The 54,770-nt window shown below is 67.1% G+C and carries 57 protein-coding genes and 1 other RNA gene; 24 read left to right on the top strand and 34 right to left on the bottom strand.

Translation table 11 applies throughout. The features are described from left to right. The first annotated feature begins 312 nt into the window (after positions 1-312). From Q0982_RS16790 to Q0982_RS16805, 4 genes are all read left to right on the top strand, one after another. The gene (locus tag Q0982_RS16790; protein ID WP_299397591.1) at positions 313-1,140 is read left to right on the top strand and encodes an AraC family transcriptional regulator; all 828 of its coding nucleotides are present in this window, start codon (positions 313-315) and stop codon (positions 1,138-1,140) included. A gap of 319 nt (positions 1,141-1,459) precedes the next feature. Continuing rightward, positions 1,460-2,044: a hypothetical protein gene (locus Q0982_RS16795; RefSeq protein ID WP_299397417.1), complete on the top strand. Its 585-nt coding sequence runs from the start codon at positions 1,460-1,462 to the stop codon at positions 2,042-2,044. Positions 2,045-2,117: 73 nt separating this feature from the next. Further along, positions 2,118-2,909: an AraC family transcriptional regulator gene (locus Q0982_RS16800; RefSeq protein WP_299397418.1), complete on the top strand. Its 792-nt coding sequence runs from the start codon at positions 2,118-2,120 to the stop codon at positions 2,907-2,909. A gap of 138 nt (positions 2,910-3,047) precedes the next feature. Then, positions 3,048-3,695, top strand: a complete 648-nt coding sequence (locus tag Q0982_RS16805; protein WP_322097050.1) for a phenylalanine--tRNA ligase beta subunit-related protein — start codon at positions 3,048-3,050, stop codon at positions 3,693-3,695. 96 nt (positions 3,696-3,791) lie between these two features. Here the strand turns inward: Q0982_RS16805 and Q0982_RS16810 are convergent, their stop codons facing one another. Beyond that, positions 3,792-4,400, bottom strand: a complete 609-nt coding sequence (locus tag Q0982_RS16810) for a helix-turn-helix domain-containing protein (RefSeq protein ID WP_299397420.1) — start codon at positions 4,398-4,400, stop codon at positions 3,792-3,794. A 73-nt stretch (positions 4,401-4,473) separates the two neighbouring features. Between Q0982_RS16810 and Q0982_RS16815 the strand changes: the two genes are divergently transcribed. Together Q0982_RS16815 and Q0982_RS16820 are read left to right on the top strand one after the other, a co-directional pair. Next, positions 4,474-5,211, top strand: a complete 738-nt coding sequence (locus tag Q0982_RS16815; protein ID WP_299397422.1) for an aspartate/glutamate racemase family protein — start codon at positions 4,474-4,476, stop codon at positions 5,209-5,211. 108 nt (positions 5,212-5,319) lie between these two features. After that, a complete protein-coding gene (locus Q0982_RS16820) occupies positions 5,320-5,979 on the top strand; it encodes a hypothetical protein (RefSeq protein WP_299397424.1) in 660 nt (219 codons plus the stop codon). A 150-nt stretch (positions 5,980-6,129) separates the two neighbouring features. Here the strand turns inward: Q0982_RS16820 and Q0982_RS16825 are convergent, their stop codons facing one another. From Q0982_RS16825 to Q0982_RS16905, 17 genes are all read right to left on the bottom strand, one after another. Continuing rightward, a complete protein-coding gene (locus tag Q0982_RS16825) occupies positions 6,130-6,849 on the bottom strand; it encodes an LrgB family protein (protein WP_299397425.1) in 720 nt (239 codons plus the stop codon). A gap of 7 nt (positions 6,850-6,856) precedes the next feature. Continuing rightward, positions 6,857-7,231, bottom strand: coding sequence for a CidA/LrgA family protein (locus Q0982_RS16830; RefSeq protein ID WP_299397426.1), 375 nt, complete (start codon positions 7,229-7,231; stop codon positions 6,857-6,859). 27 nt (positions 7,232-7,258) lie between these two features. After that, positions 7,259-8,647, bottom strand: a complete 1,389-nt coding sequence (gene glmM / locus Q0982_RS16835) for a phosphoglucosamine mutase (RefSeq protein ID WP_299397427.1) — start codon at positions 8,645-8,647, stop codon at positions 7,259-7,261. Positions 8,648-8,708: 61 nt separating this feature from the next. Further along, positions 8,709-9,902, bottom strand: a complete 1,194-nt coding sequence (gene folP / locus Q0982_RS16840) for a dihydropteroate synthase (RefSeq protein WP_299397428.1) — start codon at positions 9,900-9,902, stop codon at positions 8,709-8,711. Between the two features lie 154 nt (positions 9,903-10,056). Next, on the bottom strand, positions 10,057-12,003 hold the full coding sequence (gene ftsH, locus Q0982_RS16845) for an ATP-dependent zinc metalloprotease FtsH (protein ID WP_322097051.1): 1,947 nt from the start codon (positions 12,001-12,003) through the stop codon (positions 10,057-10,059). A 110-nt stretch (positions 12,004-12,113) separates the two neighbouring features. Further along, on the bottom strand, positions 12,114-13,511 hold the full coding sequence (gene tilS, locus Q0982_RS16850) for a tRNA lysidine(34) synthetase TilS (RefSeq protein ID WP_299397429.1): 1,398 nt from the start codon (positions 13,509-13,511) through the stop codon (positions 12,114-12,116). A gap of 47 nt (positions 13,512-13,558) precedes the next feature. Continuing rightward, the gene (gene ybgF / locus Q0982_RS16855) at positions 13,559-14,563 is read right to left on the bottom strand and encodes a tol-pal system protein YbgF (RefSeq protein WP_299397430.1); all 1,005 of its coding nucleotides are present in this window, start codon (positions 14,561-14,563) and stop codon (positions 13,559-13,561) included. 487 nt (positions 14,564-15,050) lie between these two features. Next, entirely contained in the window at positions 15,051-15,575 is a 525-nt protein-coding gene (gene pal, locus Q0982_RS16860) for a peptidoglycan-associated lipoprotein Pal (RefSeq protein ID WP_299397432.1), read from the bottom strand. 147 nt (positions 15,576-15,722) lie between these two features. After that, positions 15,723-17,117 carry a Tol-Pal system beta propeller repeat protein TolB gene (tolB, locus tag Q0982_RS16865; protein WP_299397433.1) on the bottom strand — a complete coding sequence of 465 codons (1,395 nt, stop codon included), beginning with the start codon at positions 17,115-17,117 and terminating at the stop codon, positions 15,723-15,725. Next, a complete protein-coding gene (locus Q0982_RS16870) occupies positions 17,114-18,034 on the bottom strand; it encodes a hypothetical protein (RefSeq protein WP_299397435.1) in 921 nt (306 codons plus the stop codon). The genes tolB and Q0982_RS16870 overlap by 4 nt, the downstream gene beginning before the upstream one ends. 44 nt (positions 18,035-18,078) lie before the next feature. Then, positions 18,079-18,576 (bottom strand): protein TolR, encoded by a 498-nt coding sequence (tolR, locus tag Q0982_RS16875; RefSeq protein WP_299397437.1) that lies wholly within the window; start codon positions 18,574-18,576, stop codon positions 18,079-18,081. A gap of 3 nt (positions 18,577-18,579) precedes the next feature. Then, entirely contained in the window at positions 18,580-19,308 is a 729-nt protein-coding gene (tolQ, locus tag Q0982_RS16880; protein WP_299397438.1) for a protein TolQ, read from the bottom strand. A gap of 3 nt (positions 19,309-19,311) precedes the next feature. After that, positions 19,312-19,794 carry a tol-pal system-associated acyl-CoA thioesterase gene (gene ybgC / locus Q0982_RS16885; protein ID WP_322097052.1) on the bottom strand — a complete coding sequence of 161 codons (483 nt, stop codon included), beginning with the start codon at positions 19,792-19,794 and terminating at the stop codon, positions 19,312-19,314. After that, complete coding sequence (gene ruvB, locus Q0982_RS16890; protein WP_322097054.1) at positions 19,791-20,846, bottom strand: Holliday junction branch migration DNA helicase RuvB; 1,056 nt, start codon at positions 20,844-20,846, stop codon at positions 19,791-19,793. The genes ybgC and ruvB overlap by 4 nt, the downstream gene beginning before the upstream one ends. A gap of 43 nt (positions 20,847-20,889) precedes the next feature. Further along, positions 20,890-21,495, bottom strand: a complete 606-nt coding sequence (gene ruvA / locus Q0982_RS16895; RefSeq protein WP_299397442.1) for a Holliday junction branch migration protein RuvA — start codon at positions 21,493-21,495, stop codon at positions 20,890-20,892. Then, on the bottom strand, positions 21,492-22,025 hold the full coding sequence (ruvC, locus tag Q0982_RS16900) for a crossover junction endodeoxyribonuclease RuvC (protein ID WP_299397443.1): 534 nt from the start codon (positions 22,023-22,025) through the stop codon (positions 21,492-21,494). The genes ruvA and ruvC overlap by 4 nt, the downstream gene beginning before the upstream one ends. A gap of 123 nt (positions 22,026-22,148) precedes the next feature. Beyond that, complete coding sequence (locus tag Q0982_RS16905) at positions 22,149-22,898, bottom strand: YebC/PmpR family DNA-binding transcriptional regulator (RefSeq protein WP_299397444.1); 750 nt, start codon at positions 22,896-22,898, stop codon at positions 22,149-22,151. Positions 22,899-23,253: 355 nt separating this feature from the next. Here Q0982_RS16905 and Q0982_RS16910 point away from each other — a divergent pair, with 355 nt between their 5' ends. After that, positions 23,254-23,547 carry a hypothetical protein gene (locus tag Q0982_RS16910; RefSeq protein ID WP_299397446.1) on the top strand — a complete coding sequence of 98 codons (294 nt, stop codon included), beginning with the start codon at positions 23,254-23,256 and terminating at the stop codon, positions 23,545-23,547. 54 nt (positions 23,548-23,601) lie between these two features. Here the strand turns inward: Q0982_RS16910 and Q0982_RS16915 are convergent, their stop codons facing one another. From Q0982_RS16915 to Q0982_RS16935, 5 genes are all read right to left on the bottom strand, one after another. Beyond that, complete coding sequence (locus Q0982_RS16915; protein WP_299397447.1) at positions 23,602-24,417, bottom strand: TIGR00282 family metallophosphoesterase; 816 nt, start codon at positions 24,415-24,417, stop codon at positions 23,602-23,604. 87 nt (positions 24,418-24,504) lie between these two features. Beyond that, positions 24,505-25,134 (bottom strand): 5-formyltetrahydrofolate cyclo-ligase, encoded by a 630-nt coding sequence (locus Q0982_RS16920; protein WP_299397448.1) that lies wholly within the window; start codon positions 25,132-25,134, stop codon positions 24,505-24,507. 71 nt (positions 25,135-25,205) lie between these two features. After that, a non-coding RNA gene (gene ssrS, locus Q0982_RS16925) (6S RNA) lies at positions 25,206-25,363 on the bottom strand. A 19-nt stretch (positions 25,364-25,382) separates the two neighbouring features. Further along, complete coding sequence (locus Q0982_RS16930; RefSeq protein WP_299397449.1) at positions 25,383-25,775, bottom strand: cell division protein ZapA; 393 nt, start codon at positions 25,773-25,775, stop codon at positions 25,383-25,385. A gap of 39 nt (positions 25,776-25,814) precedes the next feature. Beyond that, positions 25,815-26,036 carry a hypothetical protein gene (locus tag Q0982_RS16935; protein WP_299397450.1) on the bottom strand — a complete coding sequence of 74 codons (222 nt, stop codon included), beginning with the start codon at positions 26,034-26,036 and terminating at the stop codon, positions 25,815-25,817. Between the two features lie 326 nt (positions 26,037-26,362). On the opposite strand from Q0982_RS16935, the gene tkt reads away from it, so the two are divergent. From tkt to Q0982_RS16995, 12 genes are all read left to right on the top strand, one after another. Continuing rightward, entirely contained in the window at positions 26,363-28,363 is a 2,001-nt protein-coding gene (gene tkt, locus Q0982_RS16940; protein WP_299397452.1) for a transketolase, read from the top strand. A 59-nt stretch (positions 28,364-28,422) separates the two neighbouring features. Then, positions 28,423-29,421, top strand: coding sequence for a class I fructose-bisphosphate aldolase (locus Q0982_RS16945; protein WP_299397453.1), 999 nt, complete (start codon positions 28,423-28,425; stop codon positions 29,419-29,421). Positions 29,422-29,534: 113 nt separating this feature from the next. Further along, the gene (gap, locus tag Q0982_RS16950) at positions 29,535-30,545 is read left to right on the top strand and encodes a type I glyceraldehyde-3-phosphate dehydrogenase (RefSeq protein WP_299397455.1); all 1,011 of its coding nucleotides are present in this window, start codon (positions 29,535-29,537) and stop codon (positions 30,543-30,545) included. A gap of 156 nt (positions 30,546-30,701) precedes the next feature. Next, entirely contained in the window at positions 30,702-31,109 is a 408-nt protein-coding gene (locus tag Q0982_RS16955) for a class II fructose-bisphosphate aldolase (RefSeq protein ID WP_299397457.1), read from the top strand. Beyond that, positions 31,106-31,612 carry an ATP-binding protein gene (locus tag Q0982_RS16960; protein ID WP_299397459.1) on the top strand — a complete coding sequence of 169 codons (507 nt, stop codon included), beginning with the start codon at positions 31,106-31,108 and terminating at the stop codon, positions 31,610-31,612. The genes Q0982_RS16955 and Q0982_RS16960 overlap by 4 nt, the downstream gene beginning before the upstream one ends. Before the next feature lie 12 nt (positions 31,613-31,624). Next, a complete protein-coding gene (locus Q0982_RS16965) occupies positions 31,625-32,275 on the top strand; it encodes a thiamine phosphate synthase (RefSeq protein WP_299397460.1) in 651 nt (216 codons plus the stop codon). A 110-nt stretch (positions 32,276-32,385) separates the two neighbouring features. Next, positions 32,386-32,952, top strand: a complete 567-nt coding sequence (gene efp, locus Q0982_RS16970; RefSeq protein WP_299397462.1) for an elongation factor P — start codon at positions 32,386-32,388, stop codon at positions 32,950-32,952. A gap of 118 nt (positions 32,953-33,070) precedes the next feature. After that, complete coding sequence (locus tag Q0982_RS16975; protein WP_299397463.1) at positions 33,071-33,886, top strand: inositol monophosphatase family protein; 816 nt, start codon at positions 33,071-33,073, stop codon at positions 33,884-33,886. Between the two features lie 146 nt (positions 33,887-34,032). Continuing rightward, positions 34,033-35,589 carry an OmpA family protein gene (locus Q0982_RS16980; protein ID WP_299397465.1) on the top strand — a complete coding sequence of 519 codons (1,557 nt, stop codon included), beginning with the start codon at positions 34,033-34,035 and terminating at the stop codon, positions 35,587-35,589. A gap of 240 nt (positions 35,590-35,829) precedes the next feature. Then, positions 35,830-36,984: a flagellar motor protein MotA gene (locus Q0982_RS16985; protein WP_299397466.1), complete on the top strand. Its 1,155-nt coding sequence runs from the start codon at positions 35,830-35,832 to the stop codon at positions 36,982-36,984. A 270-nt stretch (positions 36,985-37,254) separates the two neighbouring features. After that, positions 37,255-38,766 carry a peptidoglycan -binding protein gene (locus Q0982_RS16990; protein ID WP_299397468.1) on the top strand — a complete coding sequence of 504 codons (1,512 nt, stop codon included), beginning with the start codon at positions 37,255-37,257 and terminating at the stop codon, positions 38,764-38,766. Between the two features lie 34 nt (positions 38,767-38,800). Next, positions 38,801-40,126, top strand: a complete 1,326-nt coding sequence (locus Q0982_RS16995) for an NAD(P)/FAD-dependent oxidoreductase (protein ID WP_299397470.1) — start codon at positions 38,801-38,803, stop codon at positions 40,124-40,126. Between the two features lie 27 nt (positions 40,127-40,153). Here Q0982_RS16995 and Q0982_RS17000 read toward each other — a convergent pair whose 3' ends face one another. From Q0982_RS17000 to Q0982_RS17010, 3 genes are all read right to left on the bottom strand, one after another. After that, the gene (locus Q0982_RS17000) at positions 40,154-41,380 is read right to left on the bottom strand and encodes an MFS transporter (RefSeq protein WP_299397471.1); all 1,227 of its coding nucleotides are present in this window, start codon (positions 41,378-41,380) and stop codon (positions 40,154-40,156) included. 102 nt (positions 41,381-41,482) lie between these two features. Beyond that, positions 41,483-42,061 (bottom strand): TetR/AcrR family transcriptional regulator, encoded by a 579-nt coding sequence (locus Q0982_RS17005; RefSeq protein ID WP_299397473.1) that lies wholly within the window; start codon positions 42,059-42,061, stop codon positions 41,483-41,485. An 89-nt stretch (positions 42,062-42,150) separates the two neighbouring features. After that, positions 42,151-43,431, bottom strand: coding sequence for a glyoxalase superfamily protein (locus tag Q0982_RS17010; protein ID WP_299397474.1), 1,281 nt, complete (start codon positions 43,429-43,431; stop codon positions 42,151-42,153). 303 nt (positions 43,432-43,734) lie between these two features. Between Q0982_RS17010 and Q0982_RS17015 the strand changes: the two genes are divergently transcribed. After that, a complete protein-coding gene (locus tag Q0982_RS17015; RefSeq protein ID WP_299397476.1) occupies positions 43,735-44,109 on the top strand; it encodes a hypothetical protein in 375 nt (124 codons plus the stop codon). Between the two features lie 12 nt (positions 44,110-44,121). Here the strand turns inward: Q0982_RS17015 and Q0982_RS17020 are convergent, their stop codons facing one another. Continuing rightward, positions 44,122-45,939 carry an ABC transporter transmembrane domain-containing protein gene (locus tag Q0982_RS17020; protein WP_299397477.1) on the bottom strand — a complete coding sequence of 606 codons (1,818 nt, stop codon included), beginning with the start codon at positions 45,937-45,939 and terminating at the stop codon, positions 44,122-44,124. A 387-nt stretch (positions 45,940-46,326) separates the two neighbouring features. Here Q0982_RS17020 and rpmE point away from each other — a divergent pair, with 387 nt between their 5' ends. Continuing rightward, positions 46,327-46,551, top strand: a complete 225-nt coding sequence (gene rpmE / locus Q0982_RS17025; RefSeq protein ID WP_299397479.1) for a 50S ribosomal protein L31 — start codon at positions 46,327-46,329, stop codon at positions 46,549-46,551. A gap of 131 nt (positions 46,552-46,682) precedes the next feature. Here rpmE and Q0982_RS17030 read toward each other — a convergent pair whose 3' ends face one another. Then, on the bottom strand, positions 46,683-47,105 hold the full coding sequence (locus Q0982_RS17030; protein ID WP_299397480.1) for a DUF1465 family protein: 423 nt from the start codon (positions 47,103-47,105) through the stop codon (positions 46,683-46,685). 334 nt (positions 47,106-47,439) lie between these two features. Here Q0982_RS17030 and Q0982_RS17035 point away from each other — a divergent pair, with 334 nt between their 5' ends. Then, the gene (locus Q0982_RS17035) at positions 47,440-47,901 is read left to right on the top strand and encodes an Hsp20 family protein (RefSeq protein ID WP_299397482.1); all 462 of its coding nucleotides are present in this window, start codon (positions 47,440-47,442) and stop codon (positions 47,899-47,901) included. Between the two features lie 356 nt (positions 47,902-48,257). On the opposite strand, the gene Q0982_RS17040 is transcribed toward Q0982_RS17035, so the two are convergent. Genes Q0982_RS17040 through Q0982_RS17055 form a run of 4 tightly spaced genes read right to left on the bottom strand, consistent with a single transcriptional unit; the run spans position 48,258 to position 51,306 of the window. Continuing rightward, positions 48,258-48,683, bottom strand: coding sequence for a hypothetical protein (locus Q0982_RS17040; RefSeq protein ID WP_299397483.1), 426 nt, complete (start codon positions 48,681-48,683; stop codon positions 48,258-48,260). A gap of 22 nt (positions 48,684-48,705) precedes the next feature. Beyond that, complete coding sequence (locus Q0982_RS17045; protein WP_299397485.1) at positions 48,706-49,158, bottom strand: thioesterase family protein; 453 nt, start codon at positions 49,156-49,158, stop codon at positions 48,706-48,708. A gap of 9 nt (positions 49,159-49,167) precedes the next feature. After that, positions 49,168-49,956: an alpha/beta fold hydrolase gene (locus tag Q0982_RS17050; RefSeq protein ID WP_299397486.1), complete on the bottom strand. Its 789-nt coding sequence runs from the start codon at positions 49,954-49,956 to the stop codon at positions 49,168-49,170. 54 nt (positions 49,957-50,010) lie between these two features. Next, on the bottom strand, positions 50,011-51,306 hold the full coding sequence (locus tag Q0982_RS17055; protein WP_299397488.1) for an O-acetylhomoserine aminocarboxypropyltransferase: 1,296 nt from the start codon (positions 51,304-51,306) through the stop codon (positions 50,011-50,013). Between the two features lie 940 nt (positions 51,307-52,246). Here Q0982_RS17055 and Q0982_RS17060 point away from each other — a divergent pair. Both Q0982_RS17060 and Q0982_RS17065 read left to right on the top strand, forming a co-directional pair. After that, the gene (locus Q0982_RS17060; RefSeq protein WP_299397489.1) at positions 52,247-52,651 is read left to right on the top strand and encodes a DUF6152 family protein; all 405 of its coding nucleotides are present in this window, start codon (positions 52,247-52,249) and stop codon (positions 52,649-52,651) included. A gap of 52 nt (positions 52,652-52,703) precedes the next feature. Then, positions 52,704-53,153 carry a hypothetical protein gene (locus tag Q0982_RS17065; RefSeq protein ID WP_299397491.1) on the top strand — a complete coding sequence of 150 codons (450 nt, stop codon included), beginning with the start codon at positions 52,704-52,706 and terminating at the stop codon, positions 53,151-53,153. Here Q0982_RS17065 and Q0982_RS17070 read toward each other — a convergent pair. Continuing rightward, positions 53,144-53,689: a 2'-5' RNA ligase family protein gene (locus Q0982_RS17070; RefSeq protein WP_299397492.1), complete on the bottom strand. Its 546-nt coding sequence runs from the start codon at positions 53,687-53,689 to the stop codon at positions 53,144-53,146. The two genes, Q0982_RS17065 and Q0982_RS17070, sit on opposite strands and share 10 nt — an antisense overlap. 12 nt (positions 53,690-53,701) lie before the next feature. Beyond that, positions 53,702-54,658, bottom strand: a complete 957-nt coding sequence (locus Q0982_RS17075) for an AEC family transporter (protein ID WP_299397494.1) — start codon at positions 54,656-54,658, stop codon at positions 53,702-53,704. Positions 54,659-54,770 lie beyond the last annotated feature (112 nt).

The raw sequence follows: 54,770 nt of genomic DNA on the forward strand, positions 1-54,770 counted from the left end.
TGGGTGAAGTAAGCCACGACGTCATAGCCATGCACGGCGTAACCTTCCACGATGTTGACCTCGGTCTCTGCCGCTGCCAGCTCTACCGTCGCCGGCACCATCGCGAGAGCCAGGCCTGCGGACAGCAGAGCATTGCGAAGTGTTTTGGTGACAATCGACATTGCATTTTCCTTTGAGTGGGTTCATTGACCGATAGGTCGGAGAACGCGCCGGGGCGCCAGAGTCCGTCCTTCACAGAAGAGTTAAGCTGTCGGGTGTGATCATTTGTCCGAGAAAACACGCAGTCCGTCCGAAGACCCGGACCTCTTTTCCTTGCTGAACCGTCGAAGCCTCAGTGCCAGCGTCTTCTTCTCCGGTTCTCTCTGCGGGCGTTCGGACCACAGCGCGAAGGATGCCCAGATGCACCTGCATCTGCTGCGTCGCGGATCGCTGAACCTCCGTACCCGGAACGGTGCTGTCAGGCACATCGACGGGCCGAGCCTCATCTTCTTTCCCCGCACCCAGGATCACCGGCTGGACGCCGGAGAACCACCGGGCGCCGAACTGGTCTGCGCGCGCCTGACCTTCACCGGCCCCGAAGCCGACCTCCTGCTGCTCGGCCTACCCGAACTGCTGGTCATCCCGCTCGATCGTCCAAGCGGCTTCGGCCCGGTCGTCGAGCGCCTGTTCGATGAAGCCTTCACGCCCGCCTTCGGCCATGGTGCGGCCGTCGATCTGATCGCCGAACTGTTGCTCGTCATGTTGCTGCGGCACTGCATCGCAGAAGGCCTGACCGAAGGCGGACTGCTGGCCGGCCTGGCGGATGGCAAGCTCGCCCGAGCGCTCGTCGCGATGCATGGCCGCCCGGCAGAGGATCTGAGCATCGAGCAGTTGGCAGGGATTGCGGGCATGTCCCGGTCCAACTTCGCCGCCGCGTTCAAGCATCGGGTCGGTACGTCGCCCGGCGACTATCTCACCAGCTTGCGCTTGGCCCTGGCCAAGCAAGCCCTGCTGCAGGGCAAACCCCTGAAGACGGTGGCGCCGCTGGTCGGTTACAAGAGCGCCACCGCTTTGGCCCGGGTCTTCCAGCGGCAGCTCGGCTGCGGGCCGCGTGACTGGCTGGCGCAGCAGCAAGAACGCGCCGAAGCTGACGACACCTGACCGGGCCTGGCCGTCCGGGTCAGCCCCTTCCCCTTGAGTGCACCGATTCATTGAAGACGACCACCGGGACCGACCGATCAGGCTGGCCTGCGGTCGAGACCGGCAAGGGCCGAACAACCGCGCCGGATCGGCTTCAGTCTCTGGCCGCGGTCTGAAAACAGCCAGAGGCCGTCTTTGTATCGTCCCCGCAAGCGGCACTTTTGCGCAGACCGCTGCCGCTTGACCATCGTGCCGCTGGTTGCCACTTCTAGGACGCGCCGACGCAACAAACGAAGCACCCCGAGGGGGCTTTCGTGACGATGGAGGAAGGAACGGCAGGATGAGCCCCGAAGCAGCCAAAGGTGAAGCAGCCGAGGGTTCGGCCTACTGGTCGGCACAAGCCCGGACGCGCGTAACGGAGAATCCAAGGCTCGAGGTCATGGCGCGGCGGTCATTCGTCCTCGAACATGCTGTCGAGGTTGTTTGGCGGGTGATCGCCGACCCGCTGCACTGGGAGGCTGACGCCTTCCACAACGAGATCGTCGACATGAATGATGCAGGCGGTATCGGCACCTACTTCGAGATGCTCCACACCAATCATCCGATCATACCTTGGCCGATGCCCGATCAGCGCTTCGTAGGGGTGATCATGGACTGGGAGCCGCTGAAGCGCCAATCCGTGGCCGAGCTGAACATCGACGTCAGCGCCGGCTCGAAGCGTACGCCGGACCACAAGCAGTTGATCGAGTTGGAACCGCTGGACCCGGCGCGCACGCGTCTCATCTACACGGTCGCCACAATCCGGATGGAGGGCATCAGCGAGGTGACCCGTTTCTTCTTTCGCCCCTGGGCGCGGCTCCAGTTGCGCCGCGCGATCGGCAAGAAACTCTCCCACATCCGCAAGGATCTCGCCCGCAACGCTTGAGGAGCGCTTCGGGGCCGTCATACGAGCAACATATCGTTGGACCGTTTCTTCCGGGCGAAGGTAGTATCGGCGCATGCACAAGTCCGTTCGCCATCGCACCGTGATCCCGGGTGTCGAAGCCATCTCGATTCTGTCGGACCGGACCTTTCCGCGTCACACACATGACGAGTTTGGCTTGGGCTACCTTGTCGACGGGGGCCAGGAAAGCTGGAGCGGCCGCGGCCTCGTCGAGGCAGAGGCCGGTGACATTATCACCGTGAACCCGGGTGAACTGCATGATGGCATCGGCCGAAAGGGCGCGGCACGGCATTGGCGTATGCTGTTTCTGACAGCGAGCGCGGTCGAAGCTTTCACGGATCTCCCTGCATCCGAACTTGAGCTGCAGAAGCCTGTCGTGCGCAATCCGCAGAAGCTGTCGCTTGTCGCACAGACGATCTCCGCCGTTTCCTGCGATGAGCCTGATCCGGACCGGGTCGAAGAGCTGTTGCTGCTGGCGGTCAGGAGCATCGCCGAGACGTCGCAGCCGGTGTTGAAGGGACAGGCGCGCTCAATGGAGGTCACGACCGTGCTGGACAGGATCGAGACGGACTTTGCGCTCAGGCTGACGCTCTCCGACCATGCGGCCAGCACAGGGATGAGCCGTTATCAGATCCTCCGCCAGTTCGCCAAGGAAGTCGGAACCACGCCGCACGCCTACCTGACCCAGCACCGTGTCAAGAAGGCGCGCGGGTATCTTCGGGCGGGTCTGCCCCTCGCCGAAGCGGCCGTCGCGTCAGGGTTCTCCGACCAGAGCCACATGACCCGCGCGTTCGTCAGGCAACTCGGGATCTCCCCCGGCCGCTACAGAGCAGCGGACCCCGTCTGAAGCTGCAATTCCGTTCAAGACTGGCAGAGGACCTGTATCTAGGCTTTCCGCCAATAGCAGCGCGTTTTCGGGGCTTTCATGCGGTTCTCCTATTCACAGCACATGCAACAGACCTTTCCGGGCCGAGTGTCTGGAATCATGACACTCGACCACGTTCACGATCAGGCCGAGGTCTCGGAGGACGTCGCGAGGTTCTCGGGCCTTGCGGCCCAACGGCTGGAGAGAGCCAGCGAAGGCGAGTTTCCGGAAATCAGGGCGTGGCGCAGGGCGTACTCGGCCATGGGGCTGAAGCCTACGCAGTACAGGTGCGCTGCCGAGGCGCTTCTGCGGCGCTTCCGAAAGGATGGCAGCCTGCCGCGCATCCACCCGCTGGTCGACCTGTGCAACGCGGTCTCGATGGCGTCCGCCACCCCGATTGCCGTTTTCGACCGCGACAGGATCAGCGGCGATCTGACCGTCCGCCAGGCAGTGGGGAGCGAGACCTATCTGACGTTCGGTGGCGACACCGAACACCCGGACCCGGATGAGGTTATCTTCGCGGACGCGGCAGGCCACGCGCACGCCCGCCGATGGGCCAACCGTCAAAGCCGCCTCTCCGCCGTTTCGGCGGAAACGGTTCGCGCGATCATCGTGGCGGAGTCCCTGCACGATACCGCAGAGGAAGACATGGACCGTCTGGTCACGACACTCTCGAATGCCTTGAGCAACGCCTTCGAGACGGAACCGCAGACTGCGTTTCTGCTGGACCCCGCCGCGGCCTTCCTCCAGCCGAGCGAGGCTCAATAGGCCGATATGGTCTGAGATTTCGGCCAAGACCTTCGTCACCATTATCGGATCCGGCTGGGTGTTCCGGAGCACGGTATAGCGCGGTGCAGCCCCGTGCTACCGGTACTCCATGACGACGATCGCCGTCGTCCCGGCCTCCAGTGCTTCGTAAATGTGCTGCGTGTTTGCGGCGAAGGTCACATAGTCTCCGGGACCCAAGATCTTGGCGGTCCCGACCGGGCCTACCCTCGCCTTGCCGCTCAGCAGGATCACGTGCTCGACCGTCCCCTCGGCGTGGGGCTCCGAGAGCCTTGCCGGGCCCGGTTCGAAGGCAGCGCGGTAAAGATCGCGCATCGCACCGGCCGGACAGGTGGACAGCAGCGTGACGCCGAACCTGGCCGCCTCGGCCTGGGCGTCCAACCCCTGCTGGAAGTCGGTTCCCTGCGGGGCGGGCACCAGGCGCAGGCCGGCGGCCTGCGGCTCGATCATCTCCCGCACGTTGATGCCCAGCGCATCGCTGAGCGCCCACAGGGTTTCCAGGCTCGGATTGCCGTCACCCGCTTCAAGGCGGGCCAGATTCGATTTTGCGACCCCGGCCTGCCGCGCCAGTTCGTTGATCGAAAGGCCCTTCTCGAGCCGCCGCGCTTTCAGCCGTTGGGCAACGGCCTGCCGCCGCCCGTCATCGACGTCAGCGGCGGAGGTCGGCTGCGTTTCCTGTGAAGACACTTCCTCTCCTTGACGCGAGCCTCTGCTGTCCCATATAAGGGACAAATAGTCGATTTATGGGAAAGACTAGAGGATGTCGGAAGCCCTGTCCACGCGGCTCACGATCGGGATTGCCGCCTGTTCATCGGAGGGCGCGGCACTTTGCTACAGGACCATCTGCGCGTGTGCGCCGGCCCGTCTCGGCCCCTACGACCACCCGGAAATCGTGCTGCATGCCCCCTCCCTGGCGGGCTACGTCGCGGCCCTCGAGGACGGCGACCTTGAGGCTGTCGCCGCACTGATGCTGCGCTCCGCCGGTCGTCTGAAAGCGGCCGGCGCCGACTTCGTCATTTGTCCGGACAATACGATCCACGCCGCTATGCCCCTGGTGCGCGATGCCTCCCCGCTGCCCTGGCTGCACATCGCAGAGACGGTCGCGGAAGAAGCCCGGCGGCGCGGGGTCACGCGGGCGGCGATCCTGGGAACGAAATGGCTCGTCGACAGCGATGTCTACCCGGATGCGCTGGTCCGCAACGGTGTCGGCTTCCTGCGCCCGGAGCCGCGGGAGCGCGACGAGATCAACCGGATCATCATGGACGAACTCGTCAACGACATGCAGGTGGAAAGCTCTGTCCGTTACTTTCAGGCCCTCATCGAAACAATGAAGGAGCGCGGCTGCGATGCGGCCATCCTCGGCTGCACGGAGATCCCGATCATCATAAGCGACGCCAACGCGGCCCTGCCGGTCCTCGACTCCACCCGCCTGCTCGCCGATGCAGCGCTGAACCACGCCATCGCGCAGAGCAGAGGCCCAGCCGGTGTGCCGGCATGAAAGCCAGGAACACGTCCTGACACTGCGTTGTCAGGAGCATCGCGCTAGACTTCCACAGATGAAGGCCGGCAACCCTGCGCCGTGCCGCCGGATGATGAGGAGTCCCGTGTGCCGCTGCAGAACCGCGTGACGCCCTTCTCCACCATCGAGGCCGCTGACAGCCGCGGCCTCGTCATGGGCAACCGCGGCTGCCTGCACGACAGCAACCGCGCGCTGCGCAGCCAAGGCTGGCGGACCAAGTCGTGGATCATCTGCCGTCTGGACTGGAAAGGCCGGCGCCGGCCGCTCATGACGCCAGGGACCTGGACCGAACTGTTCTTCCTCGACGAGGCCGTGGCGCTGGCCGCGGGCCATCGCCCCTGCGGCTACTGCCGGCGCGAGGACTACCGGGAATTCCTCGCCTGCTGGGCCGCCGGGACCGGCTGGGACCAGACGCGGCCGCTGCGGCAACCGGACGTCGACGCCAGGCTCCATGCCGAGCGCATCGGCCGGCAGGGACGGCAGCGCTACCATGACGCCAGGCTCGACCGCCTGCAGGACGGTTGCTTTGTGCTGCTATCCGATGATCCGACACCATACCTGGTCTACGGCGCCGACCTGTATCCCTGGTCCCACAGCGGCTACGGCCCGCCCGTCCGGCAACCGGCCGGAGCCACCGTCTCTGTCATCACGCCCGCCCCGACGGTCGCAGCGCTCGCCGCCGGCTACAGCCCTATCGTTCATTCCAGCGTAGCCGAAGGCGGCGGCCTGGTCGGGCCGTCACCATGAGCGCCACCCCGCCTAGAGCAGATCCGGGTTTGATGGAATCGCGCAGGCGATCCATCAAACCCGGTGAATCTGCTCTAACTCTTAGGTGTAGAGCGGATTCACATGCTGAGACGCAAACACGAGAGGGTTTTCGTCTCAGCATGATCCGCTCTAGCGGATCCAGTCGATCACCAGCGGCACCAGGAAAGCCGTCAGCAGACCGTTCAACCCCATGGCGATGCCGGCGAAGGTGCCCGCCACCTCGCTGACGTGAAAGGCCCGCGCCGTGCCGATGCCGTGGGCGGCCACACCGGTGGCGAAGCCCCGCGCCTTCCAGTCGCGGATGCCCAGGGCGTTCAACAGCGGGGTTGCCAGCATCGCCCCCAGAATGCCGGTCATGATCACCAGCATCGCGGTCAGCGACGGCAGGCCGCCGATCTGGTCGGAGATGCCCATGGCAATCGGCGTGGTCACCGACTTGGGCGCCAGGGAGGCCAGGGTCTCGAAGCTGGCGCCCAGCAGGTAGGCCGTGCCGATGGCGGTGACCACCGCCGTCACCGCACCGCAGACCAGCGCCACCGCCATGGGCAGGAAGACGGCCTTCACCTTGCCGAAGTGACTGTAGAGCGGTACCGCCAGGGCCACCGTCGCCGGGCCGAGCAGGAAATGAATGAACTGCGCCCCCTCGAAGTAGGTCTGATAGTCGGTGCCGGTGAGGACCAGGACGGCGGCGAGCATGGCAACGGCGAGCGCGACCGGATTCAGCAACGGATTGAGGCCCGCGCGTTCGTAGATGAACTGGGCCAGCAGATAGGCGACCAGGGTCACCGTCAGCCAGAGCAGCGGGCCGGCCCTCAGGTAGACCCAGATGTCGCCGAGTTCCCCCGTCATGCCTCCGTCATCCCGCTTTCTCTTCTTCTGCCGCCTCATCCAGCTTCATCAGCCGGATCATGGCGCGCATGACCACGGCGGTGACGACGATGGTGGCCACGGCGCTGACCAGCAGCGCCGCCGCGATGGCGAGCCACTCCGCGGAGATCCGCTGGAGGTGCTGCAGCACGCCGACACCGGCGGGAACGAAAAGCAGGGAGAGATGGTGCAGCAGTCCGCCCGCGGTCTGGTTCAAGGGACCGGGAACCGCGCGCCGCACGGCGAGGAACGCCAGCAGGAAGGCGAGCCCCAGCACCGGGCCCGGCACCGGAAGCGCCAGAAGCCTCACCACGCCCTCCCCCAGAAGTTGGCAGAGCAGCAGCGCGGTCAGCGATGCAAGCATGAAACCGGGACAGCGCCGATGGACGGCTTACTCGGCACCGGCGGACCCGGCGCGCCGCAACTTTGCGGGCTTGTCGCCGGCCCGGGCTTCGATGATGTCGCAGATCTCCGCCACGACCTCCTCGACAAGGGCATCGTCCTCGCCCTCGGCCATCACGCGGATCAGCGGTTCGGTGCCGGACTTGCGGATCACCAGGCGTCCGCCGGCACCCAGCCGCTCCTCCCCGGCGCGGATCGCCGCCTGCACGGCCTCGTCTTCCAGCGGCGCACCGCCGTTGAAGCGCACGTTGCGAAGCAACTGCGGGAAGGGATCGAAAAGCTGCGTCACCTTCGACGCCGGGCGGTCCGACTGCACCACCACGGCCAGGATCTGCAGGGCGGCGATCAGCCCGTCGCCGGTGGTGGCGAAGTCGCTGAGCACGATGTGGCCGGACTGTTCGCCGCCGACGTTGTAGCCGCCGGAACGCATGCGCTCGACCACATAGCGGTCGCCAACCGGCGTGCGGATGAGGTCCAGGCCGATGCCCGTGAGGTAGCGCTCCAGGGCCAGGTTCGACATCACCGTCGCCACGATGGCGCCGCCGGCGAGACGCCCGGACTCCTGCCAGGAGCGGGCAATCAGGGCCATCACCTGGTCGCCGTCGACCACGTTGCCCTTTTCGTCGGCCAGGATCGCCCGGTCGGCGTCGCCGTCCAGAGCAATGCCGAAGTCGGCACCATGGGTGACCACGGCCTCCTGCATGCGGCCGGGTTCGGTCGCACCGCAGCGCTGGTTGATGTTGAAGCCGTCGGGATAGACGCCGACCGGTACCACCTCGGCGCCCAGTTCGTAGAGCACCTTGGGGGCGACGCGATAGGCGGCGCCGTTGGCGCAGTCGACCACCACCTTCATGCCGTCGAGGCGCAGGCCGCGCGGGAAGCTGCTTTTGACGAACTCGATGTAGCGCCCGAAGGCACCTTCCAGCCGCTCTGCCCGGCCGAGCTGATGGGCCGGAGCCAGCTTGGCATCGCCGCTGTTGATACGCGCCTCGATGGCTCTCTCCACTTCATCGGAGAGCTTGTAGCCGTCCGGCCCGAAGATCTTGATGCCGTTGTCCTGGTAGGGATTGTGGGAGGCCGAGATCATCACCCCCAGGTCGGCACGCATGGACCGCGTCAGCATGCCAACAGCCGGAGTGGGCACGGGGCCCAGAAGCACGACGTCCATTCCGACCGAGATGAAGCCCGCCATCAGCGCGGACTCCAGCATGTAACCGGAGAGCCGGGTGTCCTTGCCGATCACCACGGTGTGGCGATAGTCGCCGCGGACGAATTCGCGGCCAGTGGCCTTGGCGATTGCCAGCGCGGTTTCCGCGGTCACGGGCTCCTGGTTCGCGGTGCCGCGAATACCGTCTGTTCCAAATAGCTTTCGAGACATGGATAGGTCCTTCTTGCGGATCGGGGCGCCGCCCGACGGCCCCCGAGTCCCGCTCAATTCCTTATACCAGAGGCGGGGCGGCGCTGTCCGGTGCTTCAAAACCGCTGGGCGCCAGGGTCATGGCCTGCCAGACGTCCACCGCCTGGCGGGTTTCGGCGACATCGTGGACCCGCAGGATCTGCACCCCCCGCTGCAGGGCGAAGAGCACGGCGGCCAGGGAGCCGGGCAGCCGCGCCTTGGCCGGCTCGCCGCGGGACAGCTTGCCGATGAAGCTCTTGCGGCTGGCGCCCAGCAGGACCGGACAGCCGAGCCCCTGGAACAGCGCAATCTGTTCCAGAAGTTGCAGGTTGTGGGTGACGGTCTTGCCGAAGCCGATCCCGGGATCGACCACCACCTGCTCGGCGGCGATGCCGGCCGCCACGCAGGCTTCCAGCCGCGCTGCCAGGTAGTCGTAGATGTCCAGCGCCACGTGATCGTAGCGCGGGGCCTGCTGCATGGTCTGCGGGTCGCCCTGCATGTGCATCAGCACGACCGGGACCCCGGCCTCCGCGGCGGCAGCCAGGGAGTCCGGATCGCCGCTGAGGGCCGTGACGTCGTTGATGATCCGCGCGCCGGCGGCGACCGCCTCGCGCATGATCGCCGCATGGCGGGTATCGATGGAGACACGGGCACCCGCCTCGGCCAGCGCGCGCACCACGGGAAGCACGCGGGCGCGCTCTTCTTCCAGGGTGACGGACCGGGCCCCGGGCCGTGTCGACTCGCCGCCGACATCCAGAATGTCCGCGCCCTGTTCCAGCATCGCCAGACCGTCACGAACGGCCACGGCGGGATCGGCCCGGTCACCGCCGTCGGAGAAGGAGTCCGGCGTGACGTTGAGAATCCCCATGATGCGGGGACGATCGAGGCTGAGCCCCGCCAGCGGCGGACGCGGCCGGGACAAACGCTCGAGCAATGCCGCGGCAGCCCGGCCCTGACCGGGCGCCTGGCGCTCGGCCCAGTCCGGCAGATCGGCCAGCGGCAAGACCGCCCGCTCCAGTACCGCCCGCTCCGGAACCACCTGCTCCAGGGCGCCCTCGCCGCGCCACACGGCCTCGCAGTGGCTGAAGACCAGCGGTCCGCCGGCCAGGGGTCTGAGGGTGGTCTGCTGTATTCCGTTCGTCGGTGCCCCTGGAACCGCACCACGACCTCCGGCTTCGCCGGGCCCCTGCAGGCCGAGCGGCCGCAGCGTCAGGGTTCCGGGTGCGGTGCTGGTCATAAGGGCTGCTTATAGCGCCCGTCCCCCAACCTTGAAAGTCCGGGGCTGGGAATGTCGGGGGCTTGGAAAGACGGGGGCATAGGAAGTCCGGCAAACAGAAAGGGCGGCCCCAACGGGCCGCCCCCTGATTTCGGCTTGCACGCGCCGATGCGGACTAGCCGCCCGGCTGGGGCTCCGGCTCCATTCCGCCCGGCGGCTCTTCACCGGGGTCCTTCTTGGCCGCCTTGCCGCTGGAGGGCACGGAGGACCGCCGACCCGGCGCACCATGGTCGGTGGGATCGCCCCGGTCGATGTTGCCGCCGTCGAGGATGGTCTGCACCTCGTCGCCGCTCAGCGTCTCGTATTCCAGCAGCGCCTTGGTGACCGCATGGAGGTCATCCATGTGGTCGGTCAGAACCTTGCGGGCCTTCTCTTCCGCTTCCTCGATGATGCGGCGGATCTCCTCATCGATCAGACGCGCTGTCTCCGGCGAGATGGTCTGGCTGCGCGCGACGGAGTGGCCGAGGAAGACCTCCTCCTGGTTGTCGACGTAGCGCAGGCGGCCGAGCTTGTCGCTCATGCCCCACTCGGTGACCATGCGGCGGGCCATGTTGGTGGCCTGCTGAATGTCGTTGCTGGCGCCGGTGGAGACGTTCTCCATGCCGTAGATCAGTTCCTCAGCCATGCGCCCGCCGAACATCATCGCCAGCTTCGCCGTGATCTCGCGGAACTTCAGGCTGTAGCGGTCCGACTCCGGCAGGTTCATGGTGACGCCGAGGGCGCGGCCGCGCGGGATGATGGTCACCTTGTGGAGCGGATCGTTGCCGGGCGTGAAGAGGCCGACGAGGGCATGACCGGCCTCGTGGTAGGCGGTCATTTCCTTTTCCTCTTCGCTCATCACCATGGAGCGCCGCTCGGCCCCCATCATGACTTTGTCCTTGGCGTTCTCGAAGTCCATCATGGTGACCACGCGCTTGTTGGCACGGGCGGCCAGCAGGGCGGCCTCGTTCACCAGGTTCGCCAGATCGGCACCCGAGAACCCGGGGGTGCCGCGGGCGATGGTCTTGGGTTCGACATCGGGGCCGAGAGGCACCTTGCGCATGTGAACCTTGAGGATCCGCTCGCGGCCGATGATGTCGGGATTGGGGACCACGACTTGGCGGTCGAAACGGCCGGGACGCAGCAGCGCCGGGTCGAGCACGTCCGGGCGGTTGGTGGCGGCGATCAGGATCACGCCTTCGTTGGCTTCGAAGCCATCCATCTCCACCAGCAACTGGTTCAGCGTCTGCTCGCGCTCGTCGTTGCCGCCGCCCAGGCCGGCACCGCGGTGGCGGCCGACGGCGTCGATTTCGTCGACGAAGATGATGCAGGGGGCGTTCTTCTTGCCCTGCTCGAACATGTCGCGCACGCGGCTGGCGCCGACGCCGACGAACATCTCGACGAAGTCGGAGCCGGAGATGGTGAAGAAGGGCACGTTGGCCTCGCCGGCGATGGCGCGGGCGAGCAGCGTCTTACCGGTGCCCGGCGGGCCCACCAGCAGACAGCCCTTGGGAATCTTGCCGCCGAGGCGTTGGAACTTCTGCGGGTCGCGCAGGTATTCCACGACCTCTTCCAGTTCCTGCTTGGCCTCGTCGATGCCGGCAACGTCGTCGAAGGTGACACGGCCCAGCTTTTCGGTGAGCAGGCGGGCCTTGGACTTGCCGAAACCCATGGCCTTGCCGCCGCCGCCCTGCATCTGGCGCATGAAGAAAATCCACACACCGATGAGCAGCAGCATCGGGAACCAGTTGAGCAGCAGCATGAAGAGCGTGTTGTTGCTCTCCACCGGCTTGACGTCAAAGGTGACGCCGCCCTGTTCGAGGCGCTCCACCAGACCGTCCAGATTGTCCGGACCGCGGGTGGTGAAAGTCCGCCCGCCATTCGCGGCCGTGTAGGTGCCGGTGATCTCGCTGCCCTGGATGGTGACCCTGCTGACCTCGCCGGCCTCGACCTGACCCAGGAATTCAGAATAGGCGATCTGCCCGGGGGCGCGCCCGTTCATCGAACTCTGGAAGAAATTGAACAAGGCGAAGAGCAGCAGGACAATAATGATCCAGAGTGCCGCGTTTCGACTGAAATTCACGATGATGTTCCCTGTTGTCTGCAGGCCTGTCGGTTCTCGCACACGTGCCCAGGAACCCGGCATTGCAGATGACTGCCCGGTACTGAGCTAAAGATAATGTGCGCCGCGGTCTAAACAACCGTAAATGCGGCGGCCGTTAACCCATTTAAGGGTGCAAAACGGCAGAAGTTCAACCTCTTGGCCGCCCTTTGGTCAGCATAATAGCCCAACAGTGGAACCGCCAGGAAGCCCCCGGGGCCGCTCAGGGCCGGCAGGGCGGCGCGGGCCGGGGCGGGAATACGGTCGGCCCGCACCACCTCGTCCCCGGGCAGAGCGGCCTTCAGCCGCTGCCAGCCGGCGGTTCCCAGGGCGGAAACCTGCAGCGCGCCAGCCCCTTCGCAGGGCTGCCCCTGGTCCCCCCGGTGCCCCCCCAGGCGGGGCCGCCTGATCTCGAAGCGGCCATCCCAGAGCAGGCGGCCGCCGGGCTCCAGCAGCGCGCCGGGACAGCGCCCGGCCTCGCGGACCAGCAGCCAGTGCGCGCCGCGCTGGAGCACCCGGCAGCCGCCCAGCGTGGCACCCCGCGGCAATTCGTCGCCCAGCATTCTGTGAAGGCGCAACAGGCGGTCCAGACGCGGTGTGTAGCGCCCGCCGCCCACCGTCATCAGGCAGTGGGCCAGCGTCCGCAGCGAGACCTCGTCGCTGGCCGTCGCCAGAAGCTTCGGCGAGAGAATGAGAAACCCCGCCGGGTCCGGCCGCACTGCGCGGGCCATCAGGGCCGCCACCTCACCCTCCAGAGCCGCACGGGCCCGCCCGAGGTGCCCGCAGGCCGTGGCCAGCCGGTCTGCCGACAGCCCCTCGCGGGCGAGCGCGGGCATCAGGCGGCGCAGCCGCACCCGGGCAAAGTCTGCGCGCTCGTTGCTGGGATCCTCGACCCAACCCTGCCGCCGCGCCTTCACGGTCTCCAGCAGCCGCGCCTTCGGCATTGCCAGGAGCGGGCGCAGCAGGCGCAGCTCCGCCGTCTCCGTCAGCGGCGCCATGCCGGCGAGCCCCTCCAGGCCGCTGCCGCGGCCAAGGCGCAGCAACAGCGTTTCTGCCTGGTCTTCCAGGTGATGGGCGAGGGCCAGATGCAGGATGCCGTGGCGGCGGCAGGCCGCGGTCAGCAGCGCATAGCGGGCATCGCGCGCCGCGGCCTGCGGCGAACCTTCGGGCTTCGGCCCGCGCCAGCGCAGCACCCTGTGCGCAATGCCGAGACGCCCGGCCTGCGCGTGAACACGCCCCGCTTCGGCAGCGGAGCCGCGGCGCAGACCGTGGTCGACGGTTACCGCCAGCAGACTGCCGCCCCGGCGCTGCACCCAGCGCTTGAGCAGAAGGGTCAGGGCCAGACTGTCACCACCGCCGGAGAGCGCGACGGCCACTGCCGGCTTGGGCTCGAAAGGCCCGAGCGCCGCCATGGCGCGGTCGAACTCTTCAGCGGAAACCGGCGCAGTCGCGATGTCCGGCATGGCCGACCCCACCACTTCTTTCAGCATGACCGGCGGACGGCGCGCCTGCGCGGCGTGGCATGCCCGGCCCGCCTTCAGCAGCCGATGCGCTGCGCTTCCTGACGGGCTCTTTGGATGATTGTGGCGGAGGCGTCGGCATAGCGCTGCTGCAAGACCTCGAAAGTACCGCAGGCATCGTCCTTGCTGCCGAGCGAGGCCAGGGACATGCCGAGCTTCAGGAGGTTGTCGGGCGCTTTCGGATTGTTGGGATAAGCCTCGAAGCCCTCGGCGAAGGTCACCGCCGCCTGCTGGTAGTTGCCCCGCACATAATACGTTTCGCCGAGCCAGTACTTGGCATTGCCCGCCAGCGGATCCTGCGGATGCTGTGCCAGGAAGGTGCTCAATGCCTGTTCGGCGCCGTCATAGTTCGCCTGCCGCAGCAGACCGAAGGCGTAGTCGTACTGCTCACGCGGCGTGGATCCGGGCAGGGCCGCTGCTTGCGCAGGGGCGGACGCGGCGGGGGCGCCCTGCGGTGCGGGGGCCGCTGCCGCCGGCACGTTTTGCTGCTGGCGGCGGAAGTTCTGCAGATCGGTCTCCGCAACGGTGCCCAGCGTGCCCGGTGTCGGGCTGCTCGCGGTTCCGGACGGCAGGCTTTGCGCCGGGGCAGCCGCCAGGGAGTCGGATGGCGCAAAGCCCTGGCCGGTGCCGGCAGCGGCCGGCGCCTGGCCTGGAAGTTGGCCCGAAAGCGCACCCGCGCCACCGCCGGTCGGTGCCGCCCCGCCTTCGAGCTGCTGCAGGCGCAGATCGACATCGGCCACCAGCCGGTCGAGACGCTCCGTCACGCTGTCGGTCTGGAAGCGCATCTCCTCGACCTGGCCGGTCAGGCTGCGCAGCTCGGCCTCAAACTGGTTGAGGCGCAGCTCGATCCGCGCCGCCTGGGTGGGGCTGACGCCGGCGCCGGTCCCAGTGGCCGGTGCCTCTCCGCCGTAGACCTGCCGCTGAAGGTCGGAGAGCTCGCGCTGCAAACGCTGGATCTGATCGTCGACGGACTGGGCGGCCAGACTCTGTGGATTGCCGACAACAAGAACCGCTGCCAGCAAGGCTGCCGGAACTGCCGCCGAAATGAAGCCTGCCGGGAAGCACCCCCGGGACCGGACCCCATCTTCGCGCCTTGCCCACAGTGTTGCGGTGGTCATTGCTTCATCCTCCGCCCAAATCATCATCGCGCCCAAATCGCCGACCCAGCGCGCCCTCGCCGCCCATAGGACCCGGCCCATAGACCTCGGCCCATCGAACGCGGCCCATAGAGTTCGGGCGGTGATGCCGTGCCTAGCCATACTCCCGCAGGAGACCGGTCTGCCAGCGCTTCATGTCATTATTATGGCGCCGTTACGAAAACCCTTATAAGCCCTGGCCCTTGCGCCGAAAAGGGCAGCCCTCAAACGAAATGCCAAAAGAAAAGGCCCCTTCGGTCATCGCGGTCGCCCGCCCAACCGAAGGGACCTCTTCAAAGACTGCGTTTCCGTCGCCCTGGAACCCGCTTCCGGAAAGCAGGTCCAGACCATGGGGAAACCCGGACCGAAGTCCTTAGTTCACCACAAACGCACCGCGACGGTTCTGAGCCCAGGCCGACTCGTTTGAACCCAGCACGGCCGGGCGCTCTTCACCGAAGCTCACCGTGCTGAGGCGGCCGGGGTTGATGCCGAGCGCAATCAGATAATCACGCACCGAATTGGCGCGGCGCTCACCCAAAGCCAGGTTGTACTCGCGGGTACCGCGTTCGTCGGCATGGCCTTCGATCGTCAGGGTCGTCGCCGGATTGGTATCCAGCCAGACGGCAAGCGCTTCCACCGTGCCGCGCTGGTCGGCGCGGATGTTGAACTGATCGAAGTCGAAGAAGACGCGGTCGCCGACCTCCACGGTCAGATCTTCCTGCGTACCGGCAGCCGGGCCGGGAATCGTGCTGGACTGGGTCGTATCGCCGGAGGAGCTGGACGTCGTCGACCCGCTACCGGCGCCGCCGCCAGACGTGGTCGCGCCCTCTTCGGACGGGGTTGAACAAGCCGCAAGCAGCATCGCCGCGAAGACGGTCGTAACTAGGGAAAAGCGCATAATCTGCCCTCTCAAACACATCCCCGGATTTTATGGATTGAGGCAGACCTGCCACCGGTGATTTCACAGGTCATGCCTGCTTGATATGCCCCCCCAACGACGGCCCCTAAAGGCCGAAAATGGTTAACGGACTATACCGATGCCCCCCTAGGGAATCAAGGGGGACCAAGCCGGATCAGAGCCGTCCAGAGGCGTCACAAGCTCACGTTCATTGAACCCTGTCAGATCAATCGTAAAGATCTTGCTAGTGATGCGTCCCTGCGAATCCGCCCGTGTGGTTCGGAAGTAGGAAAGCACCCTCCCATTCGGCGCCCAGGTGGGCGCCTCGACGTTGTAATCACGCACCAACATCCGCTCGCCGCTGCCGTCGGCACGCATGATACCAATGTAAAACTCCCCTGCGTGCTGGCGCGTGAAGGCGATCAGGTCGCCGCGCGGCGACCAGACCGGCGTGAAGTAATTCCCCTTACCACGACTGATTCGGCGCACGTTACTTCCATCGCGATTCATCACATAGAGTTGAGGCCGCCCGCCGCGGTCGGAATTGAAGACGATTTGACTCGAATCCGGTGAAAAGGACGGGGAGGTGTCGATCCCCGGATGGTTGGTCAGCCGCTGCTGGCGCCGGGTGCGCAGGTCGATGGCGTAGACCTCCGAATTGCCGTCCTTGGCCATCGACAGCGTCACGGTGTTGCCGTCGGTGGAGAACCGAGGAGCGAATGTCATTCCCGGAAACTCGCCCAGCACCTCCTGCTGACCGGTGTCCAGGTTGAAGAGATAGACCCTGGGCACCTCGCGTCCGCCGGTCCGCTGGAAGGCGAGGTAGGTGATCTCCCGCGTGGAGGGCGAAAAGCGCGGCGTGAGGACGATTTCGTTGCCGGCCGTCAGGAATCGGTGGTTCTCGCCGTCCTGATCCATGATCGCCAGACGCTTGATGCGCCGGTTCTGCGGCCCCTGCTCGGCGATGTAAACGATCTGCGTGGTGAAGTAGCCGGATTCTCCGGTCAGGCGCTGATAGATCTGATCGGAGATGCGGTGGGCGATGTTGCGCCAGTTGGTCACCGTCGTGGTGTACTGCAGGCCGGTCATCTGGGCTTCGGAGAACACGTCCCAGAGGCGGAACTGTACCCGCATCCGTCCGTCGGCCTGCATCTGGACGTTGCCGGCCACCAGCGCCTGGGCATTGATCAGGCGCCAGTCGCCGTAGCGCGGCCCGTTGCGCAGACTGGAGGCGTCCTGAATGAAGGCGCGCTTGTCGACGGGCCTGAACAGGCCGCTGCGCTCCAGGTTGGCGGCAACCACCCGCGCGATGTCGCCGCCCAGCTTCTGCTCGTCGGCGACTTCACCGAAGAGGTCGGTGATGGCGATCGGCAGGGGCTCGACGAAACCCCGGGTGATGTCCACCTGGAGCTGCGCCTGCGCCGGGCCCGGCACCGTAAAGACCGCGGCGACAAGGCTCGCCGCCAGAAGCGCCGGGACCAGGAAAAGGCTGCGGCAGACCCCCGCCGCGGAACGGGATTTGGAGCGCTGCATCGACGTCATGATCCGAACATCTCTCTCGGGTTGAAGGTCAGGTTCATCTGCTTCCATTCTGAATACTGTGCGACCGGCAGCTCGAAGGGGCTGCAGCGCAGGATCGCCCGGACGGCGGCCTCTGCGGCGGTGCGGAAGTAGGCGTCGCGGCCCATGCGCCGAAGGTCGACGACCTTGGGCTGGCCGATGACACGGCCGTCGGGGGCCAGGTTGACGATCACCTCGACGATCAGATCCTCGGCCTGCAGCGCGCCGGCATCGGGGCTCCAGCAGCGCTCGACCTGACCGCGGATCGAGTTTTCGAGCTGCAGGCGCTGCACCGCCGAGACCCGCGCCTGCGGCGCCTGGGTCGGTGCCGCCGCGGTCTGCTGCTGACGTTGCGGAGTCTGCTCTGCCAGTTTCTCCACATTGCGCAGGATCGAGGACATACGATCCTCCGGCTTCGGCTCTTCCTCCTTCGCCGGCTCCTCGACCTTTTCGGCCACCTGGATCTCAGGTTTGCGCGGCGGCTTGGGCGGCAGCCTCGTCTCGGGTTCGGGCTCCGGCTCGGGTTCCGGCTCAGGCTCAGGCTCGGGTTCGGGCTCCGGTTCCGGCTCGGGCTCGGGCTCGGGTTCCGGCACGGGCACAGGCTCCGGTTCGGGCTCAGGCTCAGGCTCAGGTTCCGGGATCGGCTCGGGCTCCGGCGGCGGCGCTTCGGCAATCTCCGGCTCCGGCTCGGGCGCCTGCTCAGGCGCCTCCGGCGGCTCCGGTTCCGGGTCCGGCTCGATCTCCTGTTCGATGCGCGCCGCTTCCTCCGGCAGCGTGACCAGCTGGACCGGGATCGCATCGAAATCCGTCAGAGGCTCGTGGAACACGGGCAGCCCGACCACCAGCGCGACGATCACCGCCAGGTGCAGAAGTCCGGAAAAAATGGCTGCCTTGACCATGCCTCAGTCGAACCGCGTCTTTCTCTTATCGTCCGTTTGGGGCGCTAGTTGCCCTGGGCGTCATCCGCGGCGGGTGCGCCTTCTGCCGGCGCCACGGCTTCGTCGCCCTTGGGCAATTCGGCGATCAGCGCCACGCGCTGGAAGCCGGCGGTATTCACCGTTCCCATCACCTGCATGATGCGGCCATAGGCGATCGCCCGGTCGCCACGCACGAAAATGCGGGTGTCGGGCTTGCTTTCGGTAATCGCGCGCAGGCGCGGGACGAGCTGTCCGATGTCCACCGGCGAATCCTGGATGTAGATGGTGCCTTCTGAGTTGACGGAGATGACCAGCGGTTCATCCGGATCGGCGATCGATTGGGCCTGGGTCTTGGGCAGATCGACCGGCACGCCCACGGTCAGCAGCGGCGCCGTGACCATGAAGACGATCAGGAGCACCAGCATCACATCGACGAAGGGGGTGACGTTGATCTCGCTGAGCGGCCTGTAGCGCCCGGCTTTGCGGCCGCGCCCGCGGGCCGCCGGCACAAGGGTGGCTGCCATGGCTCAGGCCTTCTCGTCGAGTTTGCGGGACAGGATGGCGCCGAACTCGCCGGCGAAGGCCTCCAGACGGCCGGCGTAGCGGCCCAGGTCGTTGGACAGCTTGTTGTAGCCGATGACCGCCGGGATCGCCGCCACCAGGCCGAGCGCGGTGGCGAAGAGCGCCTCGGCGATGCCCGGCGCCACCACCGCCAGGCTGGTGTTCTTGGCCGCGGCGATGGAGGTGAAGGCGTTCATGATGCCCCAGACCGTGCCGAAGAGGCCGATAAAGGGCGCCGCCGACCCCACCGAGGCGAGGAAGGTCATGTGGCGCTCCAGGCGCTCCATCTCCCGCCCCAGGGCGATTTCCATCACCCGTTCGATGCGCTGCTGCAGGCTGGCCTTGACCTCCGACGCGCTGCTGAGGCCGCGCGCGGAAGAGCGGCGCCACTCCCGCATTGCCGAAACGAAGACCGAGGCCATGGGGTCGGGCGGGCGGTTGTCGAGGCGGTCGTAGAGATCGTCGAGGGAACCGCCGGACCAGAAGGCCTCTTCGAACTGCCCGGCCCGCTCCTTCAGCCGGCGCATGCGCAGGACCTTCTCGAAGATGATCGCCCAGCTCCAGAACGAGGCCAGGATCAGGAGGACCATGACCGCCTGCACGACGATATCGGCCTCCAGGAAGAGCCCCCAGACCGAAAGGGTCGGATCGACCGATCCTTCGAGTTCCAACGAGTTAATGGCGTCCTGTTCCATGGGTTACCCCTGCTCCATCGGCATCAAGTAAGGCTGCAAGGCGGCGCGGACCGTCTCCGGAATGCGGGTCGGGCGGCCGTCGTTGCGAACCGAAGCAACTTCTACCTCCAGGCGCACTAACACTTCGTCAGCGCGCCAGATCGATTGATCGGCGACCAGGCTGGCGCCCTTCAGCGCGGTGAAGCGCGACCGCACCTCGACAAGGTCGTCGAGGCGCGCCGGGCGGCGGAAGTCCAGACTGCAGCGCCGGAGTGCGAAGACAACGCCGGAACGGTCGCGCAGCTCGGTCTGCTCGATGCCCAGAAGGCGCAGGACCTCGGTGCGGGCGCGCTCGGCGAAGTTCAGATAGCGGGCGTGGTAGACGACGCCGCCGGCGTCGGTGTCTTCATAGAAGATCCGCAGGGGATAGCGGTGCTCGCCATCGACCAGACTGCCGGAAAGGCTGCCGGGGAAGCCGGCCGCGATGGTGCCGGAAAGCGCGGTCAAGCCGAGGCCTCCCCATCGCCGTCCAGGCCTTCACCCGCGTCGTCGCCCAGCAGGTCGAGCTGCTCCAGCCCGCGCGGCGCCTCCAGGCCCAGGTAGGCGAAACCGCCGCGCGAGAGCACGCGTCCGCGCGGCGTGCGCTGCACCAGGCCCTGCTGGATCAGGTAGGGTTCGATGACCTCTTCCAGTACATCGCGCTGCTCCGAGAGGGCGGCCGCCATGGTCTCGACACCAACCGGCCCGCCGCCGTAGTTGTCGGCCATGCAGCGCATGTAGCGGCGGTCCATGGCATCCAGGCCGCGCTCGTCCACGTCCAGGCGCTTGAGCGCGCCGTCGGCCTGCGGCGCGGCGATCACCTCCACCCCCGCCACGGCGGCGAAGTCGCGCACCCGGCGCAGCAGCCGCCCGGCAACGCGGGGCGTACCGCGCGAGCGCCGCGCGATCTCCGCGGCCCCGTCCTCGGTCAGCTGCATGTCCAGCACCTTGGCGCCGCGGCTGACGATCTGCTGCAGTTCTTCCGGCTCATAGAACTGCAGACGCAGGGGGATGCCGAATCGTTCCCGCAAAGGCGTGGTAATGAGCCCGGAACGGGTCGTCGCCCCGACCAGGGTGAAGGGCGGCAGGTCGATGCGGACCGACCGCGCCGCCGGCCCCTCGCCGATGATGAGATCCAGGTGGAAGTCCTCCATCGCCGGGTAGAGCACCTCCTCCACGGCCGGGGAAAGGCGGTGGATCTCGTCGATGAAGAGCACGTCGTGGGGCTGCAGGTTGGTCAGGATCGCGGCCAGGTCGCCGGCCTTGGCGATGACCGGGCCGGAGGTGGCCCGGAAGCCGACCCCCATTTCCCGGGCGACGATCTGGGCCAGGGTGGTCTTGCCGAGCCCCGGCGGGCCGAAGAAGAGGACATGGTCCAGGGCATCGCCGCGCCCGCGCGCCGCCTGCACGAAGACCCGCAGGTTCTCCCGCACCGCGCGCTGGCCGATGAAGTCGTCGAGATGGCCGGGACGCAGACTGAGCTCGCCGCCGTCCTCCTCGCGGAAATTGGGGGAGATCACCCGTCCGTCGCTGGCGCTGCTGTCGCTCACGCGGGCCCCTCCGTCATTGCGCCAGCTCCTTCAGCCCGGCCTTGATCAGCGCCTCGACCGGCGCCTCGGCGCCGAGATCGCCCATGGCCTTGGCGACCGCCGAGAAGGCCTCGGCGCGGCGATAGCCCAGATTGACCAGCGCCGAGACAGCGTCTTCGGAAACGCCGGGGACCGCCTTGCCGCCGCCGTTGGCGAGCGCTACCGGTCCCAGGGCCATGCCCCCGGCCTTGTCCTTCAGTTCCGCGGCGATGCGCCCGGCCAGCTTGGGCCCGACGCCGCTGGCCCGTGCCAGCGCCGCCTTGTCCTGGGCGGCGATGGCCTGGACCAGATCCGCGGGCGGCAGCACGGAGAGGATGGCCAGCGCCATCTTCGCGCCGACCCCCTGGACTCCGTTCAACAGGCGGTACCAGTCACGCTCGGCGGCATCGGCAAAGCCGAAGAGGTGGATGTGGTCCTCACGCACATGGGTTTCGATCAGCAGGCTGGCCGCGCCGCCGGGGGGCGGCAGCATGCCGAGGGTCCGGCCCGAGCAGTACACCAGGTAACCGACGCCGCCGACGTCGAGGATCGCCCAGTCCTCGCCGCTGGAATCGACGACGCCGGTGAGCTTGCCGATCATGCGGCGCCTCCCGAAGAGGCGGCACGGAGCGGGTCTTCGCGCCCGCCCGCCCAACGCTGGCCGGTCGCATGGTGGTGGCTGTGACAGATAGCTACCGCCAGGGCATCGGCGGCATCCGGCGCGGAAACGGCGCAGCCGGGCAGCAGCCGGGCGACCATCATCGCCACCTGCTTCTTGTCGGCATGACCGGTCCCGACCACCGCCTTCTTGACGATCATCGGCAGATACTCGGCCACGGGTAGACCGCTCAAGGCCGGGGTCAGCAGCGCAATGCCGCGGGCCATGCCCAGCTTGAGGGTGGAGGAAGGGTTCTTGTTCGCCAGGGTCACCTCGACCGCCGCGGCGTCGGGGGCATGCTCCGCCACCACGGCGGCAAGGCCGCGATGGAGCTGCAGCAGGCGCTCCGAAAGCTCGGCAGCAGTGTCGGAAACGACAACGCCGTTGGCCACGTGGCGCAGATGGTTGCCCTCCGCCTCGATCACTCCCCAACCCGTGTGGCGCAACCCGGGATCCAAACCAAGAACTCGCATCGCGATCGCTTCGCTTTCTCCTCTTTCAAAAGCCCCCGGTCCCCGGTCTCGTGAGTCCCGGCCCCTTGCGCGGTGCATCCCCCGGCGCACCCCGGCCTCTACAACCGGCCCTGGCCCGCGTGCCTATGCCGTCAGACGCGCCATGACGTCGTCGCTGATCTCGAAATTCGCCGAAACCCTCTGGACATCGTCGCTTTCATCCAGCACGTCCAGCATCTTCAGCATGGTCTGCGCCTTGTCCTCGTCGATGGCCACGGTGTTCTGCGGCCGCCAGGTCAGCTCGGCTTCGCTGGGGTCGCCGAAGCGCTCCGTCAGCGCGTCGCGGACCGTCGAGAAATCGTCCGGGTCGCAGGTGATCTCATGGGCTTCGGCGCCGCTCTCCACGTTGCTGGCCCCGGCCTCGACACCGGCCTCGAAGACGTCGTCGGCCGAGCCGATCGCGGCCGGGTAGGTCACCACGCCGACGCGGTCGAACATGAAGGACACCGAGTTGGTTTCCCCCAGGCTGCCGCCGTGCTTGCTGAAGGCGGCGCGCACTTCGGAGGCCGTGCGGTTGCGGTTGTCGGTCAGCGCCTCGACGATGACGGCGACGCCACCGGGGCCGTAGCCCTCGTAGCGCACCTCTTCGTAGTTGGTATCGTCCTCGCCGCCGGCCGCGCGCTTGATGGCCCGCTCGATGTTGTCTTTGGGCATGTTGGCCGCCCGCGCCGCCTGGATCGCGCCCCTGAGGCGCGGATTCTTGTCCGGCTCCGGCAGCCCGGATTTGGCCGCGACCATGATTTCCCGGGTCAGCCGGGCGAACTGCTTGGCGCGCTTCTTATCCTGCGCGCCTTTGCGGTACATGATGTTCTTGAACTGTGAATGGCCCGCCATAATCAGACGATCCTATCCTACATAGTGGGTCGATTTTTGGTAAAGCCTACCACATTTTGAGGTTAAGCGGGGCATTCGACCCTCAGCGATAATCTCGCAATATGGCGACAATAGGGCGGCTTCTATCAGGTCGCGGGCCGAACCAAAAGCCTGTCTGCCCCAGTTTCCGCCCCAGTTTCCGCCGCAGTTGGCGCCCGGTTGGCGCGGCCGCCCCGGACCTGCCCCGCCGGCCTGCCCCGCCGGCCCACCCGGAACGCCGGTTAACGGCTCCTTAAACCCCTTGGGCGAGACTGACGCCCAGCGACGATTCCGGGCAGAGGCCCGGATCCCTTGGACAAAGAGGACCTGCGCCGCAATGCCGCTGCCTTTGAACATCATCGATCTGGCGATCACCGAGGAGATTTCGGCCGATACGGCAGAGGTTGCGCGCCGCCTGGAGCAGGCGGCCGAGTTGGTCGAAGGCTTTGCGCAGCAGACCGGCCTCGAGGCTCTGGACAGCCTGCTCATCATGGCCGACGAGGCAGCCACCGAGGGGCCCACCAAGGACGTGGTCGAGGAGGTCCGCAGGATCGCCGGCGACATCGAAGACCAGAGCGGCATCCTGCTCTGCGAAGTGGAGCGCTTCGTCTCCGTTTCCACCGAGCGTTAACGCCCGGCCAACACCCCATCTCTGCCAATCCGGCCCCCTTACCAAGCGGGGGCGCTACCAATCGGGCAGGAATTCCCCCAGGCGCCCGCCCAGGCGCAGCGGGGCAACCCGCGCGGCCAGACCGCTCGCCTCATCGGTCTCCACCAGGACCCCGCAAAGCGTCCCCTCCCCGCCGGCGACCGACAGGCGCTCGCCCCGCACCTTCTTGACGAAACGGTCGATCGGCACCTTTTTGTCCATGCCGATCACCGAATCATAGTCACCGCACATGCCGGCATCGCTCTGATAGGCCGTGCCGCCCGGCAGGATCATGCTGTCCGCCGTCGGCACATGGGTATGGGTGCCGACGAAAAGAGAAACCCGGCCGTCGACGAAGTGGCCGGCGGCCATTTTCTCCGAGGTGGCTTCGGCATGGAAGTCCACCACCGCCGCGTCGACGCTGGCGCCCAGGCGATACTGGGCCAGCAGCCCTGCGATGGCGGCAAAAGGATCGTTCAGGTCTTCCATGAAGAGCTGGCCCATGACGTTGATGACCAGCACCTTCTTGCCGCGCGCGGTGGTGTAGACCCCCACACCGCGCCCCGGCGTCCCCTCCGGATAGTTGTGCGGCCTCAGCAGGCGCGGCTCGCCGCCGATGTAGGCCATCACCTCGCGCTGGTCCCAGCTGTGGTTGCCGCCGGAGATCACGTCCACCCCGGCCTCGAAGAGCTGGCGGCAGATCTTCTCGGTGATGCCGAACCCGGAGGCCGCGTTCTCGCCGTTGGCGATGACGAAATCCAACTTCAACTGCTTACGCAGGCCGGGCAGACGCGCCAGGACCACGTCACGACCTGGGCGCCCGACAATATCGCCGCAGAACAAGAGTCTCATAGAATCAATCGCTTTCCACTTGAGAGCGGACCGCCGCCTGACGGCGACCCAGCCCAACACGGCGCCGCTTTCGGATCCGCCGGCGCGTCACGGCGAAGGCGGACCGAACCGGAGAACCGCTGCCTCGGTGACCACCGCATCAAGCCGCTGGTCGTTGCCGTCGTGCGGGACCGCGGCGACCTGCTGGGCGGCATAGGCGACGCCGACGGCGAGGATATCGCTCCTGCCGCGCAGCAAGGCAAGGCTGCGGTCGTAGAATCCGCCGCCATAGCCCAGGCGATAGCCTTCCCCATCGAAGGCCAGAAGCGGCACCAACAGCACCTGCGGCTCGAACACCGGTTTCTCCGGCAGCGGCTCCTGGGTGCCGAGCGCGGCGGGCAGGAGGGTATCGCCAGGGGCCCAGACGCGGAATTCCAGAGGCCGCCCCTTCCCTGCCAGGGCCGGCAGGGTGAGCCGGCAACCGGCCTCGCCAAGGGCCTGGAGCAGCGGGCGGGGATCGATTTCGTCGGCCATGGGCCAGTACCCGGAGACGACAGTGCCGGGCCCGGGCGCGAAAGCGGAGAGAAACTGCGCACAAAGAGCCGCTGCAGCCCGCTGCCCGGCCGCGGTATCGGCGGCGGCGGCACTGGCACGGACCGCCCGGGCCGAGCGGCGCAGAGTGCGCTTGGCCGCCGCAGGTTCGGTGGCGCCTCCGGCGTCAGGCGCTTTGGCGCTCATAGCGTTCCGGCGCGCTGGAACGCGGCTCCAGAGGCACGCTGGTGCAGGCAGCTTACTTGGGGGAAAGGTCGGGCGGCGCCGCGGTGGCCGTTGGTAGCATGGGATCCTCTGTGGCCTGCCAAGCAGGTGGGCGCCATATACCGAGGCCAGGGCCCCGGCAGGGACAGCTCCCGAGAGGTTCGGTATTGGCCCCAGGGATCGCGAAACCTGACGCACCCCGCAGCGCCGCCCGCCAAACCTTGGATTATCTATGCCTCCTGCAGGCGGGCGGCAATAGCCTCGATGCGCTGGGCACAGGCCTCCAGCGCCTGAGTGGCCCTCTCATCGCCGGCTCCGGGGCCGGCTCCGGGGCCGGCTCCGGGCGCTGCGCCTGCGCCGACGCCGTAGCTGGCCGCCTGGCTCAGCGGCACTTCGCCGGTCTTCAAGCCGTCGATCTGGCGGCGGGCGTCGAACAGTTCGTCGGCCACCAAGAGGCAGGACATAAACAAAAGGCGCTGTTCGCCGACCTGCCCGACGCTGCCTTCCAGCTCCCCGACCTTGCGGTCGATGTACTCGGCCAGCTTCAGCAGGTGGCCCTCCTGCCCGTCGTCGCAGGTGACCTGATAGGAGCGGCCATGAACCATCAGGGAAATCTGTGCCATCGTGACGTCCTAACCTATCCGCCTGTCTACCCGGCTGTCCTAACCCGCCAGGCGGCGCAGCCGCAGGATGGCCGAGTCGAGACGGGTCGAAACGGTGCTGGCAAGCTGCTGCAGGACCGCGTTCTCACGCTGCGCAGCCTTCAGGGCGTCGCGCAGCGCCTGGTCGTCGCCACCGCCTGCCGAAGCGCGCGCCGCAACAACCTGCTCCAGGTTGTCGATCGCCTGTTGCAGTCGCTTGCTGGCTTCGTCCAACTGTGCCATCGGCTTTCCGTCCAGTCTTCGTCGGCCAACCCAAAAGGTGACAGTCTACCGTCTGCCACCATGTCAACGGCTGTCACCATAGGCGTGCGTCCCGTGACCGGTCAACCTGGGAGCCCTAGGCTTCCATGCCACTGCGCGGCCTGACGAAATGCCCGGAGATTCGCTCCCATTGCGGCCAGATGCCGGTTGACCTTGGCCAGCCGTGTCGGCATGTTGCGCCCACCTAGGCCGCGCAGCGCTCTGCGCCGCCTTCTTGTTCCCCAACAGGTGGACTTTCGATGGACGCCGTCACGTCGTCTGCGCCGCAAGACAGCAGCAACGCCCCCATGGACCAAGCCAACACGCCCCATCGAGACATGGCCCCCCATCGCGACATGGCCAACGCCATCCGCGCCCTGGCCATGGATGCCGTACAGAAAGCGAACTCCGGCCATCCCGGCATGCCCATGGGCATGGCCGACGTGGCAACGGTACTCTTCACCCGTTTCCTGAAGTTCGATCCGGCAACGCCCGACTGGGCGGACCGTGACCGTTTTGTGCTCTCGGCCGGGCACGGCTCGATGCTGCTCTACGCGCTTCTGCATCTGACCGGCTACGAAGACATGACCATGGACGAGCTGCGGTCTTTCCGCCAGCTCGGCAGCCGCACCGCGGGGCATCCGGAGTACGGCCATGCCGCCGGGATCGAAACCACCACCGGCCCGCTGGGCCAGGGCCTTGCCAACGCGGTGGGCATGGCGCTTGCCGAACGTCTGCTGAACGCCCGCTTCGGCGACGACCTCGTCGACCACTACACCTATGTCATCGCCGGCGACGGCTGCCTGATGGAAGGGGTCAGCCACGAAGCGGTCTCTCTGGCCGGCCACCTGAAACTCAACAAACTGATTGTCCTTTTTGACGACAATGCCATCTCGATCGACGGCAGCACCGACCTCGCCGTCTCCGACGATCAGTTGAAGCGTTTCGAGGCCTCGGGCTGGGCGACCAGCAGAGTGGACGGCCACGATCCGGAGGCGGTTGCGGCGGCCCTGACCACGGCGCAGGCCAGCGACCGGCCGAGCCTCATCGCCTGCAAGACCACCATCGGCTATGGCGCCCCCAACAAGCAGGGGACGGCTGCCACCCACGGCAGCCCCCTGGGCGAGGACGAGGTGGCCGGCGCCCGCAAGGAACTGGGCTGGCCCCATGCGCCCTTTGAGCTGCCCGAGCAGGTGCTTTCGGCCTGGCGCGCCGCGGGCGCCCGCGGCGGCGAAGCGCTTGCGGCCTGGCGGCAGCGCCTGGACGCGGCCCCGGCGGAGCGGCGCCAGACCTTCGAGCGGCAGATGGCCGGCAAACTGCCCGAGGGCTGGAAAGAGGCCGTGGCCGCCTTTAAGGCCGAGGTGGTGGCCGAGGCGCCGAGCGTTGCCAGCCGCGTCTCCTCCCAGAAGACCCTGGATGTGCTCACCGCCGCAGTTCCCGAGTTGGTCGGCGGCTCCGCAGACCTGACCGGATCGAACAACACCAAGACCAAGGTCCAGGGAATCGTCTCCGCCGACGATTTCTCCGGCAGCTATCTGCACTACGGCGTGCGCGAGCACGGCATGGCCGCGGCGATGAACGGCATCGCCCTGCATGGCGGCCTCATCCCCTACGGCGGGACCTTCCTGGTCTTCACCGACTATTGCCGGCCCTCGATGCGCCTCTCGGCACTGATGAAGCAGCGGGTCATCTACGTCATGACCCACGATTCCATCGGGCTCGGCGAAGACGGCCCGACGCACCAGCCGGTCGAGCATCTGGCGGCGCTGCGCGCCATTCCCAACCTGCTGGTCTTCCGCCCGGCGGATATCGTCGAAACTGCGGAGTGCTGGGAACTGGCGATCGAGGCCGAGGAAACGCCCTCGGTGCTGGCGCTGACCCGCCAGGGGTTGCCGACGTTGCGCAAGGACAGTTCGGAAAACCATTCGGCCTATGGGGCCTATATCATGGTGCCCGCAGACAGCGAGCGGCAGGTGACCCTGCTGGCCTCCGGCTCCGAGGTGCAGATCGCCGTCGAGGCGCAGAAGATGCTGCGCGACGAGGGTATCTCCGCCGCCGTGGTTTCCGTGCCCTGCTGGGAGCTCTTCGAACAGCAGCCGCCGCACTACCGCGACGAGGTGCTGGGCCCGGGCACGCTGCACATCGCCATCGAGGCCGCCAGTTCTTTCGGATGGGAACGCTGGATCGAGTCCGGCGGCGGCTTCGTCGGCATGCGGTCCTTCGGGGCCTCGGCGCCGGCCAAGGATCTCTTCAACCATTTCAACATCACCGCCGAAGCCGTTGTGGAGGCCGTCAAGACACGTTTTTGACCACTCCAAAGCGGAGCGGCCTTCCTATATAGATGCGCAAAAAAACGGAGGGCTCAGCCATGACTTCTGCACAGCTCGCGGACACTGCCAACGCGCTCGTCGCCGACGGCAAGGGCATTCTTGCCGCCGACGAGAGTTCACCCACAATCAAGAAGCGCTTCGACAGCATCCAGATCGAATCGACCGAGGAGAACCGCCGCGACTACCGCGACATGCTGTTCTCCACCCCCGACGCCGGAGAATTCATCTCCGGTGCCATCCTCTTCGACGAGACCATTCGCCAGACCGCAGCCGACGGCACCACGCTGGTGAAGAAGCTGGAGAGCGCCGGCATCATTCCCGGCATCAAGGTCGACATGGGGGCCAAGCCCCTGGCCGGACATCCCGGCGAGACCGTCACAGAGGGGCTTGATGGCCTGCGTGCCAGGCTGGAGGACTACGCCAAGCTGGGCGCGCGCTTCACCAAGTGGCGCGGCGTCTACTCAATCGGCGAGGCCATGCCCAGCGCCGCCTGCATCACCGCCAACGCCCACGCGCTCGCCCGCTACGCCGCCCTGGCCCAGGAAGCCGGCCTCGTGCCGATCGTCGAGCCCGAAGTGCTGATGGACGGCGACCACAGCATCGACGACTGCGAAGAGGTGACCGAAGAGGTGCTGCGCAGCGTCTACAACGAGTTGGCAATCCAGGAGGTTTCGCTGGAAGGCAGTCTCTTGAAACCCAATATGGTGATTTCCGGTCAGGACTGTCCGGAGCAGGCCGGCGTGGCGGAGGTGGCGGAGCGCACAGTGCGCTGTCTGAAGCGCACCGTACCGGCGGCGGTGCCGGGGGTTGTCTTTCTTTCCGGCGGACAGAACGACGAGTTGGCGACCGAACACCTGGACGCCATGAACAAGCTCGGCGATCTGCCCTGGAAGCTGAGCTTCTCCTATGGCCGTGCGCTGCAGGCAGCTCCGCTCAAGGCCTGGTCGGGACAGGCGGCCAATCTGGCGGCCGGTCAGGCGGCGTTCCTGGAGCGGGCGAAGGCGAACAGCGCCGCGGCCACGGGCACCTACGCCTGACGGGGCGCCCGACAGGCAGCTGAACGGCTACCGGTAGCGCATCGAAACGGCAGACAGTCACCAAACGCGGTTCCCCGGAAGGGGGTGCAATCAATAAGAAGGGAAGCAGGACCATGGCAATTAAGGTTGGCATCAACGGCTTCGGCCGGATCGGACGGCTGGTGTTCCGCGCGGCGATGGAAAGCAAGCGCAAGGACGTCGAGTTCGTCGCCATCAACGACCTGGGCACGCCCGAGGCCAATGCCCACCTGCTGAAATACGATTCGGTCCACGGCACCTACCCCGGCAAGGTCGAGGCCATGAAGGACGCCATCAAGGTCGACGGCAAGAAGGTGAAGGTCTTCGCCGAGCGCGACCCGGCACAGCTGCCCTGGGGCAAGCTGGGCGTCGACGTGGTCATGGAGTGCACCGGCATCTTCAACAGCAAGGACGCGGCCAGCAAGCATCTGGAAGCCGGCGCGAAGAAGGTGCTGGTCTCGGCCCCCGCTTCCGGCGCCGACATCACGGTGGTCTACGGCGTCAATCACGACAAGATCAAGAAGAGCCACCACGTCGTCTCCAACGCCTCCTGCACCACCAACTGCCTGGTTCCGGTGGCCCACGTGCTGGAGCAGACCGTCGGCATCAAGCACGGTTTCATGACCACGGTGCACTCCTACACCGGCGATCAGCCGAGCGTCGATACGCTGCACAAGGACCTGCGGCGTGCCCGCGCCTCGGCGCTGTCCATGATCCCCACCTCCACCGGCGCCGCGCGCGCGGTCGGCCTGGTGCTGCCGGGACTGAAAGGCAAGCTGGACGGCACCGCCATCCGGGTGCCGACCCCCAACGTCAGCCTGATCGACCTGACCATCGAGGCGAAGAAGAAGACCACGGCCGAAGCCGTGAACAACGCCATGATCAAGGCCTCCAAGGGCAACCGCCTGAACGGCGTGCTGGCGGTCAACGAGGCGCCGCTGGTGTCGACGGACTTCAACCACTCCAACGCCAGCTCCACCTTCGATGCCACCCAGACCCAGGTGCTCGACGACACCTGCGTGCGGGTGCTGTCGTGGTACGACAACGAATGGGGCTTCTCGAACCGCATGAGCGACACCGCCGTGGCGCTCGGCAAGCTCATTTAGCAGACACTGAAGAAACAGCGGCGGAGGGCGGGGCCTCGAGGGCTCCGCCCTTTCTCATGCCCGGATTCCAGCTATCGGGGGCGCCCGATCCAAGGCAAAGCGGCAACCGCGAAATATCGTCCCCTTCCGCCCGATCCGGCTCTATCATGACCGGCCATGCAGGGCAGAACGATCATCATCCACTCCCTCGAACATGCCGTCGCCGCGCTCCGCGCCGCGCGGGAGGTGGGCTGCGCGGTCACCCTGGCCTCGCCCCCTGGCGCCGCGGCCTATACCGGCGCGCTGTGGTTCCGCGAGGTGGTGAAGGAAGCCGCGCGCGAGGTGCCGGAGGCGGAGTTCACGGCGATCCTGGACTGCGGCGACAAGCCGGGGCTGGTGATGGCGGCTTTCCGCCAGGGCGTGCGCTCGGTGCGCTTCACCGGCGCCAAGGTCGAGCGCGACAAGCTGGAGGCGCTGGCCGAGCAGGAAGGCTATCACCTGATCACCGGGGCTCTGGACAGTCTGGACCTGGCGGCGGAAGACGATCTGACCGCCGCCTGCCGGGCCTGGCTGGGGGCACAATGAATCACCCGAAACAAAACCGGCAGACGACACGGCAAGCCCTTGCGGACAGCCAGCGCCGCAGCCTGACCCACCTGACCAAGGACGTCAAAGCGGCGAAGGGCGGTATGCTCTGCCTCTTCACCGGGCCGTCCGGCAGCGGGAAGGCGCTGGCGGCCAAGACCGTGGCGTCCGACCTCGGGCGGCCGCTTCACCGCGTCTCGCTGAAGGCCCTTCGGACCAAGTACATCGGTGAGACGGAGAAGAACCTGAAAGAGGTTTTCGCTCGGGCAGAGAGCGCAAGCGCCATCCTCCTCTTCGACGAGGCCGACGCGCTCTTCGGCAAGCGCAGCGACGTTGAGGACGCTCACGACCGCTATGCCAACCAGGAGGTCAGTTATCTGCTCGATGCGTTGGAGCGCTTCGGCGGCCTGGTGATCCTGACGGCCAACCGGAAAGACGCGCTCGACGAGGCCCTGGCCCGCCGGCTGCGCCACATGGTCGACATTGCGGACAACGAAGACTGAGCGGCGGCATCGGTGGCAGACGGTCTTCAGTTTCTCCTGGTTTCGCCGCCCTTGGATGCGGAGCCTTGCCGCGACGGCGGGTTCCTCGCCGGCCTCACGGCGGTGCTCCAGGCCCACGACGATGCGCCCGCCGCCGGCCTCTCGGCGCTGCTGCTGCGCGACGGCACGCTGGACGATACCGCGCTGCTGGAAACCGCCGCGCCGATCATCCATGCCGGCCAGGACGCCGGTCTCGCAGTGCTGCTGGAGAACAGGAGGGAGCTTGTCGACGCGAGCGGCTGCGACGGCCTGCATGTCAATGCCGAGGCCGAAGGAAAGGCCTTCGCCGGCTTGCGCCGCCACCTGGGCGATGACCGCATTCTCGGCGCCGGCTGCGGGGCCTCGCGCCACGCCGCCATGCTGGCCGGCGAAGCGGGCGCCGACTACGTCGCCTTCGGCGGCCTGGAGGCCGGCAGTGCCGCGGACCCGGCGCTGGTCGCCTGGTGGGCCGCCTGCATGACCCCGCCGGTGGTCGCCCTCGGCGCGGGAACGCCGGAGGAGGTGGCCGCCCTGGCCACCGCCGGCGCCGACTTCGTCGCCCTCGCCCCGGCCCTCTGGCTCGAAGACACCAACCCCGCCGCCGCTGTGACGACGCTGATCGCCGCTGCCTCCGGCAAGGCCTGAAAGGCCGCGCTTCCGCGCTCCCTCGGGCACCTCGGGCGTTGCCACCCCAGGGGCAAGCTGGTAGCTTCCGCGCGCTTTCCAGAACTGCCATTTTCCCGGACCCTTCGGCCATGAAGATCAACGGCAATGCCATTCGCCCCGGCAACGTCATCGAGCACAAGAACCGCCTCTGGCGGGCGGTGAAGATCCAGCACACCCAGCCCGGCAAGGGCGGCGCCTATCTGCAGGTGGAGCTGAAGGACATTCGCGACGGCACCAAGCTGAACGACCGCTTCCGCGCCAGCGAGGACGTCGAGCGCGTCCGCCTGGACCAGAAGGAGTTTCAGTTCCTCTTCGCCGAGGACGAGATGCTGACCTTCATGGACAACGAGACCTACGAGCAGATCAGCCTGCACAAGGACATGGTCGGCGAGCCGGTGGTCTATCTGCAGGACGGCATGACGGTGACCATCGAGTCCTACGAAGGCGAACCGATCTCGGTCATGCTGCCGGACACGGTGATCATGGAGATCGTCGAGGCCGACGCGGTGGTGAAGGGGCAGACCGCCTCCTCCTCCTACAAGCCGGCGAAGCTGGAGAACGGGGCCCGGGTCATGGTGCCGCCGCATATCGAAAGCGGCACCCGCATCGTCGTGAACACCGCCGATTCAACCTATGTGGAGCGGGCCAAGGGCTAGCCCCGCCGCTTCTCCGAGGCCACAGCCGGGGCGCTTTTCGGGGCGCCCGCCGCCCGCAACACGTTTCGACCCGCAGTCCGTTTCCGTCCGCAGTCCTCCAACGAAGGCATCCTCCGCCATGGCCACCCGCTCCGCCCTTATCAACGTCATGGTGAAGGCCGCCAACAAGGCCGCGCGCGGGCTGAAACGCGACTTCGGCGAGCTGGAGAACCTCCAGGTCTCCCGCAAGGGACCGGCGGACTTCGTCTCCGCCGCCGATCTGAAGGCGGAGAAGACCCTTAAGGAGGAATTGTCCCACGCCAGACCGGGATACGGCTTCCTGATGGAGGAGTCCGGCAGCCAGGCACCCAGCGACGGCAACACCCGCCGCTGGCTGGTCGATCCACTGGACGGCACCACCAACTTCCTGCACGGCCTGCCGCAGTTCGCCATCTCCATCGCCCTGGAGGAGCGCGGCGAGGTCATCGCCGGGGTGGTCTACGACCCGATCAAGGACGAGCTCTTTCACGCCGAAAAGGGCGGTGGCGCCTTTCTTAACGACCGGCGCCTGCGGGTTTCCGCCCGCAACCGCCTGGGCGAGAGCCTGATCGGCACCGGCGCCCCCTTCCTGGGCCGCGGCGACTCCGAGCGTTTTCTCGGCGAGATCGACGCCGTCATGCAGAACACGGCGGGAATCCGCCGCTGGGGCTCGGCTTCCCTGGACCTCGCCTATGTCGCCGCCGGACGTTTTGATGCCTTCTGGGAGTGGGGCCTCTCCGCCTGGGACATCGCCGGCGGAATCATCCTGGTGCGCGAGGCCGGCGGCTACGTGAGCGAGGTAAACGGCAAGCAAATCAACCTGGATAGCCCAAGCATTCTGGCCAGCAACAACAATATCCACAGCGATCTGATGAAGCTGCTCCGCAAACCTTTGAGTAACCAAAGGGCGCAATAATAGGGGCGTGGTAGTCCCCCCGGCCCTGCGGCCGGCGGGAATGAAGGCTGCTGCCGGCGTCCGTAAAGCGGTTGTCGCCGGTCGGCCGGCGGAATACTGTTAACCAAAAGGGTTGCCTTAGGGGAATGGGGCATCAGGGGCCGCAAATGAAGAGATTTGCAGAGCGGAGTGGTCGGATGGGCTTCGAGCAGCGTCACCCGGTGTCGGGTTCGCGGTCAGGAAAGCTGGCAGCCGGGCTGCTGGCCGCCACGGCTGTGGTGGCGCTCCTGGGTGCCGCGGCCCTGACTGCCGGGCCGGCTTCGGCCCAATCCCGGTCGAATTCCGGCATTACCGTCAACACCGACGTGCTGGACAGCCTGGGCCCGGGCCCGCAGCCCCTGACGCCTTTGCCTCTTGCACCGCTGCCCCAGGCTGCCCCCACGCCCCTCGGGCCCGGCGCCTCTGCGCCGGCCGGCACCGAAATGCGCCTGCTGCCGCCGGCCTCCGGCACCCGGCAGACCCGCGGAATCGTGGTCACCCGGCCTTCGACCCTGCTGTTTCCGCCGCTTCAGGACCCCTCGAGCACCCTGACGCCCGGCTTCTCGGCCGACGTTGCCCGCGAGCAGCGCAAACAGGCCTTCGACAACGCCTTCGCCAATGGCCCGGAACCCCAGTCGCAGCTGCTGCTGCCGCTTGCCGAGAACGGCGGCGCCGCGCCGCAGGACGACGGCGAGTGGGTCTTCGAGACGGTCATCATCGAATCCAGCCCGATCCCCGAGATGCCGGGGCGCAAGCCTGCGCCGACGCCCGCCATGCTGGCCGCCCTGACCGAGGCGATCATGGCCGATGCGGCAGCGCAGGAGCCGGGCCTGGAAGAGACCCTGAAAGGCTCGCTGCCCGCCGTCGCGGTGACGCCGGTGGAGACCGTGGAGCTGGAGCCGCAACTGGCACCGGAGTTCCGCACCCCGCCGGCCGCCGAGGACGCGAATTCCGAAGCCGGCAGCGAAACGGCGCCGGACCAGGTTGCAGGGCTGACCCCTTCGGATCTGCGGGCGGAGCCGGGTCACGCGGTCGCAGAGACCCAGATAGTCGAAGAGATTGGGGAAACGGATCCTGCGGCTCCGGCTGAGGCCCAGACCCAGACCGAGCCTGCCGGCAAGACGGTTGCGGTCGCTGCCGTGCCCGCCGAGGACGCCCCGGCAGCAGCGGCTCCGAACGCTCCGGTCAGCCTGTTGCCCCAGAACCTCGCGGAGAACAGCGCCACGCCGGCAGCGGCGAGCCCGGAAACGCAAAGCGCTGCTGAAGGCTCCTCCACCGCGCCGGTCGCCGCTCCCGCGCTCGCCGAGGGCACGACCCAGGTTGCCAGCCTGCCCCACTCTCCAGAGGTTGTCGGCTCCGCGGCCGCGCCAAGCCTGAAGGATGTGACCTTCACCTTCGCGGCGGATTCAGCAGAGCTGAGCACCACCGCACAGGCGGTGCTGCGCTCGCTGGCGGACGATCTGCGGGACCAGGGCGACGACCGCATTCAGGTGCTCGGCTACGCCGCCGATGAGGGCGGGTCGCCCGAACTGGCCCGCCAGCTTGCCCTCTCCCGCGCCCTGAAGGTCCGGACGTTCCTGATGGATGCCGGCATTTCCTCCGCCCGCATCCAAGTGCGCCCGCCCAGGGGCACCGCCGACAGCGGCCCGGCCAACCGGGTCGACATCAAGCCGATCGGCAGCTAAGCAGCCGTTTCGCGGCCCGCGGGCCAGCGGGTTGGTGCAGGCGCCGGTCGGATCGATCGGCGCCCCTCACTGCGATTCGCCCAATCAAATCCATTCCCAATGACCGGAAGATGCTCTAACCCTTAGGACATGCTATGTAGAGGGCGAATCTGGCGCGTCTAGGCGTGCCGGAGAGGGTGCCCGGTGACCGACAGCGCCGCTCCGGACCGCGGGCGGAGACGAGGATTAAGACCTTTTCGCATGTCCTTCCTGCAGACTTATCTCCTGCGCATGGTGCTGTTCCTGGCCGCTGTCCTCGTTGCCGGCGCCTTTATCGCCCCGCAGTTGCAGGACGCCTTCCTGGCCAACTGGCTTCTCAACGGCCTGATCATGCTGATCCTGCTGTTCGGCATAGGGCTCAGCTTCGTGCAGGTGCTGGGCCTGCGCGGCGAGATCTACTGGCTTGAGACCCTGCGCCGGGAAAGCCGCGGCGGCCTGATCTTTCCAGGCACGCTGTCGCAGGATTCACCGCCGCGCCTGCTGGGGCCCATGGTCACCATGATCGGCGACCGCGCCGGTCGGCTGTCCCTCTCGACCATGTCGATGCGCACGCTGCTGGACACCATCGCGGCGCGGATCGAGGAATCCCACGAGATTTCCCGCTACATCATCGGCCTGCTCATCTTTCTCGGCCTCTTGGGCACCTTCTGGGGCCTCTTGGACACGGTGAACGCCGTGGGTCAGACCATCGGCGGCCTTTCCGGCGGCAGCGGCGACCCGGTGGTCCTCTTCGAGGAACTGAAAGGCGGGCTGGAGGCCCCGCTGTCGGGCATGGGCACGGCCTTTTCCTCCTCCCTGTTCGGCCTCGCCGGATCGCTGGTGCTCGGCTTCCTGGAACTGAATTCCAGCCAGGCCCACAACCGCTTCGTCAACGAACTCGAGGAGTGGCTTTCCAGCGTCACCAAGCTCGGCAGCGCCACCGCGACCGGCGAAGGCGAGCAGCCGGTCTCGGCCTACGTCCATGCACTGCTGGAGAAAACGGCCGACAGCCTGGAGCAGCTCCAGCGTACCGTCGCACGCGGCGAGGAGGACCGGGCGGCGATCAACCAGAACCTCGCGGCGCTCACCGAACGACTCAGCAACCTCACCGACCATATGCGCACCGAGCAGTCGGTCATGCTTTCCATCGCCGAAACCCAGGCGAGCCTGAAACCTCTGCTGACCCGCATCGCCGATGCCAGCGGCGAAGAGGCCGGGCTGGACAAGGCCACGAAGGGGCATATCCGCAACCTCGACCTGCGGCTGGAGCGCATGGCGGCGGAGATGGCCGGCGGGCGCGAGCAGGCGGTTGAGGAACTGCGCAGTGAGATCCGCCTGCTGACCCGCACCCTCGCCGCCATGGCCGAGGAAGGCTAGGTAAGGACCCACTATCAGGATTAGGTGCACAATGAGATCGACTTTTCGACCGCACCTGGCAGGCGCCGCGCGCAGCACGATGTGGTGCATCGGGCAAGCGTGGCAACGCCGCGGGTGCGGAGCGAAAAGCGACCCCGCGGGCGGCCGGGAACGCTCCGTGGACGTTGTCGCACCGGCTTGCCGATGGCCCACATCGCCTGCACCGGTGCTCCTAGCCACGGGGGGTTCCCGAGCGTCTCATGGCGCACACAATCCTGGTAGTGGGTCCTAATGTACGCGCTCGGCCGCGGCGGCTCGCGGCGCTCCATCAACATCTGGCCCGGCTTCGTCGACGGCCTCGCCACCCTGCTGCTGGTGGTGATCTTCGTCCTCATGGTTTTCATGGTGGCGCAGTTCTTTCTCTCTATCGCCATCACCGGCAAGGACGAGGCGCTCCTGCGCCTGGAAAACGAGATCAACGAACTGGCGGACCTGCTGGCGCTGGAGCGCAGCGCCAATGCCGATCTGCGGGTCAATGTCGCCCAGCTCTCCTCGGAACTGCAGTCGTCGCTGGCCAATCGGGAGGCCCTGACCAGTCAGCTTGCCGCCCTGACCGAGCAGCGCGAGTCCCTGGCCGACCAGCTTGCCGCCCTCGCCGACGAGCGTGACGACCTGGCAAACCTGCTGGCCGCCGAACGGGAAGAAAGCAGCCGCCTCGCCGCCCTTCTCAGCAGCAACGAGGAGGAACTGGCGACGCTGCGCGGGCAGGCCGACGAGCGCGAACAGGCCCTGACGGTGAGCCAGGCCGAATTGGCGGCGGTGCGCGAGGCCCTGGCGCGGCGCGAGGCCGAGTTGGAGGAAAGCCGCCAGGCGCTCACCGAGAGCCAGGCCGAGCTGGATGCGGAACGCGCGCGCCTGGAGGCTGCCTTGGCGCGCCTCAACACCGACCAGGAGAAGCTCGAGGAGGCGCTCGCCGCCATCGCCGCCGGCCAGGTGGAACTGGAGGATGCCTTCAAGACCATCGAAGCGGACAAGGAGACGATCGAGGCACAATTGGCGGAACTCGCCATCCTGCGCTCCCTGCGCGACGACCTGGTGAAAAAACTGCAGGCGGCGGAGGCCGCAGGGCGCGAACAGACCGCCGCCCTCGCCGAGCAGGAAGAACTTTCCGAAGAGGCACAGATCCAGATCACACTGCTGAACCAGCAGCTCGCCGCGCTGCGCCAGCAGCTCACCACGCTGTCCGAGGCGCTCGACCTGGCGGAGTCCGAGAACGAGGCGCAGCAGGTGCAGATCGCCGACCTCGGCCGGCGCCTGAACGTCGCGCTGGCCAGCAAGGTGCAGGAGCTGGCGCGCTATCGCTCAGAGTTCTTCGGGCGCCTGCGCGAGGCCATCGGCAACCGCCAGGACATCCGTGTCGTCGGCGACCGCTTCGTTTTCCAGTCGGAAATCCTGTTCCGCAGCGGCTCGGCCACCATCGGCGAACCCGGCCAGGTGCAGCTCGCACGCCTCGCCGAGACCCTGCAGGAGATCGCGGGGACCATCCCCGACGAACTGGACTGGGTGCTGCGGGTCGACGGCCATACCGACCGCGCGCCCATCAGCACGTTCCAGTTCCCCTCCAACTGGGAGCTTTCCTCCGCGCGTGCCATCGCCGTTACGAAGTTCCTGATTGCCCAGGGCATTCCCCCGACCCGCCTGGCCGCCACCGGCTTCGGCGAGTTCCAGCCGCTGGACTCCGGCAGCGACGAAATCGCCTTCCGCCGCAACCGCCGCATCGAGTTCAAACTCACCCAGCGCTAATCAATAACCGAGTTCAGTGATAGCAGGGGGGACGATGGCGGCGACGGCTGAGCAAAGAAAGACGCAGATCGTGGTTGTCGGCGGCGGGGCCGGCGGCCTCGAACTGGTGCGCCGTCTCGGCACCCGCTTCGGGCGCGACGCCTACGACATCATCCTGGTCGAGCGCAACCGCACGCACATCTGGAAACCCCTGCTGCACGAAGTCGCCGCCGGCTCGCTGGATGCCAACATGGACGAGGTCGGCTACGGCGGCCACGGGGTGCGCTGGGGCTACCGCTTCTTCTACGGCACCTTTGCCGGTATCGACCGGGAACGGCAGGTGGTGCGCACGGCGCCGCTGCTGGACGAGGACGGGAAGGAGGTCATCGGCGCCCACGACATCCGCTACGACTATCTGGTGCTGGCGGTTGGCGGCGTGTCCAACGACTTCGGCATCCCGGGCGTCGCGGACTACGCCCTGTTTCTGGAGGACCGGCAGCAGGCCGACCAGTTCCGCTCGAAGCTGCTGAACGCCTGTCTGCGGGTCACCCACAAGGTCGCGCAGGGCGAGACCGACGCCATGGTCAGGATCGCCATCGTCGGGGCCGGGGCCACCGGCGTCGAACTGGCGGCGGAGCTCTACAACGCCGCCCACGCGCTGCGCCACTACGGCCTGGAGGTCTTCGACGAAACGCGCCTCAAGGTCACCATCCTCGAGGCCGGGCCGCGCATCCTGCCCGCCCTGCCGGACAAGCTCGCCGAGGCGGCGGCAGCGGAACTCGAAGCCCTCGGCGTCGAGATCCTGACCGGCACCGCCGTCGAAGCGGTGGAGCCCTCAGCCGTCAGGACCGAGAGCGGACGGACCATCGCCGCCGACCTGACCCTCTGGGCAGCGGGCGTGAAGGCCCCCGACTACCTCTCCGGCCTGGCAGGCCTCGAAACCGACCGAGCGCACCGGCTGGTCGTTCGCCCCAGCCTGCAGACGACCGCCGACGACCGGATCTTCGCCATCGGCGACTGCTGTTCCTATACCCCGGCCAACGAGGAGCGGCCGATCCCGCCGCGCGCCCAGGCAGCGCACCAGATGGCGAGCCTGGTCTTCGAGAACATCGTGAACCTCACGGAAGGCCGTCCGCTGAAGGACTTCGTCTACAACGACCGGGGGTCGCTGGTCGCCCTCAGCCGCTTTTCGACCGTCGGCAGCCTGATGGGCAATCTGGTGGGTGGGCGCATGGCGGTGGAGGGGCGCTTGGCGCGGATCGCCTATACCTCGCTCTACCGCATGCATCTCATCGCCATTCACGGCTGGTTCAAGGGCCTGGCCATGATCCTGGTGGGCCACGTCAACCGGATCGTCCGGCCCAAGCTGAAGCTGCACTGAAGCCCTTCTTGCGTGCCTGGCCAGGCGTCACGCAAAGGCCTTCCGCGGCTGCGACGGCCGGTCATCCATGGAAAGCTGGATCACCGCGGCGAGCACGCCGACGATGACCAGTGACAGCCAGGCCATGGTGTAGCTGCCGCTGACGTCGTAGGCGAGGCCGCCGAGGTAGGCGCCCAGGAAGGCACCGACCTGGTGGCTGAAGAACATGACGCCGAAGAGCGCCCCGAAGTTTGTCGGTCCGAACATCGCGTTCAAAAGGCTGCTGACCGGCGGAATGACGCTGAGCCAGAGAAAGCCCATCGCCGCGCCGAAGGCCAGGGTGCTTTCCATCGAGACCGGGAGAAAGGCGTAGCAAGCGATGGCGACGGTGCGGAACACGTAGATCAGGGCGAGGATCAGCTTGTTGCCGTAGCGCTCCCCCAGTCGTCCCACCACCAGCGTGCCGACCGCGTTGAAGATGCCGATCAGGGCGATGGCGTTGGCGCTGACCGAGGGCGCCAGGCCGCAGATCGCAACGAACTTCGGCAGATGGGTCGCCACGAAGATGAGCTGAAAGCCGCAGGCGAAGAACGCCAGGGTCATGGCCACGTAGCCCGGATGGCGCAAGGCTTCGCCGACGGCGCGCCGGGCATCCGGACGCTCGGCCGGACCGGCGGAACCTGTGCCGTTGCGTTTGAAGAAAACCGCCAAGCAGGCCATGGCGGCAGCCAGGGCCGCCAGCAGCAGGAGGGTTGTGTCCCAGGAGATCCGGTCGAGGAGGCCCTGGGACGCCGGGGCGATGACGAAGGTGCCGAGCGATCCGGCAGCCGCCAGGATGGAGATCGCCAGAGCGCGCACGCCGGGCGCGGCAAGACGCGACAGGATGCCCACCAGCACGCCGTGGGAGGTGCCTGCCACCGCCAGGCCGATCAGCACGCCGCCGCCGAAGAACAGACCGAAGCCCGTTCCCAGACTCATCAGCCAGAGACCGAGTGCGAAGCAGAGCGCCGCCAGGAGGACGACGATCCGTCCGCCATAGCGGTCCGACAGCGCGCCCATGGCCGGCTGACCGATCCCCCAGGCCAGGTTCTGAAGCGCCATCGCAAGACCGAAGGTGGCAACGGAAACGCCGGCGCCGCGGACCATGGGATCGAGAAACAGCCCGAGGCTCTGACGGATGCCCATGGAGGTCGAGAGGATCAGGCTGGAGACCACCAGAACGACGAGCAGCGCCGGCGTCCAGTCCGCTGATCTTGCAAAGCGCCGATGCGGCATGTCCGATCCTTCCGGTCGTTTCACAGACAACCGAGAAAGACCGCATCGCCGCGAAGAGTAAACTCACTAGTCGGTATACATGGGCCTGGTGGACTGCGCCGCTTAGCCCGTAGAGCGCAGCCTGTGCGACTCGGCCGCCTGCAGCAGCAGGCTGGCCGCCCGGCCCGCTTCGAGCGCATAGTCCGGATTGCGGTGCACCAGCATGCGGGCCACGGCACCGTCCAGCAGCACCAGGATCATGCGTGCCAGCGAGGCCGCATCCGCGTAACCCGCATTTTCCAGATCGCGCTGCAGCCAGGTCTCGAAGGATTCCTTGTGGCTGCGGGCCACGTCCAGGGCCGGATGGCCGGGGCTGTCAGCCAGTTCGACGGCGGCGCGTATGAACCCGCAGCCCCGCCATTCAGGCTGCTTCGCGGCCTCGGCCAAGGCCGCGAACATCCGCTCCATGCGCTCAGCCATCGCGCCGCGGCTGCCGGCCCAGTTCTGGTAGCGCTCAAGCGTGCGCAGCTGGCGTGCGTCGAGGTAGGCAGCGACGAGGTCGTCCTTGGAGCGAAAGTGATAGTAGAGCGTCTTCTTGGTCACGCCCGCCTGCTCGGCGACGCGCTCGACGCTCACCTCGCGGATGCTACCCGCATAGAACAGTGCATCGGCGGCTTCGAGAATGCGGTCGCGTGTGCCCATGCGGCCAGGGTGGGACGGATTGCGCCTTTGCGCAAGGCTGGATACCGCACCCGCAGCGCGATCCGCCCCTTCGCCCTGGGACCGCAGCCTCAGGGTGCTTCGTTCAGAGGTTCGCCATCGCCGGGGCCGGTCGCATCACTGCCCATACGCAGGCGGTGGCCGTCCAGGTCTTCGACGTTCATCTCGCGCACGCCCCAGGGAAAGTTGGTGGGCGCCTGGCGGATGGTGGCGCCAGCCTTCTTGTACTCTTCGTGGAGAGCATCGACATCGCGGATGAAGATCGAAATCCACATGCCCCCATTTCCCTCCTGCCCTCTTGCACCCTGGGCGTCCTGACAGAGGAAGATCCGCACGTCATCGCGCAGAACGCAGGCAAAGTCCGGCGGCGTGCCCCAGTCCCACTCCTTCTCGAACCCCAGTTTGTCGACGTAGTAGGCGATGGCATTGGGAACCGACTTCACGTTGAGAATCGGGATTGCGGATTCAAAACGGTTCGGACTGCGCTCCGCCGGGTCCGCGCCGGCATCGACAAGCAGGTCGACCACGGCCGTGTCGGTTTTCGGCGCGGCGTAGCCCAGGGGGGTCACGCCGCGGCTGTCCTTGGCGCTCGGCTCCGCCCCAAGGTCGAGCAGAAGCTCGACCATCTCGGCCCGGTCCTTCTGTACGGCAAAGTGCAGCGGCGTGCAGTGGTGCTCGAAGCGACTCATCGGCCGCTGGAGTTCCGCCGGATCGTCTTCCACAATCGTCTCGACCAGGTCCCTGCGGCCGAGCGCGATGGCGGTAAAGATGCCCGGCTCCACACCCCGGGCCATCAGGTAGTCAACGACATCGCGGTGAACCTGCCGGAAGCCAGTCGCCCAGCCGATGACACCCATCTCGTGTGCATCGCCGTCACCCCGGACGTCTGCGCCGGCCGCGACGAGGCGTTTTACCACCGGGAGCTGGCCGGCCATGGCTGCCCAATGCAGGGCATAGGCCCGGTCCAGCCGGTCGCGCCGGTTCACGTCGACCCCGAGGTCGAGCAACAGTTCGACGCAGTCCAGATGCCCCTCCTCGGCGGCCAGATGCAGAAGCGGCCGGTTCCAACGGCCGCCGGTGATCCCGGTCTTGCCCGGGTTCTCCCGCAGCAGGCGGGCCAGGTCGGTCGCCCTGCCCTCGACCGCGGCGGCGATGATCTGGCCGTCCGGGCTGACGGAATCGACATGGGCCTTCAGCGCGCGCCAGCTGGCGAAGCCGTAGCGCCGCGCGACCTCCAACTGGGCCTGGTGCAGCCTGGCGGCAGGGTCTTCGGCGCGCAGTGCCGCAAGGTGCTGCTTGGCGGTCTTGCGCAGCCAGGTGAGGTCGGGGCGTTGGGGAAGGGTTTCGGTCATGGGACACCTTCTTTCTTTAGGCCCGGCGTCCGCAACTCACGGGCAGAAAGAAGATGTGGAACACATCGCGAGTGGAGGTGGGTTCAACCCTTTACGCGGACCGTCGGCCGCCCTCACGGCCAGGGCGGCATTATGAAGCGCCCGGCGGCGAAGTCAAACGGGTCAGGCAGCACCGCCGGCCGCGCGGGCTTCGCTTCCCTGGACGGCTGCCGTGGCGCATGCGAGGCTTGGCAGCGACGAACGGAGAACGACCGCTTGGGACCAACCCGAAGCAAACGTGGGAGACGCAGGATGACAGCAAAGATGACGCTGCGCACAGTTGCACTGATTGTCGGCGTGCTGAGCGGCACAGCGGCCGCCGGGGCGGCGGAAGGACCGGTCAGGATTCTTCACGGGGCCGCGACGACAGAGGCATCGGTGGTCACACAGAACGAGGGCGGCACGGGCCTGACCGTCCATCGCGGCCCGCCGAAGCTCCTGCCGCGCGGACCGGCGGCTGAGCCCCCACGGCGCGCGCGGATCGGACGCAATGCCGTCGGCATCGACAACCTGGAGCCGGCCGGCGCATGGTTGCTCGACCGCTCCGGCGAGCATCTGGTGGTCGTGCACTGCTATACGCGGGAGTCGGTTATGGTCGGCGGCAATCGGAAGATCCGCTGCAGTTCCCGAAGGTTCTAAAGCGGCGACGCCTTAGGCCGCCGAGGTGTCCAGGGTCGCCGCCTCGCCGAACTGCAGGGCGGCCAGCCGGGCGTAGAGACCCCCGCCGGCCACAAGTTCGTCGTGGCTGCCGCTTTCGACGAGCTGGCCCTGATCGATCACCAGAATGCGGTCCGCCTTCAGGACGGTGGCGAGGCGGTGGGCGATGACGAGGGTCGTGCGCTCGGTCATCAGCCGTTCGAGGGCCTGCTGCACGGCGCGCTCGCTTTCGGCGTCCAACGCGCTGGTCGCCTCGTCGAGCAGCAGCAGCGGCGGGTCCTTCAGGATGGCCCTGGCAATGGCCAGGCGCTGGCGCTGACCGCCGGAGAGACGCACGCCCTTCTCTCCGAGATAGGTGTCGAAGCCCTGGGGAAGCTGTTCGAGGAATTCCAGCGCCCCGGCAGCGGCCGCGGCGGCGCGCACCTCCGCGTCGCTGGCCTCCGGGCGGCCGTAGCGGATGTTCTCCCAGGCATCGGCGGAAAACACCACCGGCTCCTGCGGGACCAGGCCGATGCGCGCGCGCAGATCGGCGGGATCGGCCTCCGGCAGCGCCACCCCGTCGACGCGGATGCAGCCGTTCTGCGGATCGTAAAAGCGCAGCAGAAGCTGGAACACCGTCGTCTTGCCGGCGCCCGAGGGACCGACGATGGCCACCTTCTCGCCCGGCTCGATGGTGAAGCTGAGGCCCTGCAGGGCCGAGCGGTCGGGGCGCGAGGGATAATGGAAAATCACGTGGTCGAAGCTGACGGCCCCGCGCGCCGGATGTGGCAGTGCTTTGGGCGCGGCAGGCGACGTGATTTCCGGCTCGGCGGCCAGCAGGTCCATCAGCCGCTCCGTCGCCCCGGCAGCGCGCTGCAGGTCGCCGATCACCTCGCTCACCGCACCGGCAGCCCCGGCCACGACGATGGCGTAGAAAACAAAGGCCGAAAGCTCGCCGGCGCTGATTCGCCCGCTCAGGACGTCGTGGCCGCCGATCCAGAGGATCACGCTGACCGCGCCAAAGACCAGCACGATGACAACGGCGGTCAGCATGGCCCGCGCGGCGATGCGCCGCCGCGCGGTTCCGAAGGCTTCTTCCACCCGTGCCGAGAACCGACGCCGGTCCTCCCCCTCATGCACGAAAGCCTGTACCGTGCGGATGGCATCCAGGGTCTCGCCCGCATAGACCCCGAGATCGGCGATGCGGTCCTGGCTGTCGCGGCTGAGACGCCGCACGCGCCGGCCGTAGGTCAGGATCGGCAGCAGCACCAGGGGGACCACCAGAAACACCAGGGCGGTCAGCCGCGCCGAGGTGATGATCAGCAGCACCGAGCCGCCTGCCAGCAGCAGGGAATTGCGGATCGCCACCGATACGGAGGAGCCGACCACGGTCTGCAGCAGCGTCGTGTCGGTGGTCAGCCGTGAGAGCACCTCTCCGGTGCGGGTGACCTCGTAGTAGGCCGGCGAGAGGGTGACGATGTGATCGAAGACCCGTTTGCGGATGTCCGCCACCACCCGTTCGCCGATCCAGGAAACCAGATAGAAGCGGACGTAGCTGGCCACCGCCAGCAAGATGACGACACCGAAGAGGACCAGGACCGCCTGGTTCAGCAGGGCGGCATTGCCGGCCGAGAACCCCTCGTCCACCAGCCGCCGCAGGCCCATCCCCAGGCCCAGCACCGTGGCCGCCGCCGTCAGCAGCGCCGCCATGGCCCCGACAAGCTGCAGCTTGTAGGGCCGCACGAACTGCCAGAGCTCGGCGAGCAGCTTCAGGCTGCCGCGGGCGGGCGCGTCACTGCGCAGGCCGCTCGGGGCGGGAGAGGAGATTCGCATCAACCGGGCTCTTCCATGTAACCGGGCTTCTCATGACCGGGCTTCTTATGACCGGGCATCCCAGCCGGGCGGGCCGCGCCGGGCAGCCGATCGGCAGGGACCTTTACCTGGGCCCGATCCTCCCTGACGCCTAGGACAAAATCCAGCAAATACGGGGCTCCCGGCCCGGTCTGCGGCCTTTCGTCCGCCCGCGGGCCGGAAATAGCCGCCCCCGCGCGGCCGCCGCTTCCTGACCGCCGCGAGGCAAATGAGAACAACACCATGAAATCGCTAGATTTATTGGCGCTTGCAGGGCCGGAACAAGCGGCGGCCCGTCACCCTCGGACGGGGTTGCGTCCGGGCCCGCACTCGGGTATATACCGCCGCGCTTTATCGAGGATCATGGCCATGAAAAAAGACCTGCACCCGGAGTACCACGAGATCACCGTGGTGATGACCGACGGCACCGAGTTCAAGACCCGCTCCACCTATGGGGCCGCGGGCGACACCATGCGCCTGGATATCGACCCCAAGACCCACCCCGCCTGGACCGGCGAGCACCGCCTGGTCGACAGTGGCGGCCAGGTGGCCAAGTTCAACAAGCGCTTCGGCGGTTTCGGCCTGAAGTCGTAAGGATCCCGGCGCCGCCGGTGGAGCGAGGCTCCCGGCGGTTATACCGAAGGTCCGATAGCAGGGCGGCCGTTGCGCCGCCCTTTTTGTCTGAAACCCCTTTATCCGCGAGAGACCCTGGAGAACCGGGACGGCTATCCCTGCAGGCTGGGCCGGCTCGGGCGGTCCTGCATGGCATCGAGGCGGGCCACGCGCTGATAGAGCTTGTGGGAGCGCTCGAGAAGATCCAGCAGGCGCGGCTGAAGCTGCGCTCCTTCGACCGGCGGTGCCGTCTCCTCGCAGACCTCCTTACCGGACAGGCGGTACTCTTCCGCGGCGGCCTCCTCGCGGGTCATTTCGCCCGCATGCACCGCTTTCTGGACCAGGAGCCAGGCCATAATCTGGGTCAGCCGTGCGGTCAGCCGCATGGTCTCGCAGCTCATCGCCATGCGTTCGGCCGGCGACATCTTCTTGCGCTCTTCGGGCTCGCGATGGGTCAGATAGTCCCGCGCTTCGCGGGTCAGCGCCAAGGCCTCGTCGAAGGTCGAATCAAAGAAGGCAACGGTCTGGTCCTTCAAGACGGATTCCTCAAGACGGGCTCCTGGGCAGGACGGCCTGTTGCGAGCGGCCCCCGGCTGGCGGGCCCGGGATCGCTGAACGGCGAAAAACGTCCGATGCTAACCCCTTCCGGCTTAACAATCCCTTGGAAATGAACGCCGCAGAGATCAGGAATTATTTCATATCCAGCAGAGACCGCAAGCCTTGAATCGGAACCGCCAGCTTCCAATATCCAAGGGGCCGCAGAGGGGTGCCTTCTAAAAGGGCCTCTCAGAACGGCGGCTTATGACGAGGGTCCGACCATCCGGTGGGCCCGTTGACCAACCATATTGCTCATGCAAGGAGAATGTGGACATGCGCAGTCTTGATCTTTCCCCCCTTTTCCGTGCCACCGTCGGTTTCGACCGTCTCGCCTCCGCGCTCGACGCCGCCAGCCGGCTGGACGACAGCGCCTACAGCTACCCGCCCTACAACATCGAGAAGACCGGTGACGACAGCTACCGGATCGTGATGGCGGTGGCAGGCTTCGGCGAAGACGAATTGGACGTCACGGCAAAGGAGAACAGCCTGACCATCACCGGCAAGAAGGCCGCTGAGGGCGAAGAGCCCAAGTACCTCCACCGCGGTATCGCCGCGCGCGCCTTTGAGCGCCGCTTCGACCTCGCCGACTACATCAAGGTGAGCGGTGCCAAGCTGGAGAACGGCCTGCTGTCGGTCGACCTGGTCCGCGAGATTCCCGAGGCCAAGAAGCCCCGCTCCATCAAGATCACTTCCGGCGTCGGCAGCGCCAAGGTGATCGAGAGCGAAGCGGCCTGACGCGGCCTCTCCAGTCTTCACAAGACCTGTGGCAAGCGGCCGGGCGGCAAACAACCGCCCGGCCGCCTGCATTTTGAAGCGGCTGGGCGTCTCCTGCACGCTCGCTGCAACGCCCTGATCGTCACCCGCCTGCGCTTCGACCGGCTGGCGGGGGAGTGATCCTCCTCACCCTCCCGCTGCGCGGCACCGGTCTTCCCCCTCACCCAGCTTCGCCTAAGCGCGCTCCGCTTGCTAAGGCTGCGCAGCCCTCTCCCACGAGGGGAGAGGATTTCTCGTCGAGGCACTCTAACGTTCCCTCTCCCCTCGTGGGAGAGGGAGGGGCCCGCGCAGCGGGAGGGTGAGGGGGAACGGCGCCGTCAGACGTTGGAGGGCACCACCTCAGCGGCAATCGGAAAGTCCTTGCGGCGGATCACGAGTTCCCAGTCTTCCTTGCCGTTCGAGCGGACCCAGGCGTGGCGCGTACCGCGTTTCTGTAAGTGCGAGTGGATCTTTCCGATCACTTTCCGCGAGCCGGCCTCGCGATAGAAGACGGTGCGCTCATAGGCCGCCCCCAGGCGTGCCATCACCGCCTCCACTGCGGCGTCCAGTTCGCGTTCCGACTCCAGGTGGGCAAGGAAGATGTGATCTTCATCGACCCGCCCGTCCTCCAGCTCCGGGCAGGACCCTTCCGCCTCGTAAGCGAAGAGATCAAGGCCGCCGCCGCGCCGATGATAGGCGACGAATTCCACAGTGTAGGATCCGCTGGGATGGGTGTGATCGTCGGTATAGGCGGTCCAATCCATCGGCCCATCCATGCAGAACGCCCTAGACCACCACCTGCAGGCGCGCCAGCGCCGCCCGCAGACTATCAGGAATCGGCACGGCCTTCATGGTCGCGCGCTCGACGAAGACATGGACGAAGCTGCCGGTCGCCGCCGCGTCCTCCCGGCCTTCCCTGAAAAGACCGATCTCGTAGCGCACCGCGCGGTTGCCCAGATGGCCGACGCGCAAACCCGCCTCGACGTTTTCCGGGAAGGCGAAGGCGGCCTTGTACTGGCAGGCGCTCTCGGCGCAGACGCCGATCACCCCGCCGTCGTGGATGTCCAGCCCGCCTTCGCGGATCAGGTATTCGTTGATGACGGTGTCGAAGTAGGAGTAGTAGACCACATTGTTCACGTGGCCGTAGATGTCGTTGTCCATCCAGCGCGTCGGGATGGTCAGGAAGTGCATGTAGTCCGCACGGCGCGCGGCACGGGTCTCGGCAAGAGTATCGGTCATCGGCTCACGTCACAGGATCGTTCGCAGGGCATCCAGGCTTTCGTCAGGCTTCTCGGCCAGCATCATGTGGCCGCAGGCGGGGATGGTGACCTGGCGGGCGCCGTCGACGGCGGCGACCAGCTTGGTGCCGGCGCGCGCCGGGGTCATCTTGTCGTGCGTCCCCATGATCATCAGCAGCGGACAGGCCACCTTGGCCGCGGCCTCCATGGCGCCCTGATAGGCATTGCAGGCCGCAAGGTCGGCATGCAGCACGCCGGGCCTGACGCGCTGCAGCAGGCGCTCGCCGCCGCCCATCATCCAGGCGCCGGGCAGGCGCGCGCCGCCGTAGTGGCCGCTCGGCCCGAAACCCCAGGAGGTCATCAGCTCGAAGGCCAGGGGATCGTCGGCCTCCGCCGCCGCCAAGAGGTCCGGATGCACCGGCATCTTCGGCGCCGCCCCCATCAACGCCGCGGCGCGCACCCGGCCCCCGTGGCGCCCGGCACAGTCGAGCGCAACCAGCGCCCCCATGGAGTGGCCGACGAGCGCCGCCGTCTCCAGCGCCGCTTCGTCCAGCAGCCGCACGACCCAGTCGGCCATGGCCTCAATGGAGGTCAGCGGCGCGCCCTCCGAGCGGCCGTGGCCCGGCAGGTCGACCGCCAGCACGCTGCGGTCGCGGTGGGCGAAGTAGCGCGCGGGCAGCGCCCAGACCGTGTGATCGAGACCGGCGCCGTGCAGAAACACGATCACAGGCAGGTCGGGGTCGAAGCTGCGTCCGCCGGTCGCGGCATAGACCCGCGCACCGTCCACTGAGAGGTCCATGCCGGTTAATCCATCCTTCGGGGTGTTCGGCGGCTGAAGCCGCGGCGGTTGCGGTCAGACTTTCTGGGATACACGGAGCGCCTGGCGCAGATCACCGATGATGTCGTCCGGGTCCTCCAGGCCGACGGAGAGGCGCACCATGTCCTCGCCGACGCCTGCGGCGGCCAGCTGCTCCGCGCTCATCTGCTGATGGGTGGTGCTGGCCGGATGGATCACCAGGGTCTTGGCGTCGCCCACGTTGGCGAGGTGGGAGGAGAGCTGGCAGGCCTCGATGAACTTCGCCCCAGCCTGGCGGCCGCCCTTCACGCCGAAGGAAACGATGGAGCCGCAGCCGCGGGGCATCAGCTTCTGGCCGAGGGCGTGGTCGGGATGGTCCGGCAGGTCCGGGTGGATGACCCAGGAGACGGCATCCTCGCGCTGCAGCGCCTCCAGCACCTTATGGGTGTTGGCCATGTGACGTTCCATGCGCAAGGGGAGAGTCTCCACACCCTGAAGAATGTAAAAAGCGTTCTGTGGGCTCATCGTGGCGCCGAAATCGCGCAAGCCCTCCGCCCGCGCCCGCATGGCAAAGGCCTGGGGGCCGAACTCCTCGGCGAAGTCGATGCCGTGATAGCCCGCGTAGGGCTCGGTCAGGGTGTCGAAGCGGCCGCTGGCCTCCCAGTCGAAACGCCCGCCGTCGACCAGCAGCCCGCCCAGGGCCAGGCCGTGACCGCCGAGCCACTTGGTGGCGGAGTGCATGACCAGATCGGCGCCCAGTTCCACGGGGCGGCAGAGGTAAGGCGTGGCGAAGGTGCTGTCGATCATCAGCGGCAGGCCGGCGTCGTGCGCCACCTCTGCCACCGCGGGGATGTCCAGCACCTCCAGGCCCGGATTGCCCAGACCCTCGGCGAAGACCAGCCGGGTTTCCGGGCGAATGGCATCGCGGAAGGCGGCGACGTCGCGCGGATTGACGAAGCTGGTGGTGATGCCGAAGCGCGGCAGGGTGTGGGTGAAGAGGTTGATGGAGCCGCCGTAGAGCGATGCCGAGGCGACGATATGCCCGCCCTGGCCCATCAGGGTGGCGACCGCCAGATGCAGGGCGGCTTGGCCGGAGGCGGTGGCAATGGCGGCCACCCCCAGTTCCAGCGCGGCAACCCGTTCCTCCAGCACCGCGACGGTGGGGTTGGAGATGCGGCTGTAGATATGGCCGGCGCGCTCCAGATTGAACAGCGCTGCCGCCTGGTCGGTGTCCCGGAAGACGTAAGAGGTGGTCTGGTAGATCGGCACCGCCCGTGCGCCGGTCACCGGGTCGGGCTGCTGACCGGCGTGCAGGGAGAGGGTGTCGAACTTGAGGAACTTTGGATCTGCCACGGTGAGGGACTCCGGTTATGCGCCCGCAACCTTATACCAAGCCGCGGCGATCCTGACCCCCTCTTGCGCCGCATGCGGAAGCGCAAGGGGCACCCTGCGGCAGTGCAAAAGAACAGACGCGCGAAACACCGTCGATATAACGGTTCGCGCGCCTTTCTCCGCAAGCAGCGGAGCGGCTTCATCTGCAGCGCTGGAAGTAAAAAAAGCAGGGCCCAAAATTGAAGGAGGGCCTTCGATCCGGATGGATCGTGGCCCCTCCCCTTGTTTACGTTCTACCCTGTCAACTTGCCGTCCCGAACACTACCAATGTCCTGCCGACGGTCAAGCGGAGAATCATTAACGTCTTGAACGCGGGGGCTTTCCTTGGAGTCCTGCGCGCTTGAAGTGCCGCCGACTGCAAGAACCGTTGCCGCAATCTGCAACGCGGTCCGGTAAGCGGGCCCACCACCATCGCGGAGCGCCGACAGCGCTCCACTGTCGCCATGCATGAATCACAATCATAAGAAGAGACGCACTGCCGACTTGCAGCTTCGGTGTCGTAGGATGCTCTCGTACAGACCGCCAAGACGGCACGCGGCGCAGAAAGAAAAACCGCCGGGCGAACCCGGCGGCAAGTTTAACAGGGAGGCGTTACAAGGAACGGATAAACATCCGAAAGACGACCCGGGAGGACCCGGGGAGGGTGCCAGGCCGTCTATGGTTCAAATTAGCCTCGAATTCCTAAAGAATAGTTAAGACTCTGGTTAAAACTTTCTGTATGACCGAGATCGGAACCGGGAAAAACGGCGGAAATCCGCGGATCTTCCATTTGGAGCTCGATCCCGGGAAAGCGGCGCCCACATCTTTTTTGGTTAAGAAGCGCGGCTTTCACCCGCGAACCCAGCCGCCCGCCGGGCGGCATAAGCCATCGAACAGCGGAACGAACGGAGGCGAAACCATCATGACAACGCGGCGCAGGTTCCTGATCTCCAGCAGCCTTGTCTTGTCGGCGGGCGTTCTCGTTACGGGGCTAGCCGCAGGGCTCGGCACCCGGCCGGCGCGCGCGCACCACGGCTGGCGCTGGACCGAGGACGGCAACTTCGAGCTTACGGGCCTGATCCAGACGGTGCGTCTGGGCAATCCGCACGGGCTTCTCACCGTCGATGCCGACGGCGAGATCTGGACCGTCGAGGTCGGACAGCCCTGGCGCAACGAGCGGGCGGGCCTCACCGACGACATGCTGACCCCGGGGACGGAGATCAAGGCCATCGGGCAGCGCGCCGCCGATGAGGCCGACAAGCGGGTCAAGGCGGAGCGCGTCAGCATCAAAGGTCAGCTCTACAACCTTTACCCGAACCGGGACTGAGGGCGCGATCTTCGACGCCCCAATCGTCGAGGCGCTGGCAGCGCTTCAGGACATGGCGCTGCCGAGCGCCCTGCGCGCCTCGCGCTGGGTCTATCCCGTCGTCAACGCCGGCCACATCGTCGGTCTGGCGCTGCTGTTCGGCGCCATCGTACCGCTCGACCTCAGGCTCCTGGGGGCCTGGGCCGACCGCCCCATCGCACCGATGGCCCGGGTCCTGGTCCCGGTCGCCCTCTGCGGCCTGGTTCTGGCGGTCGTCTGCGGGCTGCTGCTGTTCTCGGTCCACGCGGTCAAGTACGCGGGCACGACTCTTTTCCAGGTCAAACTGCTGTTGATCCTCGCGGCCATCGCCAATGCCCTGCTGCTGCGCCGCGCGGCCGACTGGACCCTGGCCCAGGTGCCGGAGATGGCGGTAAACAGCCCGCGCCTGCGCCTGGCCGGCGCCCTCTCGCTCGGTCTCTGGCTGGCGGTCATCCTCTGCGGCCGCTTTATTGCTTACCTGTGAGCGGCCTTGGGCTTACCGGCGAAGGGAAACACGGCCAGGTCACGGATCGTCCCGTCATCGGCGGCCACCCAGGTCAGGGCGGGCAGAACCGCGGCGATCCCCCGTTCCGGCAGGGTGAGCGATGCGATCAGGGTCTCGATGGCGGCCCGGCTCCGGCTGCGCGCCAGGGTGACGTGCGGAACGTACACCGGTGCGCCGAACTTCTCGTCTGCCAGAACGCCGCGGTGAAGCTGGTCGTGCAGAGCGGTCAAGGCGATGCGGCCGCGCGCCGGCATCAGATAGGCGTAGTAGGCCTCCTCCCGGACCCCTTTGTGGCACTCGAGGGCGGAGAAGGTCGCGGCAATGGGCGCCTGCACGGCGGCCCGCTCTCGCAGGTGTTCTTCCAGGCTCTCCCGCTCCACCTCGGTGAAGCCGAAGACGAGTGTCACATGCGGCGCGATGGCCTCGGCCTGGGGGTCGTTGTTCCGCCGGACCCGGTCGATCCACTGGCGGTTGCGGGCGCTGAGCTGGGGGTAGCAGACGATGAAGTTGGTCATCGCGTTCCCGCCTCAGTTCCCTGCCAGCCAGGCTTTGAGAACCGCCAGCAGAATGGAGAGAGTAACCACCGAAAGGGCGGTGGAGATGAGCACCGCCGAGGCCGAGCGCGCCAGGTAGATGTTGTACTGCCGGGCCATGATGAAGACGTTGGCGCCGGAGGGAATGGCCGCGGTGAGGATCGCCACCACCGCCGCCAGCGGCGGCAGCTCGAAGACGTAGAAGGCCATCACCGCCATGATTGCCGGATGGACCAGCAGCTTCATCACCACGATGGCCAGGGTCTCTTTCAGATCGCCGGCGATGGTGAAGCCGGTCAGCGAGGCGCCGAGGGCAAAGAGCGCGCAGGGTGCCGCCGCACCGCCCAGCAGCACCAGAAAGCGGTCCGCAGGCGCCGGGAGCGCGAGATCCGAAGCGCCATAGGCGATGCCGGCGAGCAGGGCCAGGATGATGGGGTTGACCGCCAGGGCCTTGGCCGCATTCGCCATCATGGTCCCCCAGCCCGCCCCGCCTTCGCCCCGCGCACTGCGGCCCAGTTCGATCAGCACGGTGATGACCGGAAAGATCAGGATCGCATGGAAGGTGATGATCAGCATGAGCTGCAGGCCGCCCTCCTCACCCAGGGCGGTGAAGATCAGCGGAATGCCCAGCAGCACGGTGTTGGAGAAGATCGAGCCCATGCCGAAGAGGGTGCGCTCGGCAAGCCCGGTGCGGAACAGCAGCAGGGCCAGGCCCCAGGCCAGGATGAAGGTGACGAGCACCGCACTCAGGTAGGCGCCGGCGATGGTGAACTCGATCGGCCCCAGCCCGCGCGCCATGGAGCGAAACAGCAGGGCGGGAATCGCGAAGTAGAAGACAAAGGTGTTGAGGCCCTTGATCGCCTCCTCGCTCATCCAGCCTTTGCGCCCGACCAGATAGCCGCAGAGGATCAGGCCGAAGATCGGCAGAACCGTTTCAAGAATGCTTTGCATGGGCTGAAGGTACGGGTGGGGACATAGAGGGGGTGTCGGCCTCTGCAGGGCGGGCCTTGCGAAGGACCCATGGAACAGGCTGGCGGCTGGGAGTGCGATGCGGCTGGAGCCG

Origin of the sequence: Pelagibius sp. (assembly GCF_028281305.1) — a bacterium.
Taxonomy (GTDB): Bacteria; Pseudomonadota; Alphaproteobacteria; order Kiloniellales; family Kiloniellaceae; genus Pelagibius.

What these genes read in the sequence shown, in the direction of transcription:
- Q0982_RS16975 (WP_299397463.1), top strand. Translation starts at nt 33,071, where the DNA reads ATGGCCACCCGCTCCGCCCTTATCAACGTCATGGTGAAGGCCGCCAAC.
- Q0982_RS16815 (WP_299397422.1), top strand. Translation starts at nt 4,474, where the DNA reads ATGTCGGAAGCCCTGTCCACGCGGCTCACGATCGGGATTGCCGCCTGT.
- efp (WP_299397462.1), top strand. Translation starts at nt 32,386, where the DNA reads ATGAAGATCAACGGCAATGCCATTCGCCCCGGCAACGTCATCGAGCAC.
- Q0982_RS16935 (WP_299397450.1), bottom strand. Translation starts at nt 26,036, where the DNA reads ATGGCACAGTTGGACGAAGCCAGCAAGCGACTGCAACAGGCGATCGAC.
- tkt (WP_299397452.1), top strand. Translation starts at nt 26,363, where the DNA reads ATGGACCAAGCCAACACGCCCCATCGAGACATGGCCCCCCATCGCGAC.
- tolR (WP_299397437.1), bottom strand. Translation starts at nt 18,576, where the DNA reads ATGGCAGCCACCCTTGTGCCGGCGGCCCGCGGGCGCGGCCGCAAAGCC.
- Q0982_RS17035 (WP_299397482.1), top strand. Translation starts at nt 47,440, where the DNA reads ATGCGCAGTCTTGATCTTTCCCCCCTTTTCCGTGCCACCGTCGGTTTC.
- Q0982_RS16795 (WP_299397417.1), top strand. Translation starts at nt 1,460, where the DNA reads ATGAGCCCCGAAGCAGCCAAAGGTGAAGCAGCCGAGGGTTCGGCCTAC.
- Q0982_RS16960 (WP_299397459.1), top strand. Translation starts at nt 31,106, where the DNA reads ATGAATCACCCGAAACAAAACCGGCAGACGACACGGCAAGCCCTTGCG.
- ruvA (WP_299397442.1), bottom strand. Translation starts at nt 21,495, where the DNA reads ATGATCGGCAAGCTCACCGGCGTCGTCGATTCCAGCGGCGAGGACTGG.
- Q0982_RS16995 (WP_299397470.1), top strand. Translation starts at nt 38,801, where the DNA reads ATGGCGGCGACGGCTGAGCAAAGAAAGACGCAGATCGTGGTTGTCGGC.
- ruvC (WP_299397443.1), bottom strand. Translation starts at nt 22,025, where the DNA reads ATGCGAGTTCTTGGTTTGGATCCCGGGTTGCGCCACACGGGTTGGGGA.
- Q0982_RS17040 (WP_299397483.1), bottom strand. Translation starts at nt 48,683, where the DNA reads ATGGATTGGACCGCCTATACCGACGATCACACCCATCCCAGCGGATCC.
- tolB (WP_299397433.1), bottom strand. Translation starts at nt 17,117, where the DNA reads ATGACGTCGATGCAGCGCTCCAAATCCCGTTCCGCGGCGGGGGTCTGC.
- Q0982_RS16920 (WP_299397448.1), bottom strand. Translation starts at nt 25,134, where the DNA reads ATGAGCGCCAAAGCGCCTGACGCCGGAGGCGCCACCGAACCTGCGGCG.
- Q0982_RS16825 (WP_299397425.1), bottom strand. Translation starts at nt 6,849, where the DNA reads ATGACGGGGGAACTCGGCGACATCTGGGTCTACCTGAGGGCCGGCCCG.
- folP (WP_299397428.1), bottom strand. Translation starts at nt 9,902, where the DNA reads ATGACCAGCACCGCACCCGGAACCCTGACGCTGCGGCCGCTCGGCCTG.
- Q0982_RS16805 (WP_322097050.1), top strand. Translation starts at nt 3,048, where the DNA reads ATGACACTCGACCACGTTCACGATCAGGCCGAGGTCTCGGAGGACGTC.
- tolQ (WP_299397438.1), bottom strand. Translation starts at nt 19,308, where the DNA reads ATGGAACAGGACGCCATTAACTCGTTGGAACTCGAAGGATCGGTCGAT.
- Q0982_RS17070 (WP_299397492.1), bottom strand. Translation starts at nt 53,689, where the DNA reads ATGACCAACTTCATCGTCTGCTACCCCCAGCTCAGCGCCCGCAACCGC.
- tilS (WP_299397429.1), bottom strand. Translation starts at nt 13,511, where the DNA reads ATGCTGAAAGAAGTGGTGGGGTCGGCCATGCCGGACATCGCGACTGCG.
- gap (WP_299397455.1), top strand. Translation starts at nt 29,535, where the DNA reads ATGGCAATTAAGGTTGGCATCAACGGCTTCGGCCGGATCGGACGGCTG.
- Q0982_RS17065 (WP_299397491.1), top strand. Translation starts at nt 52,704, where the DNA reads ATGGCGCTGCCGAGCGCCCTGCGCGCCTCGCGCTGGGTCTATCCCGTC.
- pal (WP_299397432.1), bottom strand. Translation starts at nt 15,575, where the DNA reads ATGCGCTTTTCCCTAGTTACGACCGTCTTCGCGGCGATGCTGCTTGCG.
- Q0982_RS16945 (WP_299397453.1), top strand. Translation starts at nt 28,423, where the DNA reads ATGACTTCTGCACAGCTCGCGGACACTGCCAACGCGCTCGTCGCCGAC.
- Q0982_RS17075 (WP_299397494.1), bottom strand. Translation starts at nt 54,658, where the DNA reads ATGCAAAGCATTCTTGAAACGGTTCTGCCGATCTTCGGCCTGATCCTC.
- Q0982_RS16830 (WP_299397426.1), bottom strand. Translation starts at nt 7,231, where the DNA reads ATGCTTGCATCGCTGACCGCGCTGCTGCTCTGCCAACTTCTGGGGGAG.
- Q0982_RS16915 (WP_299397447.1), bottom strand. Translation starts at nt 24,417, where the DNA reads ATGAGACTCTTGTTCTGCGGCGATATTGTCGGGCGCCCAGGTCGTGAC.
- Q0982_RS17050 (WP_299397486.1), bottom strand. Translation starts at nt 49,956, where the DNA reads ATGGACCTCTCAGTGGACGGTGCGCGGGTCTATGCCGCGACCGGCGGA.
- Q0982_RS16980 (WP_299397465.1), top strand. Translation starts at nt 34,033, where the DNA reads ATGAAGAGATTTGCAGAGCGGAGTGGTCGGATGGGCTTCGAGCAGCGT.
- Q0982_RS16955 (WP_299397457.1), top strand. Translation starts at nt 30,702, where the DNA reads ATGCAGGGCAGAACGATCATCATCCACTCCCTCGAACATGCCGTCGCC.
- rpmE (WP_299397479.1), top strand. Translation starts at nt 46,327, where the DNA reads ATGAAAAAAGACCTGCACCCGGAGTACCACGAGATCACCGTGGTGATG.
- Q0982_RS17045 (WP_299397485.1), bottom strand. Translation starts at nt 49,158, where the DNA reads ATGACCGATACTCTTGCCGAGACCCGTGCCGCGCGCCGTGCGGACTAC.
- Q0982_RS16910 (WP_299397446.1), top strand. Translation starts at nt 23,254, where the DNA reads ATGCCGCTGCCTTTGAACATCATCGATCTGGCGATCACCGAGGAGATT.
- Q0982_RS16990 (WP_299397468.1), top strand. Translation starts at nt 37,255, where the DNA reads ATGTACGCGCTCGGCCGCGGCGGCTCGCGGCGCTCCATCAACATCTGG.
- Q0982_RS17005 (WP_299397473.1), bottom strand. Translation starts at nt 42,061, where the DNA reads ATGGGCACACGCGACCGCATTCTCGAAGCCGCCGATGCACTGTTCTAT.
- Q0982_RS16985 (WP_299397466.1), top strand. Translation starts at nt 35,830, where the DNA reads ATGTCCTTCCTGCAGACTTATCTCCTGCGCATGGTGCTGTTCCTGGCC.
- Q0982_RS17010 (WP_299397474.1), bottom strand. Translation starts at nt 43,431, where the DNA reads ATGACCGAAACCCTTCCCCAACGCCCCGACCTCACCTGGCTGCGCAAG.
- Q0982_RS16800 (WP_299397418.1), top strand. Translation starts at nt 2,118, where the DNA reads ATGCACAAGTCCGTTCGCCATCGCACCGTGATCCCGGGTGTCGAAGCC.
- Q0982_RS16905 (WP_299397444.1), bottom strand. Translation starts at nt 22,898, where the DNA reads ATGGCGGGCCATTCACAGTTCAAGAACATCATGTACCGCAAAGGCGCG.
- Q0982_RS17000 (WP_299397471.1), bottom strand. Translation starts at nt 41,380, where the DNA reads ATGCCGCATCGGCGCTTTGCAAGATCAGCGGACTGGACGCCGGCGCTG.
- glmM (WP_299397427.1), bottom strand. Translation starts at nt 8,647, where the DNA reads ATGTCTCGAAAGCTATTTGGAACAGACGGTATTCGCGGCACCGCGAAC.
- Q0982_RS17015 (WP_299397476.1), top strand. Translation starts at nt 43,735, where the DNA reads ATGACGCTGCGCACAGTTGCACTGATTGTCGGCGTGCTGAGCGGCACA.
- Q0982_RS16870 (WP_299397435.1), bottom strand. Translation starts at nt 18,034, where the DNA reads ATGGTCAAGGCAGCCATTTTTTCCGGACTTCTGCACCTGGCGGTGATC.
- Q0982_RS17020 (WP_299397477.1), bottom strand. Translation starts at nt 45,939, where the DNA reads ATGCGAATCTCCTCTCCCGCCCCGAGCGGCCTGCGCAGTGACGCGCCC.
- Q0982_RS16930 (WP_299397449.1), bottom strand. Translation starts at nt 25,775, where the DNA reads ATGGCACAGATTTCCCTGATGGTTCATGGCCGCTCCTATCAGGTCACC.
- Q0982_RS17060 (WP_299397489.1), top strand. Translation starts at nt 52,247, where the DNA reads ATGACAACGCGGCGCAGGTTCCTGATCTCCAGCAGCCTTGTCTTGTCG.